The sequence below is a fragment of the Desulfamplus magnetovallimortis genome (assembly GCF_900170035.1).
Classification (GTDB): domain Bacteria; phylum Desulfobacterota; class Desulfobacteria; order Desulfobacterales; family Desulfobacteraceae; genus Desulfamplus; species Desulfamplus magnetovallimortis.
This window is the reverse complement of sequence record NZ_LT828563.1, coordinates 6,016-56,322: the sequence shown is the minus strand read 5'-3', so window position 1 is coordinate 56,322 and position 50,307 is coordinate 6,016. Positions and strand designations below refer to the sequence as shown.

The following is a 50,307-nucleotide window of genomic DNA, read 5'->3' as shown; positions in this document are numbered from 1 at the left end:
TTTACTCCAACTTACAAAATCCGAAAGTGTTTCAGGTGCTCCCATATTGAGATCCCCCATATCTGCCATTGCATGAAGGGTTCCATTATGTATGAATGATCTTTTTACTGTCTGCCATCCATTTCTTTTTGAACCACCGGTGGTAATGACAATGTTAACAGTATTACTATTCAGGCCGGCAGAACCCGCTATCATCTGCATAATATCATTGCTGGCATTTCTTGTCTTTGTTCCTGAGTCTCCCTCCAGATCAGAGCCGACCATATATACCATGATTGTCCATTGGCGTTCCGGCTGGGGAATGGCCGGGATGTAACCGGCATAGAGCTGAACAAAGCTTCCGGTTGTAAGAAGATCAAGAAGAGATGAACCGGAACCTGCAAAAAAATATGTGTTATTGAGTTCTGCAACATTAAAGCTGCCCATTACTGTTTCCAAGCCATGTGAAGAACGGGTGATCAAGGGTGAAGGTTCGACAGCAGGATCAAATTTTTCCTTTTCAAGTATGCCCTGATTGTTGTTAATAAAATAGAAGCCATCTGTATTTAGAGCAACAACATAAAGGTTGTAGAAAGGTTTGATATCCGGAGCCACTCTTTGAACAAGATTACCGTCCCTGTCCAAATCCTGTTTATAATCTGGTGTAAAAGCGAAGGTTACTGTATTGTCCTTTACTGCAACATCAAATGCGATCTGGTCATATATTGCAAATACCTGTATGGGAATGAACAATATTGCCATTATGATCAATGCAGTTTTCCTGTAAAACCGGAAATTATTCAAAAAGGATGTTGCATATTTAGATAATGGTAATGTAATCATGAATTCTCCTTGAAAAATTTAAATTCCTTAAAGATCAAATAGACAAGGCCAATGACAACCCCGCACAAAAAACCAAAAACATGGGCAGAGATATCTGTATTTTCACCGCCGCTCAGCATGCCTGCCACAGCGGCACCGGCAGCTAAAGGAAAAAGAGCAGAGGGTTTTATATCAATTTTTAATTGATGATTATCATTCCTGTTTTTTACCGTGGAAATAGATACAATATCTCCATACTCAGGGGTGGCAGAACTCCGGCCATGAGTTTTTACCGGTAATTCATCCTTGTATGTTATGATGATTTTACCTGCCACCTGCCATGCAGTCAAAATCCCGATGGCACCCATGACAGCAGTTGAGGCACCTATGGATAGATGAGCCTGACGATGCATCCAGGCATTAACAAGATTACCTGTTGCGCCGGACAGTATAATCAAAAGCATCCCCCGAAATGCACCTGCTATGCTGCAAAGAGGAGTTCCAAAAACAAGCAAACCCACAACATTGCCGGCAAGATGCCCTAAATTTGAGTGGAGCATCATTGCCGTAAATATGCGATAATATTGCCCCTGCAAAATATAAAGGGCAGATGCCCCGTAATTCATAACCACATTATTATGGTTGCCATGATAAATCAGAGAGAAATGAACAACAGAAAGAGCAAGGGCGACAAACAATACAACAATCTTTGCCTGCCCTGTAATAACAGGAAGGGAGGTTTCCGGCGGGAGTTGATTTTTTTCACCTGTCAGATCAACAAAAGGGTTCTCCAGATAAAACTTTTGCAGTGCCTTTTCAGCCTGGGGATATTGTGCACAATCAATTATCAGATCATACAGCCCCTCTGACTGCTTTTCCCAGAAGACCTCAATACCCTGTGAACTCAACACAAGAGCAATCAAGTCAGCTTTTTCCCTCTCCAGGCCGGAGAGGGAAATATTCAACTCCGGAAGAGGCACAATTTCAGTTTTTTCCAGATTTTTCATCCATCAATCAGGTCTCAAAACTTCAGCTTTTGATGCTTCTTCATACATCAATTAGGTCTTAAGAATTCAGCTTTTGCTGCTTCTTCATACATCAATCAGGTCTTAAAAATTCAGCTTTTGCTGCTTCTTCATACATCAATCAGGTCTTAAAAATTCAGCTTTTGCTGCTTCTTCATACATCAATTAGATCTTAAAACTTCAGCTTTTGGCTGCTTCTTCATCTCGCAATGCACGTCTTAAAACCTTACCAACATTGGAGACAGGAATCTCATCCCTTATCTCAATCTCCCTTGGACGTTTATATCCGGCCATGTTCTCCTTGCAGAACTGCATAAGCTCCTCAATGGTTACAGAAGCTCCATCCTTTAACTTGACATATGCCTTAACCATCTCTCCGCTTCTCTTGTCAGGAAGTCCGACAACAGCGGTAAGCTCAACCGCAGGATGGGTATAAAGGATATCCTCAACATCCCTTGGATATACATTAAAACCACTTACAATAATCATATCTTTTTTACGATCTGTTATGGTGATATAGCCATCTGCGTCAATATTTCCTATATCTCCTGTGAGAAAATAACGGCTTCCCTCAAATTCACGGAAAACCTCCTCATTGGCATCAGGACGCTTCCAGTAACCTTTCATAACCTGGGGGCCACAAACGGCGATCTCTCCATCCTCTCCCCTTGGCATCTCCTTTGTTCCTGTCTCTGTATCCAGAATCTTGACATCTGTGCCGGGAATGGGAAAACCTATGGAACCGATCTTTCGGGTCTCCTTAAAAGGAGGATTGCAGCAGACCGCAGGTGCTGTCTCTGTCAGGCCATAGGCTTCAAAAATTATGGCACCTGTCTTATCCTCAAACTGCCTGCACACCTCTGGCGGAAGAGGTGCTCCTCCTGAAAGGCATCCCATAAGTGAAGATATATCAAATTTATCAATCAGCGGATGGTTGGTAAAAGCAACAAAAATGGTGGGAACTGCTGTCATGAAGGTTGGTTTATGTTTCTGAACAATTGTAAGAACCTCGGTAAATGGTGGATTTCCAGCCCTTGGATCAGGCACACATATCAAACGGCTTCCGGTTTTTGCAGCAAGCAGCAATGTACTGTTTATTCCAAATACGTGATACCAGGGCAACACCCCAAGAAAGGTATGAAAACCTCCATAACGCAACTTTTCAGCTTTTCCGTTTTTATCATGAACAAGCCTGAAATATTCAACTGCTGCTTCCAGATCATATGTAAAATTGACGTGGGTGAGTTCAGCACCCTTTGGAACACCGGTTGTGCCGCCCGTATAAAGCATTAAAGCGGTATCCTCATGGGGATTTATGGTTATTGCAGGCGGAGTTGGGGCAGAAGTTGCAACAATCTCATCAAACATAAAGTGATTTGGTTCATGGTGATCTGCCTTGGGAATTTTTCCAAGAAGGCTTCCCAGAATAGCCTTAAGCTTTGGAAGGTATGATTTAATATTACAAATAATAACAGTTTCAACATCAGTATCTTCAATGGCCTTTACTGCGCTTTTGTAAAAGACCGGGTGATCCATGCAGAAAACTATCTTTGCTCCAGAGTCTGACAACTGGTGGTTCAGCTCTGCCGGAGTATAGACCGGATTACAGTTTACGCACACTGCACCTGCTTTGAGAATACCAAAAAAAATCTCCGGAAACTGTGGAATATTGGGAAGAAAAATTGCAACCCTGTCCCCTTTTTTAATTCCATGCCCTGCAAGAAAATTTGCAATCCTGTCGGAAGTATCCTTAACCTGGGCAAATGTCCGGGTGGCATCATTAAAAATGGTATATACTTTTTCAGGATATTTGCGGGCAGCATTATCCAGAAGCTCTGTCAAAGGATAGTTGTAATCGGTTACATCATGTGCCACACCTTCAGGCCAGAAGGGTGTTTCCCACTTTATTAAAGTCATCTATGTTATCTCCTTTATAAAAACGTTCTAAACAGTTAGAGGCTCCGGATTTCATCAAACTCCCTAATTTCCGGCTCCCTAATTTGTTAACTTACACTTCACAGTTGATGGATTTCATTGTCGGAATAACTGCTAAATCCATACCGTAAGTGCCATAAAACATTATTTCCATAAAGCACACTTTCAAAAACTATTTCCATAAAGCACATTTTCAAATACTATTTCCATAAAGCACACTTTCAAATACTATTTCCATAAAGCACACTTTCAAAAAGTTCAGAGATTTTCTTTCCTGTCTCCCCAAAAAACTCAACGGAAATTTTCTTCTCTTTTTCCTGCAGATTCAGATGATGAATCTTCTGTCTCAGCTTCAGATAGCCTTCTGTTAAAAGCCTGGCATCATCTTCTGTCAATATATTTTCTCTGGCAAGGGTTTCAATTAACCTTACATTGTCTGTCCAACGGGTAAGGGGTGGATGATCAAAGGCGTGTCTCAGCACAAGATACTGCACCAGAAACTCAATATCTATAATACCTCCCCTGCCCTGCTTCAGATCAAAAAGCTCTGTATCGTCATCAATCTTTAATGGTTCGTTTTTCTCATGCTCCGCTCTCATCTTCTCCCGCATGGTGCGAACTTCGTTTTTCAGAAATTCAGGCTCTCGTCTGATAATGAGAATTCCATTGCGGATTTGGTTAAACCGCTTCTGAAGAATAGGATCTCCTGCAATGGGACGTGCCCGAATAATTGCCTGGTGCTCCCATGTCCATGCCTCATTTTGTATATATTCGCTGAATGCATCAATATGACTTACAATCATGCCGGATTGACCACTTGGCCGAAGGCGCATATCTGCCTCGTATAGGGTTCCGGCCTGTGTATGAAGAGTTAAGGCATTTATGATTCTCTGCCCAAGGAATGTATAGAATCTTATATTTTCAATGCTGCGTCTCGCACCTTTTGTAAAACCTTCCGATGCAGAGTGGATAAAGACCATGTCAAGATCAGACTTGTAGCCAAGCTCAATGCCTCCGAGCTTTCCATATGCTATTGCCGCAAATCCAGGTGAAGTAAAAGCGCTTAGAGCCTGGTAACCGTTCCCCGGTGCTTCAGACCATGTAACGACACTATTTCCATGATCATTGTCAACATCACTATTTCCATGATCATTGTCAACATCACTATTTCCATGATCATTGTCAACATCACTATTTCCATGATCGTTGTCAACATCACTATTTCCATGATCGTTGTCAACATCACTATTTCCATGATCATTGTCAAATGTTGGAAGGCCATATTTTGCAACAGTGTGGTGCCATGCAATCTCAATAACCCTTGCCATGACAACCTCTGCTATATCAGTCAATCTGTCACTTACCTTCATTAAGGGGTAATTACCGCTTATATCGGCAGCCGCAACCCTAAGGGTCATGACCTGTTTGAATATACATAGCTCTTCAAGCTGAAACTCAAAGTCATCAATGGGAATATGTGCCATACGACGGGCAAGGGAAGCTTCTATCTGTACTCTGTCCGGTGGTTTATAGAGAGCAACAGGATCCATAAGTTCATCAAGAAGAGCCGGATGTCTTGAAAGAAAGGATATGATCCATGGGCTTTTTGATGCCAAAGTCACAAGATTATCAAGGGCTAAGGGTTTTTCATTCAAAAGTGATAGATAACAGGTGCGCCTCTCAATGGTAATGATAAGGTCAACAAGCCTCTGAAGAACGATCTCAGGGTTTTCGCCCTCTCCTGCCTTTTGTACAAGTACAGGGATGAGACGATCCAGACGTTTACGGCCATTGCTGGTAAGTTTTTTTGTATTGGGGTGCTCTGCAAGATTTTTAAGAAGTCCGCATACAGCATTTGCATCAGCAAATCCGGAAATACGGCTACCTGTAAAACCGTGCTGGGGATCATTGATGTTCTGCCAGAGATACTTAAGTTCATCTCTGCTGCACACGGAGTTATCATTGGCAAAATCATTGCTGGAGTTCCTGTTGCTATCAACTCCATTTATCTCTTCATCTTCTTCTGAAACAAACAGATGTCTGAAATGCTCATGAACCGCTGCCATGTGAGCTGTAAGTTCAGAAAAAAACAGCTCTTTGTCATCAAAGCCCATTGAACGTGCAAGCAGCAACTTCTCTTCTTCTTTTACCGGAAGGTCATGGGTCTGCTGATCCCTTTGCTCCTGAAGCCTGTGCTCCACATTTCTGAGAAAAACATATGCAGATGTAAGCTCATCTCCTGTTTTACGGTCAATACAATCCCTCTCCACCAGAAGATTTAAAATTTTAAGGATTTTGCGCTCCTGGAATTCAGGTTCAACCCCTCCCCTGATCATCTGAAACACCTGGCCGAAAAACTCAATCTCACGAATACCGCCAGCACCAAGTTTTATATTGTGACGATACCGCTTATCCTTGACCTGAAGAGAAATTCTCCGTTTCATATCCCTAAGGGAATCAAAGGAGCCATAGTCAAAATATCGTCTGTAAACAAATGGGTTTAGCCGCTTTAAAAGCTGATCTCCTGCAACAAGATCTCCGGCAACAGGGCGTGCCTTTATCAGGGCATATCGCTCCCACTCACGACCCTGGGTCTGATAATACTCCTCCATTGAATCAAAGCTCATGGCAAGGGGGCCATTGGCACCAAAGGGGCGAAGACGTGTATCAACACGAAACAGGAGTTCCCTGCCTGCAGAAGAGTCAAACAGTTTTAAAAAATCCCTGCACATTTTTGTGAAAAACTCTCCAGTAGTATGAAACTGGCATTTTCCCTGAAAAGCAGCATCTTCGGGATAGGCAAAGATGAGATCAATATCTGATGAGAAGTTCAATTCTCCGGCACCAAGTTTTCCCATGCCCAGCACAGCCAGAGCCTGTGGACTGCCCTGGCTGTCAACGGGCGTTCCACAAGTAGAACAAAGTTTATCATAAAGAAAGGAAATCCCTTTGTCAACACATGCTTCAGCCAACTCAGACAAATCCCTGAGTGTCTCCTGAAGCTCTGCCTTTCCTGTGAGATCACGCCATGCAATTCTAAGCATCTCCCTCATACGGGTCATGACAAGCAGTTTTTGAAGATCATCTTCATTATCAATTAAGATTTCCTCTGCTTCGGGTAGATCAACAGATACTTTGGAAAGATCAACAGAATCAGATTTTTTCAATACTGCAAAGGCTCTTTTTAGCAGGGATGCGTCATTCAAAAGCGAGGTAAAATGTCCCATGCCATAGGAACGGTCAAGGTCGCCTGAAACAGCAAGATCAACAAGAATCCACGGATGACGGGAAAAGGTTGAGGCTGCAAATTCACTATATGTCAAAACCGTTTCAAGTTCCGTTACAGATAGGTACTCTTCCGGAAAGACAAGTTTATCGCCTTTCTCTTCAAAGGCTTTTAATAAATCAGAATATCTCTGATTAAATTTTTCTTTTGCAATATCTAAATTATTCACAACTTATCATTACTTTCATTTTTCATAAAATTTTCAGGAGTTATTACCTTCAGAGAAGAAATAAAATCCCATACAAAACAAGATGCATCCTGAAAAGGTTCTCTATCAAGTAGAATATCCATAATCACATTAGTATCAACAAATACCTTCATAGATATTTATTCTCCAGATGGGAATAGTATTCAGATTCATTGATATCAATACCTTTTAGCAATCCTTTTATTTTGGATAATGAATCTTTTTCTTTCCTGTTCACAGGGTTAAGTTCAAATATAACTTTAATCGTCTTTACTTCATAATCTTCAAAATATATTTTTTCGGATAAAAAAATCTGGTTATTCTCCATCCGAGCATCAACCATTTTTAACATAAATCCTCCATTCAAATTTTTTCAGGACGGGGAAGTCATCATTATCAGTTGTGAAACAGTGGTGATGGTTTTTCTGGATAATAAAAAGATATTGAAAAAATATCAATTTCTGCTTATATTAACTGGCTTTATATATTGCTCAAACGATAAAAAATAACAAGGAGAAAAGAGAATGTGCCGTCTGTTTGCACTTACAAGCAAAGATCCAGTCTCTCCCATGGAAGCCATAAAAGCCCTTGATGTCATGAAAGAGGGTCATGACGGATCCGGCGTGGGACTTCTGCTTCGTGATCTGGGGGGGCCCTTTGAGGAGATGAAGGACGCGCCCATCCTTTCCGGTATTTTCAGCGAAGAGGGAATCCGCAAGCTTGACCTGTTCATGATGGATCAAGGCTTTATGACAAAATACAAAATGAGCATCAAGGTTCCCAAACAAACCCTTGAGGGTACACCTAAAAGAGGTCTTTATCTGCTCAGGGCTTATGAGTATCCAGATTCATGGAATGTTGATACTCTTGATGAAAAGGAGCTTGCCACCCGCCTTATGATGACCCGCCTGAAAATCAGGGAAATGGGAGAAGAGAAAAAAGATATGATAGTCTTTTCCTTCTGGCCGGATACCATCATGTTAAAGGAGCTTGGGGATCCAATGCAGATCGCAAGACACCTCGGACTTGACAGAAAGGATCTCAAGGCACGTACAATCATGGCCCAGGGACGTCAGAACACCAACTATGCCATTAACCTCTATGCGTGCCATCCCTTCTTTATAAAGGGATACTCAACCATGACCAATGGCGAAAATACGGCATTTATACCAATCAGGGACTTTCTATCATCCAGGGATTTTCCTGGATACATGGGATACCAGTCAGATTCCGAGGTATTTGCCCATATACTGCACTACACAATGTCAGGGCTTGACCTGGGGCTTGATGCATACAAACACGTCATAACTCCACTTCAGGACAGAGACATTGAAAACCATCCGGATGCCACATTTTTAAAGCACCTTAAAAAATCGTGCCGTCAACTGATAATTGACGGTCCCAACTGTGTGATAGGAACCTTGCCGGACAACACCCTTTTCATGGCACAGGACAGAAAAAAACTAAGACCCGGCGTGGTGGGCGGTCGCCCCGGCATGTTTGCCTTCTCTTCAGAGGTCTGCGGCCTTGATGCTGTGATACCGGATCGGGATAAAAGTAAAGATATTCAACCCATGCACCTTGATACAGCCATTGTAGGCCCGGACAGACAGGAGGTAAAAATATGTCGTCAAACAGAACCATTAACCCTTCCTCTTTAAGTCTGAGTGATCTGCCATGGCAGATTAACTGGGACAAAGATCGATGCACCCTGTGCGGACAGTGTACTGCTGTATGCCCCATGCAGGCCATTGAGCTTGCTGTCTTCAGAAAGAGAAACATTGCAACATCCATGGATCTTAAACCGGTTGGCAATATAAATCCTTCGGAAAGACCACTTTCTGCATTTGAAACATGGTATGGCATCCGCCAGAAAAAAACTGTTGAAGAGAAATGCATAGGCTGTGCAATGTGCTCCATGGTCTGCCCCAATGATGCCATCAAACCTGTGCCAAACCAGGGAATTGACAGATACAGGTTCCACGTCAACCAGCATGGAGAACCCAGAACAAGGGGAGGCAGAAGGAACACAACAGATTCACTTCTGGACAGAATCAAATTTATCAGGATATCCATGCTCACAGACCCTGCCTTAGATGCCGGACGCCACGAGTTTGAACTTCGTACCCTTCTTGGCAGAATCCTTCCTCCAAAGGAGAACATGCTCCGCTTAAGAAACAACGGCTGGATACCACCTGTGCGGGAAATATACCCACTTATAATAGGTGGCATGTCATTTGGTGCACTTTCACCCACAATGTGGGAAGGTCTTCAGATGGGAGTGGCATATCTAAATGAAGAGCTTAACATGCCTGTCAGAATCTCCACAGGAGAAGGAGGATGCCCGCCGCGCCTTTTGAGAAGCAGATTCCTTAAATATGTGATACTTCAGATAGCAAGCGGTTACTTTGGATGGGATGAGATCATCCACGCCATACCCCACATGAAAGAGGACCCATGTGCCATTGAGATCAAGTATGGTCAGGGAGCAAAACCCGGGGATGGCGGTCTTCTTATGTGGCACAAGGTCAACAAGCTAATTGCAGCCATCAGGGGCGTTCCCCAGGGCGTAAGCCTTCCAAGCCCCCCAACCCACCAGACCCAGTACTCCATTGAGGAGTCAGTTGCCAAGATGATAATGTCAATGTCAATGGCATGGGGATTCAGGGTACCTGTATATCCAAAGATATCAGCATCATCTACATCCCTTGCAGTTCTTAACAACCTCACAAGAAACGACTATGCATCAGCCATTGCCATAGATGGTGAGGATGGCGGAACAGGAGCTGCCTATACAGTCTCCATGGATCACATGGGACACCCCATTGCATCATGTATCCGTGATAACTACCTTAACCTTGTGGCCATAGGTAAGCAGAACGAAATTCCAATATTTGCAGGTGGTGGTATTGGCAAAAACGGCAATATTGCTGCCAATGCCGCAGCTCTTATCATGCTTGGAGCAAGTGGAGTACAGATTGGAAAATATGTAATGCAGGCAGCAGCCGGCTGCATTGGAACCGAAAAAGACCGCTGCAATGTATGCAACCTTGGTATCTGTCCCAAGGGAATCACCTCACAGGATCCAAGGCTCTACCGCCGCCTTGACACTGAAGATGTGGCACAGCGTATTGTTGATCTCTTTGTTTCATTTGATATTGAACTTAAAAAGATAATTGCACCGCTTGGAAGATCAACATCCCTGCCCATAGGCATGTCAGATGCCCTTGGCATTGATGATTACCAGGTCGCCCAGCGTCTCAATATCAAATATGTGGTTTAGGAGGAGCGTTTCATGAACGACAACACATTTTACACAAATATTCCCGGCAAAAAGGGAGAGAAACGCATTCCATCCCGTGTGCTTGAAGAGATGATACAGAATGCCGTACAACAGGGCCACAGGGCCATAGAGGTGGCAGCCTACGGGCAGCACGGAATTGGAGGCCGTCTGTGCCTTTCCGGAGATGAAAAGATAAAAATCAGGATTCAGGGCCACTCGGGTCAGCGTACAGGCTCCCTTGGCTATCCTGGTACAGAAATAGAGGTTATGGGACCTGCTTCCGATGATATTGGCTGGCTAAATGCAGGTGCCGAGATAACTGTCCATGGCAATGCATCCAATGGAGCCATGAACGGAGGAGCCCAGGGTAAAGTCTATATTGGAGGCAACATCGGCGCCAGGGGCATGACAATGACCAAGCACAACCCGAGGTTTGCCCCTCCAGAACTCTGGGTACTTGGATCAGCCGGTGACTATTTTGGAGAGTTCATGGCCGGTGGAATTGCAGTTATATGTGGATTTAACGGCGCCACCCCGCATATCTCTCCAAATCACAGTGTACTTGGATATCGCCCCATGGTTGGAATGGTTGGCGGCAAAGTCTTTTTCAGGGGAGAGGCTACAGGTTTCAGTGAAAAGGATGCAAGGCTTATCCCCATCACAGATAATGACTGGGACTGGCTCTGCATAAATCTTGAAATTTTTCTTGGCAAGATCAACAAAAAGGAGCTTTTTGGCACCCTTTCCAAACGATCTGAATGGCAGATCCTGCGTGCCAGGACCCCACAGGAGAAGATGGTTACCCCAGGTTCTCTTTCCATATCAGCATTCCGACAGGATGTGTGGGACAGAGAACTTGGCCGTGGTGGTCTTATAGGTGATCTCCAGGAGATGGAAAGGGGAACCATCCCCCTTATTACAAAGGGAGATTTCCGGCGTATGGTTCCTGTGTGGGAACATGCTGTTTACAAGGCTCCTTGCCAGGCAAACTGCCCCACTGGTATTCCTGTCCAGGAGCGGTGGCATCTTATCAGGAACGGCCTTGCAGATGAAGCACTTACAATGGGTTTGAAATATACTCCGTTTCCGGCAACAGTTTGCGGCCATCTCTGCCCAAGCCCCTGCATGGCATCATGCACAAAAAATCTTCAATACATGACTCCTGTAAATGTAAGACTTTTGGGACGTGCAGGTGAAAAGACAAATCTTCCCGAGATTCCGGAAATTACGGAAAAAAGCGGCAGAAAGATAGCAGTGATAGGAGCAGGGCCTGGTGGTATCTCGGCAGCATGGCATTTAACGCTCAAAGGTCATGATGTTGCTCTTTTTGATGAGTCAAACCAGATCGGAGGCAAAATTTCCTCTGTCATTCCCGATTCAAGAATACCCAAACAGATCCTTGATCAGGAACTTGAAAGGGTAAAACAACTTATTCCGGATATCCGGCTGGATCAGAAAATAACCCCTAAAAACTTTAAGAAAATAAAAAAAGATTTTGAATATGTGGTTGTTGCAGCAGGCTCCAGAAAACCGAGAATGCTGCCGGTTCCAGGAATCGAGTTCGCAGTTCCGGCAAATGACTTTCTGGCACAGGCAAAAGCTGACAAGGCTTCTCCGGGGAAAAAGATTGTAATTATCGGTGCCGGAAATGTGGGGTGTGATGTTGCAACTGAAGCCCACAGAAGCGGAGCTGAAAGTATTTTACTTATAGATGTCCAGAAGCCTGCTGCATTTGGCAAGGAAAAAGAGGATGCAGAAGCTGTGGGTGCAACCTTTCAGTGGCCATGCTTTACAAGGGAGATAACCCCCAAAGGAGTCGTACTTGATGATGGAGAGCTTCTTGAGGCTGACACTGTTATCATTTCCATAGGAGATGCCCCTGACACAGAATTTCTGGGGCCTGACATTGCCACAAGAAACGGTTTTGTCTCGGTAACAGAGTTTAACCAGACCTCTGATCCAGGAATTTTTGCCATTGGAGATATCGTTGGCCCGGGACTTATAACCGATGCCATTGGAGCCGGAAAAAGAACGGCAGAGGCAATTGACAGTATTATTGCCGGCAAAGAGCCTGAGCTTGCTGATACAAGGCCTGAGATCAAAAAATCCAGGGTAAGCCTTGAGTATTTCAATCCCATTATCAAGGAGTTTGACTCTCTTAATCAGTGTGGTGCGGAGTGCGCCTCCTGCGGCCGATGCCGTGATTGCAGTATCTGCGTTCATGTCTGTCCCGAAGGAGCCATCTCCAGAATCGAAAAAGAGGATGGAGGTTTTGAGTACAGAGCAGATCCAGATCTTTGCATCGGATGCGGTTTCTGTAAAGGTGCATGTCCCTGCGGAATATGGGATCTTGTGCCCAACAAGCCGATGTAATAGCCAATGAACAAAAGGGGTGGATGAGTTCATCTACCAATTGCATTTCTGGGTGGCATCCCAAATCCGTTGATCTGATAAGGAAACGACTCTCTTGATAAATATTTCCAGAGAGTCATCCACAGGTTTGGGACACTACCCATTTCTGCACTCACTTCCTTGAACAACAATTACTCAAAATCGACATCTTACTGCTTTATCAGTAGTTATTGCATTTGTCTGAATCAGGATAACCAGGATGGATAGGATGTTCAGGATAGATAATCCTGCCTTATCCTGTTAATCTTGGGAATCCTGATTCAGACAGTATTGACAAGGTTCAAGATGTTATAGGTGTCGATTTTGAGAAATTAAACATAACACCAGATTCTTACAAACATATATCATCAGGAAAAAACATCATGAAAGCCCTACTGGCACTTGAAGACGGCAGAACCTTTCCATGCCGAAGTTTCACAGGATCCGGCGAAGCCTCGGGAGAGGTGGTATTCAACACAAGCATGACAGGCTATCAGGAGATCTTGACCGACCCCTCATACCACGGTCAGATGGTCACCATGACCTGCCCCATGATGGGCAACTATGGCGTATGCCCCGAAGACATGGAGTCTGGCCGCATCCAGGCTGCGGCACTTATAGTGCGTGAATATGTGGATTACCCCAGCAACTGGCGCTCCACAGGAACCCTTGCCGCGTTCCTCAAAAAAGAGGGCATTCTTGGAGTTGAGGATATTGACACCCGTGCTCTGACAAGGCACATCAGAAATGCCGGAGCCATGAGGGCAATAATTTCAACAACAGACCTCGATCCCTCCTCCCTTGTGGAAAAAGCAAAAAAACTTCCTTCAATGGAGGGAAGCAACCTTGCAGAAAAGGTCTCAACAGATACACCCTACCTGTGGCGGAACAATCAACCAGACTATCTCAACAACTGCACACTGCTTGATGACACCATATGGCGCCAAAGAGGAACAAAGCACTCCGTGGCTGCCCTGGATTTTGGTATTAAATACAATATTATCCGTTGCCTTGAAGATGCAGGCTGTGAAGTTCTCGTACTTCCTGCCGCAACCTCTGCCGATGTCATAAAAAGCCTCAACCCGGACGGCATATTTTTATCAAATGGCCCCGGAGATCCAGAACCTTTGCATGGTCCAATTGAGACCATAAAAGAGCTTCTGGGACACCGCCCAATGTTCGGTATATGTCTTGGAATGCAGTTGATGGGCCTTGCCATGGGAGCCAAAACCCACAAGATCAAGTTTGGCCACAGAGGCGGTAACCAGCCTGTAAAAAACTTTGCCACATGCAAGGTGGAGATAACATCCCAGAATCATGGATTTGCAGTGGATCTTGCAACCCTTCCCAAATCTTTAAATGAACAGGGCGCAGTTATGACCCACATAAACCTTAATGAAGAGTCCCTTGAAGGTATCCGGAACGATGCCCTTAAGGCATTTGCCGTGCAGTATCATCCGGAAGCGTCTCCGGGCCCCCACGATGCAGCCTATCTGTTTACACAATTTGCTAAAATGATGGAAAAGTAAAAAGAGACCACCATGCCAAAACGGACAGACATCAAAAAAATTCTGATTATCGGTGCAGGCCCAATTATCATCAGCCAGGCCTGTGAGTTTGACTATTCCGGCACCCAGGCGTGCAAGGCCCTCAAGGAAGAAGGGTATGAAGTTATTCTGATCAACTCCAACCCTGCCACTATCATGACGGATCCTGACACTGCTGACAGGGTTTATATCGAACCTGTGACACCTGAAACTGTGGCCAAAGTGATTGCCAAGGAGCGACCTGACGCCCTTCTTCCCACCCTTGGCGGCCAGACAGGGCTTAATACTGCAATTGAAGTTGCCAGAATGGGTATTCTTGATCAATACAATGTGGAGATGATCGGAGCATCTGTTGAGGCAATCAAAAAAGCCGAGGACAGGGAGCTTTTCAGGGATGCCATGAACCGTATCAACCTTAAAATCCCTGAAAGCGGATTTGCAACAAACATGCATGAAGTTGAAAAAGTTGCAGAAGAGATTGGTTTTCCCATAATTGTACGCCCAAGCTTTACACTTGGCGGCACTGGCGGAGGCGTTGCATACAATCCGGAAGAGCTTGCCATAATGGCAAAAAATGGGCTTGATGCAAGCCTTATCACACAGGTTATGCTGGAACAATCGGTGCTTGGCTGGAAAGAGTATGAGCTTGAGGTGATGAGAGATCACGCAGGCAACGTTGTTATTATCTGCTCCATAGAAAACATTGACCCCATGGGAGTTCACACAGGAGACAGCATAACAGTTGCCCCTGCCCAGACCCTTTCGGACAAGGAGTACCAAAAACTTCGGGATGCATCCATTGCCATAATGCAGGAGATCGGTGTGGATACAGGTGGCTCCAATGTCCAGTTTGCCATCAATCCGGAAGATGGTGACATGATAATTGTGGAGATGAACCCAAGGGTCTCAAGAAGCTCTGCTCTTGCATCAAAAGCCACAGGTTTTCCCATTGCCAAAATTGCTGCAAAGCTTGCGGTTGGCTTTACACTTGATGAGATACCAAACGACATTACAGGTAAAACCCTTGCCTGTTTTGAGCCATCCATTGACTACTGTGTTGTAAAAATACCCAGATGGACATTTGAAAAATTTCCGGAAACAGACGATATTCTTACCACTGCAATGAAGTCTGTGGGAGAGACCATGTCCATAGGAAGAACATTCAAGGAAGCCCTTCAAAAGGGCCTTCGCTCCCTTGAGATCAGCCGTTTCGGATTTGGAGGAGACGGCAAAGATCCCCTTCCTGGAACTGTCTCAAAAACCGAGCTTGAATATCGCCTTGCTACACCCAATTCCCAAAGGATTTTTTACCTGAAACATGCCATGGAAAATGGAATGGATATTGAGACCATCAACAGCCTCACCGGCATTGACCCCTGGTTTCTTTATCAGATGAAACAGCTTGTGGAGTTTGAAAAAAGAATTGTGCTTGCAGGTGCAGATCTTCCCCACGAGATGCTGGAGCAGGCAAAAAGATGGGGATTTTCTGACAGACAGCTTGCCCATCTTACAGGACTTTCTGAGGATAAAATTGAAACCCGCAGAAAGAAACTTGGAATTGTTCCTGCCTACAAACTTGTTGATACATGTGCAGCAGAGTTCAGGGCAGCTACACCTTATTACTACTCCACATATGAGAAAGAGTGCGAAGCAAGGGTAAGCTCGGACAAGAAAAAGGTGATGATTCTTGGGGGAGGCCCAAACCGTATCGGCCAGGGTATAGAGTTTGACTACTGCTGTGTACACGCATCCTTTGCCCTGCGGGAAGAGGGTGTTGAAAGCATCATGGTGAACAGTAACCCGGAAACCGTGAGTACAGACTACGACACCTCTGACAAACTATATTTTGAGCCACTTACACGTGAAGATGTACTTCATATTGTTGAAAAAGAGAGACCCAACGGAGTCATTGTGCAGTTTGGCGGCCAGACACCCTTAAATCTTGCCACAGCACTTAAAAAAGCAGGTGTTCCCATAATCGGCACAAGCCCTGAAAGCATTGATCGCGCTGAGAACCGTGATCTTTTCCAGGAGATGCTCAACAAACTTGGGATTGCACAACCTGCCAACGGCATTGCTGTGAACTTTGAAGATGCAAAAAAAGTTGCTGAAAATATTGGCTACCCTGTAATGGTGCGACCATCTTTTGTTCTTGGCGGAAGGGCCATGAAAATAGTATATGACCCGTCAGAACTTGAAGCCTACTTCAACCTTGCAATATCAGCTTCTCCGGATCATCCTGTTCTGATTGACCAGTTCCTGGAAGATGCATTTGAGCTTGATGTTGATGCAATCTCCGACGGCACAACAACAATAATTGGCGGAATGATGGAGCACATTGAAGAGGCAGGCATACACTCCGGAGATTCTGCATGCGTGCTTCCTCCATACTCCATATCCCAGGAACACATTGAAGAGATGGCAGATGCAACAAGGGCACTTGCAAGGGAGCTTAATGTCATTGGCCTTATGAATATCCAGTTTGCCATAATGGATGACAAGGTATATGTAATTGAGGTGAACCCAAGGGCATCAAGGACTATTCCCTTTGTCAGTAAAGCCACAGGGGTACCACTTGCAAAACTTGCCACAAAAGTGATGCTTGGCAGAACATTGGCAGAACTTGGTCTGACACAGGAGGTAATACCTGCCCACTATTCAGTAAAAGAAGCTGTCATGCCATTTGACAGATTCGCAAAGGTTGACCCTGTTCTTGGCCCTGAGATGAAATCCACAGGCGAAGTCATGGGTATTGACATGGATCTTGGAGCTGCTGTTGCAAAGGCTCAGCTTGGTGCAGGACAGAACCTTCCCACTGAAGGAACTGTATTTATAAGCGTCCAGGACAGTGACAAAATGGCAGCTCTTACTGTGGCAAAGGATTTTTATGATATGGGCTTCAAGATAATGGCCACAAGAGGAACTGCCATGTTTCTTGAAGACAACGCAATACCGGCTAAGGTCGTTGAAAAAGTTTCAACTGGCCGCCCCCATGTTGTGGATGCCGTAAAAAACAATGAGATCCAGTTCATCCTCAACACTGGCTTAAGCAGTCAGACCAAAAGAGATGGATATGAAATAAGACGATCAGCCATCAGGTTCAAAATACCATATGCCACCACAACAGATGGAGCAAAAGCAATTTGCCTTGCTATAAAAGCATTGAAAAAAGAGTGTTTAACCGTCAAATCAATACAAGAGTACCACATATAATAAACTCACAATCGACACTTTGATGGCTTTTTCGGTAGTTACTGAATTTGTCTGAATCAGGATAACCAGGATGAAAAAGATGTTCATGATAGATAATCCTGCCTTATCCTGTTAATCTTGGGAATCCTGATTCAGACAGTGTTGACAAGGCTTACAAGATCATAGGTGTCGACTTTGAGTACATTAATAAGTCCTCATGATTGTGATGAATCACAACTATGTATTAAAATCTTTACATATCAGAGTGTTTATATGAAAGTCTCTGTAACAGGCTGTTTGAAAACGATTTTCATCTCTTCGATTGTGGCGGTGATCAGCCATGTACGTTATAGAAAATTTCTAATAAAATTTCCGGATAAACAATAAACAGGAAAGTACAATGACAGAAAATGAGAGACCCAGGGATGAGTGTGGAGTGTTTGGTTTATACAGGCATCCGGAGGCTGCCCAGTTGACCTACTTTGGGCTTTACGCCTTACAGCATCGTGGACAGGAGAGTGCAGGGATATCTGTTGCGAGGGAGAAGGATAAAATCTTCTCCCACAAAGGAATGGGACTTGTACACGATATCTTTACCATGGATGATCTCAAAAAAATTGAAGGCGGCGGCGGCAGTGCCATCGGCCATGTGCGATACTCAACAACAGGTGACTCAACCCTTACAAATGCCCAGCCCTTTGTGGTGCAGCACAGGGGAAGAGCTTATGCTGTGGCCCATAACGGCAACCTTGTAAATGCCCATATCCTGAAAAGCGAGCTTGAAGAGAATGGCTCCATTTTCCAGACAACAATGGACAGTGAGGTTTTCCTGCATCTTTTTGTAAAAAACCTGAAACAGGGCAATGTCCTCAACGCCATCCAGAAGGTTGTTGCAAAACTTGAAGGAGCATACTCGTTTATTTTGCTCACCTGCAAAGGAGAGGTTATAGGAGTAAAGGATCCTCATGGTTTCCGCCCCCTAGCCCTTGGCAAGCTCAATGGCCATTATGTTCTGGCATCTGAGACATGCGCCTTTGACCTTGTGCAGGCAGACTTTGTAAGGGAGCTTGAACCAGGGGAGATCGTCATTATAAATGAAGATGGCGTAACAAGCATAATGCCGGATAATCCTCCCCAAAAAAAATCCCTCTGTATTTTTGAATATATCTACTTTGCAAGACCAGACAGCACCATATTTGGCAGAAATGTATATGAGATGAGAAAAGCCCACGGACGACAGCTTGCAAGGGAGGCCCATGTGGATGCTGATTTTGTAATGCCATTTCCTGATTCCGGAAACTACTCTGCCATAGGATATGCCGAAGAGTCAGGCATACCCTTTGAGATGGCCATGATCAGAAATCACTATGTGGGCAGAAGCTTTATCCAGCCAACCCAAAGCATGAGGGATTTTGCAGTAAGAGTGAAACTCAATCCGGTAAGGGAACTTATCCGCAACAAAGAGATCATCATCATTGAGGACTCCATCATCAGGGGCACAACTGCAAAAACAAGGGTACAGGCACTGAGAAATCTTGGGGCAAAAAAGGTACACATGCGGATAAGCTGCCCACCACACAGATTTCCATGCTATTATGGAATTGACTTTTCCACCAAAGGCGAGCTTGTGGCAGCAGTAAAGACAGAAGAAGAACTTACACGCTTTCTTGGTCTTGATTCCCTTCATTACCTCACAATTGAGGGAATGCTTGAGGCAAGTGGTGTTGAAAATCCGGAAAATAATTTCTGCAAAGCATGCTTTGACGGCTCCTATCCTGTTGACTTTGATCCAAATTTATCTAAACAGTGTATGGGGTAGTATGAACTTCAGGAATGAAGTCTTAACTAACTTATTGTAGATAATTCCTTATCTTTGTGCCCTTAGCTCGGCAAATGAAAGAATATTATGAAAAAAAAACCGTTGCATTTTCAAAGGACTCATCCAATCTTTTTTTTCATATCCTGACAAAATGCAATCTATCCTGCAAACACTGTTATATAAATCCTGGCCAGCATGGAGAAAATACCCTCTCAATAGAGACCATCCGGCAATGGCTCAATCTCTTTGCTGAAAAATGCAGTCAGATCAATGTAATTTTTCTTGGAGGAGAGCCAACGCTGCATCCAGACCTATTGCTGGCAATAAAAGAGGCAAGATCACTTGGATTCAAATCCATAACCATAGACACAAATGGCTATCTGTTCCACGATATACTGAACAAAATTTCCCCTGATGAAGTTGATTTCATAAGTTTCTCACTTGATGGAGCCACAGAAAAAACCAACGACTCCATAAGGGGCAAATGGTGCTACCAAACCGTTATTGCCGGAGTCAAAAAAGCTGTTGCAGCCGGTTTTTCAACCTCCATGATATACACTGTAAGCAGTGAAAACCTGCATGAACTTTCAATGATGCCTGACCTTGTAAAAGAACTTGGTATTCAGCGCTTTTTCATACAGGTAATAGGCATCAGAGGCAATTCTGCTGAAACACTTTCCAATTTCTATCCCCCCTCTTCAGAATCATCCTACTCAGAAAAAAAGAATAACTTAGAGCTTCCTGATAACTTAAATCTTCCTGATAACTTAGATCTTCCTGATAACTTAGATCTTCCTGATAACTTAGATCTTCCTGATAACTTAGATCTTCCTGATAACCAACCATCTGACAAACATTTTCTGCAGCTCTCAATGGAGCAATGGTTGGAGATTGTGCCAAAAGTGGCAGCACGGGTTGCAAAGCTTGGGATTACTGTCACCTACCCCAAAGTGTTTCTGGAACACGGTGAACCATTCCAGTGTGCAGGGGTTGTTGCTGACAACTATTTTATTTTTCCCAATGGCCGTGTCTATCGCTGTCCCATCTGCGAAGACTACCCTGTTCACAGTCTGGAAATCCAAAACAATACCCTTGTACAAACTGATAAAATAAATGAAGCTGATCTCTTTGGACTTGAAATCCCAGAAGGGTGTGTCATGAACAAGCTGATACAGCCTGGTAATATTAGTTATCACGGAGATGGTACACCATGCCACAGAATTGCCTGCTGTATGCTTAAAGAGGAGATATCGTGAAAACCAGAAACCTCTGCCGGAACTGCATATGTAAAAATCACTTTACGTGATAATGGGTCCATTGTCATACAGTTCAAGGAGAAATGAAATGAAACGGGAATGCTTGAATTGCGGCAAATTCATTGTGCCCGTCAAGGCATTGCCTCTATATACACCTTTACATATTTAGGGCCCAAAAATGACCACAAGAACTGATAAAGTAGCTGAAACTGCTACATTCATAAAGACACATTTTTTCCATACTAACAAAATCCAAATGCCTCAAACAGCTTTTATGACAGGCACAGGTCTTGGAGATAGCACTTCTTCAATGGATATAGAAACATCAATTCCTTACGGAGATATCCCCAATTTTCCTCTTTCCACGGTTGAAAGCCATAAAGGAGAGCTTGTATTTGGATTACTTGGGGCCAAGCCCCTCATGGTGATGCAGGGGCGATTTCATCTATATGAAGGATACTCGCCTCGGGAAGTGACATTTCCCATAAGGGTAATGCAGCATCTCGGGATTAAAAACCTTATCATCAGCAATGCATCGGGGGGACTTAACCTCAATTTCAGGGCAGGTGATATAATGCTAATCACCGACCATATAAACCTTACAGGCTGCAACCCCTTAACAGGCCCCAATGAAGATACATGGGGTATCCGTTTTCCTGATATGACAGAGGTGTATGACAAAGAGCTGAGGACACTGGCTCTCAAGGCAGCACAACAGGTACGGGATTCATCAGGAAATCCCCTCTTCCTCAGACACGGTGTATATGCCGGACTTCAGGGGCCATCACTTGAAACACCTGCCGAAACAAGATATCTTAAAACCATAGGTGCAGATGCTGTTGGTTTCTCTACAATAATGGAGGCAATTGCAGGCGTTCATGCAAACATGAAAATTCTGGGCCTTGCTACAATCACAAATATCAATAATCCAGATGCACCGGAAAAGGCAACTGTTGAGGAGATCATCAATAAAGCCAAATGTACGGCAGGAAAAATTAATCAACTGCTGGTCAACCTGATGACCTTACTATAGATCTGCAAAAAAACAGGAAGCGTTCATGAGTGAAATTGTTCTCATTACCATCAGTGGAAAAGACCGAAAAGGTATAAACAGCCACTTTACCTATATTCTTGCACAATATAACGTCAATATCCTTGATATCGGCCAGTCAGTTATACACGAGCATATTTTGCTTGGCATTCTCATTGAGATACCGGATGAGAAGGATTTTTCCTCAATCTTCAAGGATATGCTATACGAAGGGCACAAGATGTCACTGCAGGTTGACCTCAAGCCTGTGGAGCCAGATCATTATGATAAATGGGTCAAGGCACAGGGCAAAGAGAGAAGAATTATTACTCTGCTTGGAAAGAGGGTAACTGCAAAACAGATATCAAAAGTGACATCCATAATTGCAGAGAACAATCTCAATATTGATATTATCTCCCGACTCACCGGACGAATCTCTTTAAACAATAGCAATGGTAATGCCAATGGTATTATTGCCAACAATGGTATTCTTGACAAAAATACTGCTAACAACATTGACAAAAATATAACCAATACTACCCCTTATAAAAACCAAAGATCCAGGGCATGTATCCAGCTTTCGGTCAGTGGTACCCCTGCAAACCTTCAATCCATGAGAGCGAACTTCATGGAGATATCACGCACAACAGGCATTGATATCTCATTTCATATGGAGAGTGTTTACAGCAAAAACAGAAAACTTGTGGTCTTTGACATGGACTCCACCCTGATACAGGCGGAAGTAATTGATGAACTTGCAAAAATTGCAGGCGTCGGGGATAAAGTGGCTGCCATTACAGAATCGGCAATGCAGGGAAATATGGATTTCAGAGAGAGTTTCCGTCAGCGTGTGGCACTTCTAAAAGGGCTTCCGGAAGAGAAGCTTTACACACTTGCTCCTAAACTTCCGCTTTCGGAAGGTGTGGAGCTTGTCAGCAAAACCCTTAAAGATCTTGGATATAAACTTGGCATTCTCTCAGGTGGATTTACCTTTATGGGAGACTATCTTAAAAAGAAACTCAACTTTGACTATATGTATGCCAACGAACTTGATACTGAAAATGGAGTTGTAACCGGAAAAGTCAGAGGAGAGATCATTGACGGCAGCAAAAAAGCAAGCCTTTTACGTGAAATAGCCCAGCGGGAAAATCTATCTCTTGAACAGACCATTGCTGTCGGAGATGGTGCAAATGATCTTCCCATGCTCACCATTGCAGGACTTGGAGTTGCCTACAATGCAAAGCCTGTAGTAAGGGAGCGGGCAGCAGGAGCTATTTCCAATGTGGGACTTGATGGCCTTTTATATCTCATCGGACTCCATGACAGGGAGATCAAGAGCTGAGATTCCATCAAAAACAGATATGACTCCTCAATAAAGAACAGGATATTTTGCCACGTCAACCAAAAGTAAGTTTGCACTTTTCTGAAAATCATGCTTCAGACAATGTGTAAACTGATCAATAAAGGGCATGCTTCATTTTCCGTTTTACACTTTCCGGAGAAAAAAGCCTGAATGGCGGGAATATCTCACAAAAAAGTGTAAAGTACTTTGGCGACTCTATGAAATATGCCCAATAAAGATAGCAAAAAACAATTGAATTTCAATGACAAATATGTCAATCTATCCATATCAAAATCTGATCATTTTATCCGGACCACTATCTTCTCAAAGACGACACCTATGATTTTTTGAGCTTTGTTAATACTGTCTGAATCAGGATACCCAAGATTAACAAAGATAAGGCAGGATTCTATATCCTGAACATCCTATCCATCCTGGTTATCCTGATTCAGACAAATGGAATAACTATAAAAAAGCAATAAGATGTCGATCTTGAGTATCTTACTAATTTTGGGAGGCGCAAATCATGGGAGAACCAGCATTAAAAGAACGTGTAAGTGACCTTGAAATGGCCATGATGGAACTGGCATATCAATCCATGAAAACTGATATGGCCATCAAGGATCTTGTGAATCAGAACAAATCATTTCAATGGGAAATGAAGGCTTTCAAGGATGAGATGAAAGACTTCAAGGACGAGATGAAAGAGTTCAAGAACGAGATGAAAGACTTCAAGGACGAGATGAAAGAGTTCAAGGATGAGATGAAAGACTTCAAGGACGAGATGAAAGAGTTCAAGAACGAGATGAAACAGTTTAAAACCGACAGCGAGGCTGACCGCAAGCGCATGAATAAACAGTGGGGAGACCTTGCCAACAAGATGGGAACCATTGTGGAAGATATTGTTGCCCCCGGAATGGGCGGTGTGGCAAGGGAGTACTTTCAGGTGGAGGAGTTCAATTATTTTGCAGTACGGGTAAGAACTGTCAAAACCGACGGTAGCTCCCGAAGGGAGTTTGACGTAGTTGCAGAGACACCAGAATTTATCTTTGTTGTTGAGACAAAAGCAACTGCAAGGACAGAGTATATATCTGATTTTATCAAACTCATTCCTGAACTGCCATCGTGGTTTCCTGTTATTGGCGAAAAAACCCTCATTCCTGTATTTGCATCCCTCCATCTCTCTGACGAAAATATCAGATATCTTACCAGAAACAACATAATGGCAATGGCAATGCGGGATGACGGCATGGATTTCTATAATCCGGAGGTCAGGGAGTATCTCTTAAAACAAAATTCCTGATACAGTGGAGAAGGTATATAAATTGCATAAGATTCTATGAAAATAAAACTATTTCATCCCAATCTGCAAACAATAAATACTATATGCCGGAGGCCTCAACCATGCAGAAAACTGAAAAAAACATGATAAAAGAACGCAGACAACATGAACGATACAGGGCACGCGACGGCGCATTTGCTGCAATAAGCCCCAACTCATTCAAACTCGGACAGATAATCAATATCAGCAGGGGTGGATTGGCTTTTCAGTATATTGAGACACAAATTGAGGATTTTGAAAAAGAGGAGAGCCAAATTTTTCTGAGCAGCAAGGGATTTTATGTCAGAGGTCTTGGGTTTCAACAGGTGTCAGACAGGGTTATACCGAGCGAAAACCCATACAGCACACTGACAATGAGACAATGCGCCATTAAATTTGAAAACCTGACAATGGATCAGATGGTAAACATCGACAACTATATTCTTCATAACACAAATCAGTTCACCAATAACTGAATCTGCAACAACTTTTCAAATATTTATATGAAAGTCTCTGTAACAGCCTGTTTTAAAAACGACTTTCACTCCTTAGATTGTGGCAGGTATCCGCCATGTACGTTTATACGGACATCAAAATTTACATTGCACCTCAATCCGGAGGCTCCAGATTGAGTTCAGTTATCTTGGTAAGCAGGGTCTTGTAACTAACCTTTAATATTTTTGATGCTTTTGAACGATTCCATGCTGTTTTATCAAGCACATACTGAATCACCTCTGACTCGACCCTGCTGATGACCTTTTTTTTGATATTCCCAAGGGAAAACTCACGGTTTAAACTATCAAGGCTATCTCCATCCACAAGAAACTCATTCAGGATTGAATCTCCAGGGATATCTCCTTTTCGCCTTCTTGGTTTAACATCCCCTGCCCGTCTGCCATGATATACTTTTCCCTTAGTAGCTTTTTGTGGCAGGGTGCAGTCAGACAACTCCTCTGCATCCCGCCTCTCCTTCCAATCACGCCTCTCTTCTGCATCGCTTCTTTTACTGCCTTCCCTTGTTTTACGGACAGACTCATCACTTTTCCTCCTCCCCTGCCGCCTCTCCCTGCCGGCCCCTGTTCCGTCACGCTCAGTGGAAGGGGATTTATCGTCAAAAGATGCACCACTGGAGTTCCTGCGATCAGCACCAACAACATTTGTATTATCCTTTGATGCTCCGGAATGCGACTCATGGGAAGCGGCATCATGGGCAAGCTCTTCAATAACAGCATTCCAGTCATTTACAACAAGCTGCTTTTTAATTATATTCTGAAGCTGCCTTATATTTCCGGGCCAGGGGAACTGCATCAGTTTATCCAGAACCTTACTGTCAGGCAGTTCTATCTCCCTTGCAGGATACTGGCTCAGATATTGGGAAATGTAGTGATCAACAAGAAGCGGAATATCGTCCCTGCGCTCCCTTAAGGGAGGAATTTCAATCTTGATAATGTTAAGCCGGTAGAAAAGATCAGCCCTGAACTCCCTTTTTTCTATTTTGGCCTCAAGATCCTGGTTGGTTGCAGCAATGAGCCAAACATCGCTTCTGATCTCCTGATCTGAACCAAGCGGAGAAAAAAGACCTGTCTGAAGTACATGGAGAATTTTTGACTGAAGCGATATTGGCATGTCACCAATCTCGTCAAGGAAAAGAACCCCCTTGTCAGCCATCTGGAACTTTCCGCGCCTTGTTTTCATGGCTCCTGTAAAGGCACCTTTGGAATAGCCGTAAAGCTCGCTCTCCAGAAGTGTTTCCGGAAGCGCTGCACAGTTGACTGTAACAAGTGGCCTGCTCTTTCTGGGAGATGCTTCATGAAGGGAGGATGCAACAACACCTTTTCCAACTCCTGTCTCTCCTGTAATCAAAATATTGAGGCAGGTATCAGCAACATTCTTTATAAGATCCCTTATCTCAACAATCTGTCTGCTTTGGCCAATAATGGGTGAAGTCATGATTCGTCATTTTCCATTACAGTATTTTTGGGATTAATGCATTACATATAAAAACATTTAAAACGATAAGTAACATAATTTCAAGAATATTTATTAGAATGTTTACCTCAGCTCACACGCTTACAAGGGGGAGTTACTAAGGACTTTCATCATTCGTTGTTATGCCCTCTCAATCATGAGGGTTATAAGAAGGAAAAATGTTTTTTTAATAGCTGGGAATATAACTCTGTTAAAAAAGTCGGCAAGATAAAAATAAAATTACTAACCTTTTTTTACCAAAAATGTGAAATGAATTACATACTTTTATCACAAGAACTTCCACATTTAAAGAGAAACAATTCATTATAAAACCGTAACACTGCAATAGAAAAACTCCTCTTTTCAAACAGTACCGGCAAGCTGAAAAACCGGCATATAAAGAGCAAGAACAATAAATCCTATTACAAATCCCATAAGAATCATAAGCATAGGCTCAATTATGGATGTAAGGGATGTAAGACCGTTTTCCACATCATCCTCATAAAGGGAAGAGAGTTCCATAAGAATCTCTTCAAGGCTGCTGCTCTGTTCTCCTGCCACGATCATGCTCACAGCAAGCTCAGGAAACACTCCGATCTTTTTAAGGGATTCGGAAAAGCCCTCTCCTTTTTCAACATCAGCGACCACCCCCCGCAATCCCGAACGGATATATGAATTACTTACAAGACCTGAAGCTGTATCAACAGCACCATTGAGTGTAAAACCACTTGAAAGAAGGGTTGAAAGGGTGGAGGTAAATCTTGAAACAGCATATGCCTTTGTAAGGCTTCCTATGTATGGCAGCTTCAATATCCACTTATGGACAATATTTTTGCCGTAATCGCTGCCAAGGCTTATTTTCAATGCAACCACGAAAACCAGTATGACGGCAATAAACCAGAGATATTGCGACTTGAGAAAATCAGCAACACTCATCAGAAGCTGTGTCATAAAGGGAAGTTCTGCACCGGAATCGGTAAAAGAGGAAGTAATTGCCGGAACCACAAATATCATAAGAAAGATCACCACAAAAAACGAGGCAAAGCTTAAGATAACAGGGTAGATGGATGCAGCCTTTACCTTCTGTTTTATGCGCTCTGCTCTTTTCAGGGAATCCACATATTTTGATATGGCCTGGGAAACAGTGCCGTCGCTCTCACCCGCCTTTAATGCTGCCGAGTAGGTGGGGGAAAAGATGTGTTCATGCTTTGAAAAAGCTGTTGAAAGAGATTCTCCATGGGAAACATCTGCCATAATCTCCTTTAATATTGATTGAAATCGCTTGTTCCCCTCTTTTTTAATAAGCATGTCAAGGGCTGCCATAATGGGCATACCGGAGCGCAGAAGAACGGCAAATTCATGGTTAAAGGATATAAATTCCTTTGGTTTCAGAGGTCTTGAAGGTGCAAAGGAAAAAAAAGAGCTGTCTCCGGCACTTTTCTGAATATCCAGAAGAAAGTGCCCTTCCTGGGCAATCCGCTCCTTTGCTGCGGCAACAGAGTCAGCAACAATGGTTCTGGTTAATGCCCGACCTTCTGTTGTTGTGATTGTGCATTTATAAACAGACATGGGATATCACTTCATTTGTTATGGTTATAATGTTATTCAAAGAACACCATAAACACAAAAAGCAGGGCGAGTCAATCGCCCTGCTTTTATGCAGTAATAATATTATAGGATGAAGAGGGTGTTTCAGTTAGATTATGCGGACTCTTTTCGTTTTTTACCCAAGCCGACAACGCCTATGAGGCCGGAACCCAAAAGTAATACAGAAGCTGGGATGGGTACAGGGTTGGTTGGAGTAGGTATCCCCCAAAAAGTTACATGGGAAACATCTTTCAAGTTGTTGTTTGTGTTGTTTGGGTTTTTTATTGTCTCATTCGCCCAAGAGACATCATATAAACCGCCACTAATTTCGTATAATGCAAAATCATTCCCAGCTTTTACAGTATAATAATACACTAATTGGCTCAATTTCGACTTACCAGATTTTACATCATCATCAAACTCTTCTTTTGCTATAAAAACCAAATCAACACCAGTCAGCATTCCTTCAACAGTTGTTTCCCAGTCGTTAGGAGAGGGATAGTCACTTATATGGACACCAGAATTTAATGTTGCACCTAAAGCCACTCCAGAAAAGCCCAAGACAAAAAGCAAACTTATTACATTAATAATTGTCTTTTTCATGTCGATCCCCCTTTTAGTTCCTATCTCAATAGAAATCAAATGATATTATAAATTGTTGTTCCATTTAAAAAGCTAAAAAACTGCCATATCGAAACCTGTTATCATTTTAGCTTAATTGCAAAAAAAGAGTACAAACCTTGAAAGAATCAATTAAAATCGCAACAGCAATAACATATCAGGCTATTTTTTTAATTTTTTTCTGATACTTACCATTCCAAGCAAACCGGAGCCAAAAAGCCATAAAGCCGCGGGTACCGGCACAGGAGAAGATGTACCCTCAATAGTAAGGGTGATATTGTCAAGTTTCATTATGTCATTGAACCAAGTTGATTCAGAAAAATGAAATCCAATTCCACCCTTTTCTAATATAGTATTAAAATAACTATCATCAACATAAAAATAATCAGTTTGCCAGGAATCTTTACTATTTGAGAGGTCTCCAAATTGTATTGTATGGTTATCCGCTTCCATACTCCACCTTTCTTGATAATATCCTGGTAACAATAAGGTACGGTTATTTTCTATGTGCCTAACAGAAATTAAAACAGAGTCAAGTGATGAAAATTGACTCAAATCAAAAAAATCCGAAAAACGAGTACTATTACTATCATCCAATGTCCAATAATCTGAACCATCTGGGCCATTACCTTGAGTTGGTGTATATCCTGACGTCCCATAATCATGAGTTATTGTGGTGGCGGCTGATGCTTGAACTGCCGCAATTAACAATATAAACGAAGCAAGGCAAATCATTTTGATTTTCATAAACAATTCCTTTTTCCTTAGTTTTAAAAATAAAAATTACAAACAACCATTTCAACTGTACAACTACTTTCTTTCAAGGTTTGAACCGGGGGCTATCTTTCTTTTAGACAAATTATTTTAAAAGACTATCTTTAGTGTTTTTTCTAACTATAAAAACCCCAACAATACCAGTTCCCATAAAAACCAATGCCCCAGGGAGCGGTGTTGGTGTTGGTGTTTTTCTTGTTGATGTTTGCAGTATTTCTGTTGATGTTTGCAGTATTTCTCCTGTGGAAGATGCATTATATTTATATTCTACACCGTTACCTTCTACACCGTTACCATAAAACGTAAATTCATATGAACCAGTGTCTAAATGCGTACTCCAAGTTGCAGTACCAGGTGACAAATATTCATTATCATTGAAAATCCAAACAATACGATATTGACTAGAATTACCCACCTCTATGCTGAAATCTACACCGTAACTATTATTAACTTCAAACAAAAGTATTGCAGGGTTGTCTTCATAACTAATAAGAGTACCAGTGTACTCAATGTGCTTATCAGTATTAAATACAAGGGATGCATAACAAGCAAGAGTAGTAAAGAACATGATTCCCAAAAATGTGGTGATAAACATTATTTTTTTCATCGTCATTCTCCTTTCATAAGTTCTGCTACTCTTTTAAAGAAGTCAGAACAGGATTGACATATTGCAGTGAAAAAAGCTGTTTATATGTATTTAAAAATCATGTTCTGACATTTCAGGTAAATTCTTGTGAAGGGGTTTTATGAATATTTTTATGCATCATCAGGATATTACAACACTCTTTTTCTGCGTCTCAGTCCAACAAGTCCTGCCAGGCCGGTGCCGAATAGAAAGACTGTGGCTGGGATGGGGACCGCTGTTTTAATATCATCCACAAAAACCAAACTTGAACCTTTCATAAAAGAAAATGAATTTTCTGTGCTATAACTTCCATACTCAGGAGAAGACGGTGTGTTAAAATAAAATGAAAAAGTATCTGTAGCTCCTATTCCAAGGGCACTAAAAACGTCTTCAAAAGCCACCTGTTCCTTTCTATAGGTATAACCATAATTAGCAAGGATAGTGTCCACTTCATTTTTATTCAATAATTCCATCGAAAGATTAGTTACCTGGCTATAAACGCCAAAAGAAGTCACATCATCAGTCCATACTCCAAAACTATACGAAAGCAGGTTCTCTGAATCAGCCTTTTCAAAAAGGGTTCCCCCTGAACCAACAGCATGTGCAGAGCCTACACCTAAAAAACACATCCCCCCAACCAAACAAGCTATTACAATCAGTTTAAACTTTTTCATCTTCAATTCTCCTTATTGTACTACATTATTATTATATAATGACAAATTCACTTTCTGGTAAAAGACTGAATCCATCAAACCGTGTACTACCCTGAAAAAATCAGTTCCAGCGTTCACCTTTTTCTACAAAAGTTTTTAGCTGGGACTTCTGAACATAACTTAAACCGTTAAATTTTACTCCGATTCGCCTGCTTTTTACAGCCATAGTGCTTTCCATCTCTGAATTAGCATCAAGATTGACGATGTAAACTACTGAACAGGGAACCTTTGTCATATAAAGATCGTTATCAAGAGTAAAAAGATCAACCGAATCGTAATCTGTTCCGTTTTCTGTCTGGGTGAAATATCTGCATGAAAGTCCTCCCATGCTGATATCACATAATTTACCGATTACTGACTTATCCATACCCAATACAGCATATACATCTTTTGAAGGGGTCATTCTGGGGTATTTTCTGATCTCGCTGTGTTTTATCTCTGCTCTTTCCATATTGAAGCTCCTGTTAGATGTATTATATCATGCAATTTTTGAACCATATTTTTAACAACTCAAACAAAAAAGCCGGGCTACCTTATTCAAGGCAACCCGGCTATCTTCTGGAGATCCGTGGCTTTCCGTCACTACTTCGCAGCAGTTTTGGCGCTTTTCTTGTTTTGTTAACTTGGTTATAATTTGTTAACTGGCTCTAAATAGTATTACATAGTAAAATTGTCAACTATTTTCTAAAGTCTTTGAAATGACTTATCCTCTTTTATTGTTTGATTACACAGTAAACGGTCATGGCTGCCATCCAAGCCACCCCCGAATATAGAAAATTGTATCCATTTCCACGGTAAAACATTTATATGAAAAAGAAAAGGGGGATATTTTCCAGTTTTTAGTGGGTATTTTATATACCCATTGTTATCATATCTATCTGATTTAAAAACGAATATTTAAGCCAATACTCTGGCACCTGCAAATATTTTTTTTAAAAAAATATTTGGCATCCTCCATTTATCAGTGTTTTCAACTTCACTCCAGCATATTCTGTCAAAGCCCAGTGCTGTAGCCACAAAACTTTTAAGTCTAAAATCAGGATATCTTGCCATGAGTGTTTTGCTGCAAGCCCTGACCTGCTCCCTTTGCTGTGGATATGGAAACTTCATATTTAACCCCTGTATTTCCTGCTTTGGCAATAGCAATATTTAAAGCCCACATGCATTGTGCCTATTGTAATGTATTTTACACAGCATCTTTCATTTATCAGTTACACATTTTTTAAACCATGATTTTCATGATTAAAGGATTTAGCTTGATTTTTTAATCAAGTTCATACTAAATCCTTTAATCATGGTTCAAAATCTTGAGAAAAGTGTTAACTCGGCAATGAAATATGCCTGATATTTTAGTAATCTAAACATCTTGCTTATGGAGAAATCCCCAACAATGCCTGAATCTCAGCCCGACTTTGACCAAGTGCTGCCACCCGAGCAAATAAAAACAGCGGATTTTTTGAAAACCGAGATTTTTCCCAAACTCCCTGAAGAACATTTTTTCCTGGTAGGCGGAACCGCCATCGCTTTGCATTATGGACACCGCCAAAGCATTGACTTCGATTTTTTTTCCTTCCCCAAAGAGAACAAACCGGATTCTCAAGTCGAAGCGGTTGATCGTTTGTTCAGAAATTACAATTTGTATCATCGAGAAAATATTCCCATTCAATACGGACAACAGCATTACCTTATCAAAGGTGTTGGGATAACTTTTATGGGATTTCAGAACTCACAGGCGGAAAGCGAACTTGAACTTTACAAACTGCCAGTCTTTCCCACGGAAAAAATCTTTGGATTCGACACTTTGAGTATTCGGGATTTAGGGGCTTTGAAAGCCTTTGCCCGCTGCCAGCGTTCCAAAATGAAAGATGTGGTCGATTTGGCAGAAATGCTACGTCATGGAGTCTCTCTGCAAGATATAATCACCACCGCTGAAAAAATTTTCAAGTATGATTTTCATCCGAAAGAATTTTTGACTGCCTGCATGGATTTAGAGGATATATTTGACAACAACGCCATTGATGAACCAATTATGTTTCTGAATGGCAAAGAGACTGACTTCTATATTGATTACCTTAAATCCGCAATCAGGAAATATTATGACAGAACTTCTTAAAAAATCAAAATTGTTACAGACGGATCAAGATACATTGCGCAAAAATTTCAAGCGAATGTTCTGGGATGTTGATACTACCAGACTTGACTTTGAAAAACACCACAAAACCATTATCACTCAGGTTTTTAATTATGGTTCCCCTGAAGAGATACAGGCGTTGTTTGGAATTTACCAGAAAGAGGCGATTAGGGAGGTGCTGAAAAACCCCATCAAAGGCATGTGGTTTCCCACCACCTACAAGGCTTTCTGTAATATGCTGGATGTTGAACCGCAGGAAAAAGCTATTAACCGGATTTTTACTGGGCAGAAACGTAAAAATCCCAACAAACTTTTTGCTGCATTACTGTGGCCCCAGATATAAATTCATACATCTTTTAACAATATTACCAAGACTTCATATGATATCCCCAAGATGCTCTGAAAGATTCATCTTTTTCTGCCTGATATTGAGTTTGTTCCTGATGTTTTTCCTGTGCGTTTTTACAGTACTTTCGGAAATATAAAGGCGCTCTGCAATCTGCTGGGAAGTTTCCCCGTCTCTTATAAGAACGGCAACTTTCATCTCTGTTGGAGTAAGCTCATTAAGGCCATCAGGGCCGTGATTCAGCTCCCTAACAAGGGATTTCACCTGTGCTATAACCATATCTAACTCCAGAGCAAGGGTGTCATTAGGTTTTGCTTCACCTCTTAGAGATACAAGCATTGGAAGTATTCCCTGTTCAATCCGAATGGCAATATCGTGCTCTTTCTGGTGGCTTATCTTCTCATACTTTCTGATGAGAGTGGCAATTGCCTTGTTGGTCTCGAGAAGCTCAACACTTACGCTGTTGTGAATCCTCTGTAGATTTTCAAGCTCACTGTTTTTTCTGGCAAGTTCATTTGCAAGTAAGGCTTCACGTTCACTCAATGAAGACCTTTTGACACTATCGGAGAGAAACGGGATGTTTTTTTGACTGCCGTGTAAATTTTGGTTCACCTTTTCCATCTCCTTTTGTGTTAAAGTGGCAACCTGAAAAACAGGGCATCCTTCATTTGACCCCAAAATTACTTTACACTTTTTGTGAGAGATTCCCGCAACTCAGAGTTTTCTATCTGGAAAGTGTAAACTGGGAAATGAAGCTTGCCAAAAATAGATAGAAAAAACATTGAGCAAGCCAAAGTTTTCATTTCTTTTTGTCACTTATCTTTTTTTCTGCTGATATAGTCAAATGCAATTTTCAGGTTTTGTTGCTTTTCAATGATAACCATACGCTTAAGAGTATTTATTAATTGATCGCGGCTGAAATCTGCCCTTGATTCAAGCTCTAATATGTGCTTTTCCATGGTTGTCTGAAGTTGTTCAACATGTTTCTCAAGAAGTGCAACCCTGCTGTAAAGTTCACTGTATTCCCTTACCGAAACTCCGGAGCATTTAACATTATCTTTTTTTGTTGCAGCAGAATTATCTGCAAACTCTGCACCATTATCACCATCATTTACTCCAGGCAAAAAAATCCCGATCCCACCCTTGTCTGAAATTACCTGTTCAATAACATTAGCAGATATATGTTCAAGGGAATCGGCAAAACCATATACCAGGCATGCATCACAGAGAAGATTGACAACCCTGGGGATACCGCCGGAAGCATTTATAATCATTGTAAGGGCATCTTTTTCAAAAAGATCAGGATCTCCTCCGGCCACCTTAATCCTGTGTGCAATATAATTGAGTGTCTCATCCTCCTCCATGGGGGAGAGGTGATAACTTACTGCAATTCTCTGTGCAAATTGACGAAGTGCAGGAGAGGCTATCTTCTCCTTGAGTTCAGGCTGCCCCACAAGCATAATCTGGATAAGCATCTCATCATCTGTCTGAAGATTGGATATCATGCGGATCTCTTCAAGAACTTCATGTGAAAGATTCTGGGCCTCATCAATTATTAAAAGCACTTTTTTACCTGAGCTATAGCAATCAATAAGGTACTTATAAAGAAGCTCAAGGGCAGCGCCTTTTGTCAATCCTGAATCAAAAGGTATTTCAAATTCAGATAGAATAAGATGAAGGAGGTCATTGGAAAGAACCATTGTATTAAAAATAACAGCCACTTCCATTTCTGACTCAACTTTATTCAGAATATGGCGTACAAGGGTAGTCTTGCCCATTCCAATATCACCTGTGAGCATTATAAAGCCCACTTTTTCAGCCAGGCCATACTCAAGGTATGTGAGGGCATTCTGATGACGGGAACTCAAGTAGAGATATGCAGGGTTGGGCACAAGGCCAAATGGTTTTTCAGTAAGACCGTAAAATTGAGTGTACATATTACATTTACCTTTTGCAGAACACTTCCTCACTCATGCTTTTAAATCAAAGCACAAAACAAAGCAGCTTTTACCGTGGAAATAGATACATTATTTTCATGGTCGGGGGTGGCGAAAGGTCCGCAATGTCCGTTTACTTTGGCAACATTGTATTTACCTTTTGGAGATATTTTCGTCACTCCTGCTTGTTAAGCACAAAACCAAGAAATTTTTCCTTTGGCAACATGGAAACCGCCTTTTTAACATCCTGCTCCGGGGTGACACCTGCTTCCACCACCATGATAATGCCATCCATCATGGGAGCCATTGATATAGCCTCGGCATGATCCAGAACCGGAGGAGCATCAAAGAGCACATAACGGTCATCGTAACGGGTTTTCATCTCCCTCACAAGCTCTGCCATTGCATGGGATGAGAGAATCTCCGAACCATCCAGTACAGTGCGGTTACCGGAGATTATGGTAAGTTTGTCAATACCTGGCCAGATGATCAGTTCATTTAGAGGCACCTCTTCCATGAAGTAATCAATCAGGCTGAATTGACTGTCAATACCAAGATACTTGTGAACATCCTGGCCTGTAAAGTCACAATCAACAAGAAGAACTGTCTGGTTCATGGCCCGTGCAAAGGTAAAGGCCATATTTATTGCATTTACTGTCTTGCCCTCTTTCTTTCTGGCACTTGTAATCATTATAGTATTGAGGGTACTGCCTTCACTGCGCTGCTGGATGCGGGTTCTTAATATCTTGTAGCGCTGGATCTCGTCAGCAGCCGGACTTATACATACTCCTCTGTTTGCAGCCACAACAGAAGGATTTATCCTGAAGGTCTGGGAACTTGAATAAACAGGTTTTTTCCATGTTTCATGTTTTTGCCCCCCTGGTTGTGGGTTGTTTTGTTGAATTGGTTGCGTCTTGTTTTGAGTTTTTTGCTGAATTAGTTGCGTCTTGTTTTCAGTTTTTTGCTGAATTGGTTGCGTCTTGTTTTCAGTTTTTTGCTGAATTAGTTGCGTCTTGTTTTCAGTTTTTTGCTGGGTTGATTGGGAGTTATTCCCAGCTCTTCCCACTTCATCCTGGGCATCATGTTTTATAGCAAAATCAATATTTTCAGGCTGTGAATTATTCACAGCACCCCCACCTTCATCAGCATGTTCCATGACTTCCACAACATCTATTCTCTCTTCAGGTGACATGGCGGGTTCAACATCCAGTTTCTCCCTTGCATCCCTTGCTTTATCCAATGCTTTTCTGAGCTTCATCTTAGAAATCCCTTATCATGAGAAACGATTCATTATTTTAACATAAAGAACATTGAGATCCATCACATAAATGTGAAATGCAGCAAGTCCACCTGCCACAAACAGTATAACCGTTACAACCGCCACGCTAAGTTTGAAGCTTCTTCTTACTTTATCCTGAAATGTGACAATCCTGGGAATTTCCACAAGCACGGGAAATCCAGTTACCCGTTCCAGAGTCATGGCGCTTCTGAATGAACTGTCGGAAAATTCAACAAGAGCTGCAAGACCAACACCGGAACCTATGCCGAGAACCACACCTATAAGAACAATGGCAAGCCGATTGGGCTTAAATGGCTTTTCAGGCAGACGGGCAGGCTCTATAAGGGTAAAGCGCTCCCCTTTTTGTTCAGTCTGAAGGGACAAAGATAGGCTTGCCTCCATTGATTTCTGCTGAAGCTCGTTGTATTTAAACTTGAGGTTGTTTATATCTGCAAGAAGGCTGTTGTAGGTCTCCTCAACCTTTGGGGTTGCAGATACCTTTGCCCTGTACTCCTGGGCCTGCTTTTTCAAAAGTGCAATCTGCTCCCTTACAGATGCCATATCAGAAAGAGTTCCGGCAAGCTGGGAAGAGATATTTATATAGACAGGATTATCAGGTTTACCCTTATTCTCGGCCCTCTTTGCATCCACCACCTTCTGTATCTTCTCGATCTCGCTTTTAAGCTTGACCACATCCGGATATTGATCCGTAAACTTGCTTTTCAGGTTGGCAAGCTGCATCTCCAGCTCCTTGAGGCGCACCTCTTCTCCCATGTCCAGATTGGGCGAAACGCTCACAAGTTGTGTCTCAAGGGACTCCTTTCTCTCCTTCAGGCTGTTGAGACGCTCCTGCTGACGTTCAATATCATTTTCAGTACGGCTTAAAAACTGCATGCTCAACTGAAAAAACTCGGGCAGGGAATCTATGTTCTCTTCCTTAAATTTTGACAGCATGGCCTCGTGTTCTGCCATGGATTTTTTCACCCGCTCAAGTTCCCCATTCAAAAAACTTACGGTCTCCTCGGCCTGCTGCTCCCGCACCTGAATATCTTCACTGAGGTAATATGAGGTTATAGTATTGACCACCTGCTGGGTCTTGGCTGGATTTTTACCCTCATATGAGATGGTAAAGGCAATGGTTGCAACCTTTTCCCGTCCTGTTCTGGGATCTGCCATCTCCACATTGACCGGTGTAAGCTTTATATCGCTGGTCATGATGGCAATGATCTCGTCTGCTGTCTTTTTCTCCTTAAGCTCTGGATAGAGGTTAAAGCGATCAATCAACTCCTGCAACCTTGCAGATGTCATAACCCTTTGATTGATGCTCTGGATTCTCTGCTCTGCAAAGGATGTCATACTCGCTTTTACATACTCCCCGGGAATTTCCTGCTCCTTTATTAATATGGTGGATTCGGACTTGTAAACCGGCGGCAACACAATGGCAATACAGACCGAAAGGGTAATCGTTAACAGGGCAGGAAGTATCATAAACCACTTCCTGCGGTTGATCATTGCAATGATATCCTGGGGCCCCAATACATTTTCTTCCATTCAATTTCTCCGATACGTACTGCAGTTGTTCATTAATTACTCCTAATCCTTGATTAAATTTTCCAACTTGCTGTGGTAAATGCTGTTAACTTGAGGATTACAATTCAAAGGTCTTAACAACCCTTGCCCAGATAACATTCCTCTCCCTGCTTAGATCAGTTTCCCTGTCTTCAAGACGTGTATATTTCCAGTTCAGCGATGCCCTCCAGGTGGGCAAAAAAAGCCAGGTTGCACCGGCAGCAGCATTATATGTCAGCTCATCTATATCGGAAGTGGTCTCCCTCTCTCTCTGGTTGAGATAGGTGCTTCCTGAAAAGTCTGTGCTCAATTTGTCCGTTATCCTCCTGGTGTATCCCACAGAAATGGCACTTCGTTCAGTTGTGCCGTTCATGCCGCTTGCAGCCCTTACATCCCGGGAGATATCAAGTGAGATCCTGTCGTACTCCCCCAAATAACTCATACCGGAAAAAAGCAGCCATCCCCATGTGGTTCCTGCATCATAATCATTTTGGGCATCATAAATCACGGTATCCTGATCCGCTGTGACAGAAAAACGGGATGACTCGTCAGAAAGTATGCAGCTTGTACCAGCTTTCATGAAAAAAGAGAAGCGCTCAGTGAGATCCCTTGAAAAACCGGCAGTAAGGCTCCAGACATCAGAGGTTGAATCAGCATAATAGGACTGAAGAAGAGAGGCCTGGGGATCGCCTTCCTGCTCATCAATGACAATTATAAGCACATCATCTGGAAGTTCGTCATAACCCACCTGGCGCACATCTTCATAATCCGATGTATAAGTTGTGTATCCGATATTAAAAATAGCTGTGGTATTTGCAAACCACTTTGAGATATTGCGGGAAAGGGTCAACTGGGCAGATATGCTGTCATTACCTTCGTTATCCGGAGCCTCAATATCTTCGGTGGTATATCCTGCGGAAAAGGAAAGTGCTGTTATTTCCGTAATGTGATATTGCCCGGAAAGGCCTCCTCTTATCTGCTTCCTATCTCCGGTGAGAATCAATCCTGTCTCTCCGACCTCCCTGTCTGTACGGGAATCCTCAAGATAACCTGCCGATGCTCCAAGGGTAAATCTCTCGGAAAAACGATAGTTCAGGTCTCCTGATCCTCTTTTATCAACAGAGTCAAGCTCATCAAAGTCCTGATAAAATATGGAATTAATCTCAGCCATTAGGTTACCATTCAATCTGGGACTTTTCTGTTTGATTAAAAAAGCTGGAGAGATGGTTGTGATAAAATCCTTTTCCTCTGAATTTCTGGTAAAAAGAATGTTGTCTGTATATTCCTGCTCCAGAGTAATGCGAGGCTCAAGAAAAAGGGTTTCAGCCTGGGCATAATGATAACCTCCGGTCATTACAAGCAGAGGCAGCAATATAACCAGATATTTCAAAACCATGCAAAAAATAAAAAACTTATCTTTTAAAGCATTTGCTTTCATAAACGGGCATGATTGTGTATCAATCACCCCCAACTATAAAAATGATAATCATTTTCACGGTAAAATAGTCCTCTTACGGGCATATTAGCCATTCACTGGAAATCACAACCCTTAAGGTAACAATGGCTTGTTCAATTGATATTACTGTACTTTATCGGCATCTATTGCATTTGTCTGAATCAGGATAACCAGGATTTGCAGGATGCTCAGGATTTTTATCCTGTAAATCATTATCATCCTGGGCATCCTGATTCTGACAGTAGTGAGAAGGCTCAAAAGAGCATTGGTGTCGGATTTGAATAAGTAAAAGTTCCCTGCACTAAAAAATGAGGCTGAAAAGGTTATTTCACCTGGTTTAACGGAATCCCCAATATCTCGGAAATCTGTTCTGGTGTACAACCTTTTTGCAGCATGAAATCAATTGATTTTTGCTTCATAAGTTCTTTTTCTTTGCGCTCTTTTTCCTTTTCTATTAAAGCAGCCTCTTTTTCTTTGCGCTCTTTTTCCTTTTCTATTAAAGCAGCCTCTTTTTCCTCTCTGGCTTTTCTAAGCAATGACCGTTCGGTACGCTGAACACGTATAAACTCTTCCTGAACGCGATACTGCTCCCGTAGATGCTCATCTTTTGTGAATGTCTGAAGCATTTCGTGTACCTCCCTGATGGCATGGTTATGGCTGACTCTGCTATCCAGAGGTGCTCTATTATCCTGGTCGTTGGCGAGGTAATAGCTCCACTCTTCAAGTTCATTGGCTGGTTTATCAGATGCTCGATTCTGAAGCAGGTCATAAATTTCTTAAGCTCAATATAATACAGATGCCAGTGATCTGCCAGAGGCTTATATGAGCGGGTGTTGAGCATTGAAAAGTGATTATACCAGAACGGCGCGTCCTCTTTTGAGTCAAACAGCGTTTCAACAAGAAAATGAATGCCGTAGCAGGGCTTCAGTTGATCATAATTGGCATCAGAACTCTTTTCCAGTTGATCACGGTACATACCGGCAAGATAGTATTTGGAGCGCTGGGGGAATATGTCACTTACTATCACTTGAACTTCAAGATCAAACCACTCCTTGGTGTTGCTCTCCCTGCCACGAATATCAAGGATGCCCTGTTTTTCATTTTTATACGGTCTGGTTGCATCAAATGGGTTCAAAATCTGGACATCTGAAAAACGCTTGGGGGAGTTTGTTGCTGCATTCAGAAGCGACAACAGAGGGCCGGTCTCTTTCTCCCTGCCAAATACCCATTTGAAGACTATGTCGTTATAGAGTTTTATTTTCATCTAATCATTCCAGAAAAACAAAAAATTCTACTTTGCATAATTACTCAAAATCCACATCTTGTTTGCTTTATCTGCATTTATTGCATTTGTCTGAATCAGGATAACCAGGATTTGCAGGATGCTCAGGATTTTTATCCTGTAAATCATTATCATCCTGGGCATCCTGATTCTGACAGTAGTGACAAGACTCAAAAGAGCATTGGTGTCGGATTTGAATAAGTAAAAGTTCCCTGCACTAAAAAATGAGGCTGAAAAGGTTATTGCACCTGGTTTAACGGAATCCCCAATATCTCGGAAATCTGTTCTGGTGTACAACCTTTTTGCAGCATGAAATCAATTGATTTTTGCTTCATAAGTTCTTTTTCCTTGCGCTCTTTTTCCTTTTCTATTAAAGCAGCCTCTTTTTCCTCTCTGGCTTTTCTAAGCAATGACCGTTCGGTACGCTGAACACGTATAAACTCTTCCTGAACGCGATACTGCTCCCGGAGATGCTCATCTTTTGTGAATGTCTGAAGCATTTCGTGTACCTCCCTGATGGCATGGTTATGGCTGACTCTGCTATCCAGAGGTGCTCTATTATCCTGGTCGTTGGCGAGGTAATAGCTCTACTCTTCAAGTTCATTGGCTGGTTTATCAGATGATCGATACCCATTTGAAGACTATGTCGTTATAGAGTTTTATTTTCATCTAATCGTTCCGGTTATTATGGCACCACAATCACATCCCCGCGATGCAGGAGTATATTTTGATCAAGGTTTTCACCTTCTGAAACATCCCTGTAGTTAAACATAAACTGAAGGGTCTTGTCGCCATCCTTTCTATATATGCGAATCTCTTTCTCTTTTGCAAAGGGGTTAAGCCCACCTGCCATGGAGAGAGCTTGAAGCACATTTATTCTGCTGTTTAGCAGAAAATGGCCAGGCTTGTTGACCTTACCTATGACATATAAAATCATGCTGCCAATCTGGGTAACACTTACCGACAATACTGGATCAGGAACATACTGCACAATCTTTTTTTCAAGCTCTGATGTCAATTCAGCAACAGAGCGACCTTCAGCCACCATCTCACCAACCAGGGGAAAATGAATCTTCCCGTCCGGCAGCACAATAACCTGCTTTGTCAATGCAGGATCCTTCCAGACAGAAATATCAAGAATATCACCAGTGCCAATACGATAATCCTCCAAAGCAGGAAGAGTATCAGCTAAAACAGGGGAAAAAATAGCAAAAATCGTGTAACAAAAACTGATTAAAAATGTTTTTCTGATCATGATATGTTCCTTTTAAAAATTTTTGCAGGATTTGATTGACTTTATGGTATCACATTGATACTAAAATTATCATGCCTAAAAAAATAAGACAACTACTAAAAGAGCTTGAGAATGCAGGATTTATCAACCGAGGAGGAAAAGGCAGTCATCGAAACTTCATACACCCCAAGGGGATTGTCATAACCATCTCGAGAAACCCTGGCAGTGATGCAAAACCGTATCAAGAAAAAGAAGTTCAACTAAAAATTAAAAAGGCCAAACAATGAAAAAACAAGATCATTTCCTTAAAATTGTTGAGTGGTCGGAAGAAGATCAATGTTATGTTGGTTCAATACCAGGATGGATCGGGAAGTGCTGCCACGGTGATGATGAAACAGAAGTCTATAGCCAGCTTTGCAAAATCCTTGATGAATGGATTGAACTTTATGAAGAGGATAATATTCCGCTACCTCCAACCATTGCAAACAAAAAATTTTCTGGTAAATTTCAGTTAAGAGTTGACCAAGAGCTGCATAAAGCACTTGCCATAAAAGCCCTGCAAGCCAATGAGAGTTTAAACAGTTTCTGTGCAAACATATTAAGAAAAACGGTTTTGCCTTCAATATCCCGTTTTTAATCAGCACAAAAGTCACATAACCATCCAGTTCCATCTGATGGGCAATCGCTTTGAGTTGCTCCAGTTCCGTCCCGCCCCCCACAAGGGTCAAGTGAATGTCCTGTCGATTCATGACATGGACCAGCCATGAGATGCCGGTCAAAATGCACCCTTCATTTTTTTGATGATGGATTTTGCCAAGTTGTCATTCACTTCCCTGTGACGCGGTACCGGTTGAGACTGCTTTGTCGCAGAATTGGTGTACCAGTCGTGGGAAGCGCCATGCCTGACAAGCACACACCCCATGCTTTCAAGTGTTTTTAGCAACTCCCGTCTTTTCATCACGCAACTTCCAGCACTTCCACCTTTCGGATAAAAGGAATCTCATCGGATTCAATGTCTGTCAGCAGCTCTTTCAAATTTTCAATCAGCTCCTCTTTTGAAAAACCCTGGGTCTGATAGTCGGGGTAATCATTGATATATCCAAGAAAATAGTTGCCATCCTTCCAACATGTATATTTTATACGTCTCATTATGCTTCCTCCGTATGCCATAACAAAATACAAATCTTTCGAATACACGCATTACCAACAAATACCATCATACCCCTCACCGCTTTTCATGCCATTGACCCCGCGTACCAGATCCACCACCACCTGCCCATCTCCAACCTGAGAAACAATATCCTTGAATTCAGACGAGTTATTACCAATGACAACGGTCTCGGCATGATCCAGCACGCCAGCCATGGTGGATACCATCAATTTGGAGATGTGGGGAATTCGATTCAGGATTTATCCCGAAATCGGAGGGAGGCTGAACGTCCGCCATGCCCGTTTAGTCAGCACAAAAGAGTCTCCATCCTCTCATTACTTGCTTTCCATGACCATATTAAAAAGCACCTGTGCCGCACTCTTTTCCGGAAAGTCCGCCTCGTTTTCCACAACCTTCCGAAGCACTTTTGCCGCCTCAGCATTACGCCCCATCTCATGATAGAGAACCCCAAGATGATATGCAATCACAGGATGCTCCGGCACCTGTTGCAATGCATCTTCAATATATTGTGCAGCCCTTTCGATATTACCTCTTTTAAATTCGATCCAGCCAAGGGTATCTTTTATATATGGGGAGTCAGGCTTAAGGCTTAAGGCTTTTTCAGCAAGATCAAAGGCTCGCTGTATGGCCTCGGGAGAAGGGGTCTTCTCCACCAGCAGAAATGCCAGGTTGTTGGCAGCATCAGGAGAGTCAGGCACCTTGTTTAAAATCCCCTCATAGACAGCCATGGCTTTATCATACTGCTTCTGCTGTTCGTACATGTTGCCAAGGGTGTTTGCCGCTGCAATGTTATCCGGTATATCCCTGCACAGAGCTTCTGCCTTTTCTCCCATACCTTTTGCAGCATAGTAGCGCACTAAAAGCACAATAAAGTTATCAAAATCAGCCTTTACAGCCTTGTTGTCGGGATTTTTTTCCACACGCTGCTCCATGATGGAACGGGCAGCCTCAATATCCTCCTGAAGCAGATGAATTTCCGCCATTGCCTTTAGAAGATCATCTGAACCAGGCTCTTTTTTCAATGCGGTTTTAAGGCCGTCAAGGGCAAGGGCATAATCTTTGTTAAGGGCATGGGCACGGGCAAGACCAACATGGGCTGCCATAATATCAGGATGATCATTTACCACCACCCGAAATGCTGCCACTGCCCCCTCACCATTTTTTTCCGAAAGTAGAATATTGCCCTGTATCAGATGGGCATCCACGTTTTTAGGGTCATTTTTGAGCACATCCTCCACAATGGGCTTGGCAGCGGCTGGATCTCCCTGCTGAAAAGACAATTCAGCAAGGGCTATCTGAAATTTTACCCTATCAGGATCATCAGGCTCACCATGGAGGGCAAGCCCTTCCCTGAGAACCTTCCCTGCCTTTTCATAGCTTTTTTCAGCAGCATAAATCTGACCGAGCTGGCGCCTGAGCATAACAGATGCAGGATCTCTTTCAATGCCCTGCTCCAGCACCAGGATGGCCTGCTCCTTTTTCTGGTTCTTGAGCCAGAACGCTGCTGCAATTCCACGCTTCTCTTCACTTTCCGGTGCAGATGCAACAAGACTCTCCATAACTTCCACAGCCCTGTCATCCTGCCCCCTTGTGAGAAAAAAACCGGCAAGATTCATCTTGAATCCGTCGTTTTCCGGTTCAAGGGATATGGTTCGCTCCAGAAGCTTTTCCACTTCACTGTCATTTTTTTTCCCTGCCTCCATCTGGGCCATGGTAAGCAGCAGGGGAACAGAAACAGGATTTTTTTCAATGCCCTCCCTGATCAATGCCTCGGCTCCGGTGATGTCACCACCTTCACGGGCAATGGCCGAAAGCATCAAAAAGATATCAGGCATGGTTTGGCCATCTCCCCTGAGAGCCAGCAGGATCTTTTTGGCATCATCAAAGTTTTTTCCAGACATCAATACAGATGCTTTCATCATGAGACCATCCACATTGCCGGGTTCCCTTTTTAAAATCTCCTCTGCCTGCTCCATGGCCTGATCAAATCCCCTGCCACCTATGAGCAGGCGGCCAAGATTTACACGGGCATCCACATTTTCAGGATCAAGCTTCACAGCTTTCATAAAAAAACCATAGGCTTTTTCAAAATTTCGCTCCTGCTGCTCCACCTTCCCCAGCAAAAGATATGGTTCTGCAAATTCAGGGTCGATCTGGATGGCGTTTTTAAATTCCAGCCTTGCACGAATCATGTCTCCTTCTTCCATAAGGCTTTTTCCCTTTTGAAGGAATGCCTGTTTTTTCTCATCAGGAGAGCCGCAGCCGGCACACAATATCAGGCACAACAATAAAATTATTGAATTTCTATTAATCATAAAAGTTTTCCTTTAATACGGACTTAAAGTCGAAGTTGGGGTTGGTTCTAATTTCGGCCATTTGTCTGAATCAAGATAACCAGGATAAAAAAGATGTTCAGGATACTTACTTAATCCTGCCTTATCCTGTTAATCCTGGGTATCCTGATTCAGACAGCCTCACAAAGTTTAACATTGGCCGAAATTAGAACCAAACCCTCGAAGTCATATGCATGACTCTATATTAAGATTTCTGGCGTATGCAATGGTTGAATCAATTCCTTCAAGAAGTGTCGGTGTCATACAAAGAACCTTTTCAAAAATCACATACACTGTTTCCGATTTATATTCATGGGCAATTTCATTTCTCAACATACGGATACCAATAAAGGCATCAGCATCCGAAATAAGTTCTTTTTTGGCAGCCCTATTTATTCGGTCTCTTACCGTTCCTGCATCCTCAAGCTCAACCACGTCTATGGTTCTGAAAACTTTCTGTATCAGAAGATCGCTGACTCTTGCAAAACGGCTTGTCAATGCCTCAAAGCTTTCAAGCTCTTCATTGTCAAGCCCTTCCATCATATCAATTCTGGAACACTTATCAAAGGAATATCTCAACACATCCGCAGCTTTTGCAAGCTCCAAAAGGTCGTTTTCAAGAATACCGATCCAGCGGTTCATATCAGTTGCACCCCATCCTCAAGGATCATTTTTACAAAAGGATCTTCATGATCATCGCTGACAATAATATCCACTTTCTGCTCTTCAATGCGCTTAAAAAGCTCGGTCTTTATTAAAAGCTTTGCCTCCAGAGCGTTAAGGGATGAAAAAACCAGAAGATCAATATCTCCACCCTTTTTATTATCATCTACACGGGAACCGAACAGGTAAATCTTTGCACAAGGATCTACCTTGAGGATACTGTCTTTAATGGCTTTTTTTTCTGTGGAGTTTAATCTCATGTAATTCCAGAGTCTTCTTGTTTAAAGAAATATTTTATACTCAACTTCAAAACCTGATAACCTCTCTTAAATCAACCCCAAAGCCCCTTTACTGCAAGCACCCCAAAGGCACCAAGCAGGGAAAGATCAAGGAAAGGATCTTCCTTTCTAAGCTCTCCAAGAAGCACCTCATAGCTGAAAAACAGAATGAGTACCCTGGCCATCACAAGCTTGAACCTTGGATCCTGCAAATTGACGCCCGGCAGATTGGGCAACAGAATCATCACGATAAAAATAAGTAAATCCAGAGTATTAACCTTAAAACCCTTTTGCCGGTTTGTCAAATTGAGCGTAGCAATTCCTGACATAACCACCAGCACAAAAAAAGATTGTTAAGATTTTCCAGCTCCGGAGCCATCCATGATACCGGCGTAAACGTGGAAAGATAGCAGATCAGAGGAATACTTCCGTAAATTGTGATGCGTGTCATCTCCTTTGCTGACACAAACTTTAACCGCTTTACCAAAAAAGCAACCACAATTAATATAAAGGCTACAGTTCCAACAGCACCCGAAACCTCCTGGCTGATAAAAGACTGAAAGATAACAACAAGATACAAACCCCACCTGAAAATAGCAAAAACAAGCCTGATGGCATAACCCCGTGCCTTGATTCTGGCAAGGATACTTTCGGAACGGGGTTCTCCTTTCCGGGAAGTACGAAAATGAACATCCTTTCGACGAAGAACCTCAAAACTCAGTACAATAATACCTGATAAAAAGGAAAAAATAACCAGGTTGACCCCGTTTGAGTAATACCTGAAGACAAAGGCACAGCCAATGAACATGGCCTGTAGCAGATATATGGTCATAACAGATTCTGAGTGATAAAGCCCAAGCTTCATGAGCTTGTGATGAAAATGATTCTTGTCCGGCTTGAAAGGCGATCCCCCCTTTGCCATCCTCTCAACCATCACAGTCAAGGTGTCAAGAATTGGAAATCCAATGAGAAAAAGCGGCATAATCTGATTATACGGAGTGCTGCACTGGGTGAGCATCAATGTAAAGACAGCACCGAGAAAACCAAGCATCTGGCTGCCGGCATCACCCATGAAAATAATGGCAGGATGGGTATTGTAGCGCAAAAAACCCAATATGGCTCCTATAACAGCCGCACACATCATGGTCAAAGCCATATTACCGCAACGATATGCCAAAATTGCAATACCTATGAAGCTTAACATGGATATTCCGCCGGCAAGACCGTCAAGCCCATCCGATAGATTAATGGCATTTGTCACGCCAACTATAAAAAGCATGGTCAAGCCGACTGAAAAAAAATAAGGTATCTCAAAGTCAGTGGAGACAATATTACCCAAATAGTGAATCCGAACCCCCCCCCATAGAATAACAACAAGTGCACCCGCAATCTGAGCCATAAGTTTTTGGGTATATTTAAGATTCCTGATATCATCCACAAGGCCAAAAAGCACTATAATACCGCACCCCACAAGAATGGGCTGTATGTTATAATCCACGTTAACCCAGAGCAGAACCGGAACAAGAGTACCAAGTGCCATGGATATACCGCCGCTTCTCGGCATGGGCAGAACATGAACTTTTCTGGGATCAGGCTCATCCAGCAGGTTGACCCGAAAGGCCATACGTTTAAAAACAGGGATGAGGGCGATTGTTAAAAAAAGAGATAGGATAAAGAGGATGAATAGATACATGGGATAGGGGCTGTAATATTAAGAGTTAATAAAATCGAGGAAGGAATTTTGACGAGAATCATATTCCTTCTCTACATTTTTTGTAAGCCAAATTATACAAGGATTTTTAAAGAATGATATCCAGAAAGTGTCCCACTTTATGGCTGTAGCCGAAATAATCACTCAAAATCGACATCTTGCTGGCTTTTTTGGCATTTATTGTATTTGTCTGAATCAGGATAACCAGGATTTACAGGATGCTCAAGATTTTTATCCTGTAAATCCTGGTTATCCTGGGCATCCTGATTCAGACAGTATTAAGAAAGGATCAGGGTGAGGTTTCAGCATTTCAAGCAGATCACCACGCCTGAAAGTAGCGGATAGTTGTTGCAATGAAATCACGCGATCTCCATAGCACTTTTTCAGTGCCTGGGAGATGCTTTCACAAGCTTGCCCATGGTATGTGGCAAAGCGCTCATCCAGAAGCGTATTCATCTCTGCAAAATTACGATGGGATAACTCCATGATAGCGATACCATGCGCTTGTAATAAGAAACGCCCAATCATCATGGCAATATAATGTGACCCATAGGGCAAAAATTGAGGTGGGTTATCACTGGAAGGACGCTTTCGTTCATTTTCAACTTTTCTGAAAATTCGTGTGGCAATGATCGCCTGTGCAGCGCTTAACGTATTGAAGATCTCTTCATAGAGCTTTCCAAAGTGTTCCTTCCGCCGAAACTTTGCATGGTGAGGCTTCTCCCGCCAAACGGCCAGCACAGCCTCTGCCACGGTTAAACTTGATATAACATTGGCTCCGGCACTACTCTCATCTTTTTGACGCTTATATGTAAACCCTAAGCCGGAAAAATCAATCTCTAACTTTTTCTGCACTTCATCGTTTGAATGAAGATCCCTTAAATCCACCGGATTCTGACTGTTTGTGGCGTAAGTAATATCATTTACAAAATCCTTATTCTCATCTGCCATTTGATAGATACGAATCATGACATAAGCAGATTCACCGACTATATCAGGGCCGTGTGATTTAAGGGTCTGATGGATGGTTTTGCAGGTTTGTCCCCCATTGATCACCTGCATATTGACCGTCTTTACGTGATAGTCAGCTTTCTGAAAAGCATTGTAATCAAACTTGTCACAGACAACAGTAATACCATTGTTGTAAAAATAAAATTTATCTGATTTATCCGAACAAAGGGTGTCATGGATGGCCATATTAACCCGATTACTGTGCAAGCCAAGGTATCGCCTGATGTTTCTCTGCAACAAACGATCCCCATGTTCTTCAAACAACCGAGATATGGCGTGAACGGAAATCCGACCCACCAGGACACGCATGTAATTCATATCTTCCACAATAATTGGGCCGTTTAAATGCAACGTCGCGTCAACTTTTTTGGGCTTTTGCAGTATATTTACAATGGAGTCATGATTAAAATGGAAAAAATGGACCTTCTCCGGAAAATCCTTTTTAATTTCATCAATCCATTGCCGAGCTGTATCATTCCACGCGGCACCGTTATTACAGAGGATAACCCGAACCTTTGGAATAAATGCGTCACGAATCAATGAGCGTATCTCTTCAATCTTTGGCGCAATGCGTTCATTCAATGTAACTTTTCGAAACGGATCAAACAGTACCTGAACTGTATTGACCGCTTTTTGCACGCCATTTTCAGGAAAATTCGCGACTCCGCTTAAATCTTTAATTTTATACTTTCCTTGAAAAATGGTTACAAGAAACTCTCCATCTTCCACTTCCCCAATGTGCAGCCCATCAACACCGGCATCATTCCCCCCTTCGGTCAGAAGCTCAACGCTCTCTTCCAATGAAATATCCAGGCTTTTTGCCATGCATAGCAAAATAAAGGCAGCAGAGCGCTTTCTATTTTCATCTTTTCCAAAATGATCGACCCATTCCGGATTCTTCTCAAGAATACCCGTCAATTGCTGATCAATGATACTTGCATTGATGTTCATGTTGAACGTCTCCAACTCAACCGTCAAAGTTCCCCCTCTCCATTTATGGAGAGGGGCCACGGGGTGCGGTTCTATTCACCCTACCCAATTTTCCAGATTCAATCCACTCACTCTTTGGAACTCTTTATCGTTGTTTGTAACAAGAATCATATTTGAGGAATAGATGCATAGGCGGGAAGGGTTCACACATTACAAAAGAGAAAAGCTTCGCAACACATGGGCAAGCCTTTCATCTGTTTGAGAAAGTTTTTT

At 42.5% G+C, this 50,307-nt stretch carries 47 protein-coding genes and 1 riboswitch; of the genes, 15 read left to right on the top strand and 32 right to left on the bottom strand.

Features of this window, described 5'->3' with window-relative positions:
• The 6 genes from MTBBW1_RS24925 to MTBBW1_RS24905 all read right to left on the bottom strand — a co-directional run.
• On the bottom strand, positions 1 to 822 hold an 822-nt coding region (locus tag MTBBW1_RS24925), incomplete at its 3' end, for a hypothetical protein (protein ID WP_222424162.1).
• Entirely contained in the window at positions 819 to 1,808 is a 990-nt protein-coding gene (locus tag MTBBW1_RS24920) for a rhomboid family intramembrane serine protease (RefSeq protein ID WP_080809011.1), read from the bottom strand. The genes MTBBW1_RS24925 and MTBBW1_RS24920, both read right to left, overlap by 4 nt.
• A gap of 198 nt (positions 1,809 to 2,006) precedes the next feature.
• On the bottom strand, positions 2,007 to 3,743 hold the full coding sequence (locus tag MTBBW1_RS24915) for a long-chain-fatty-acid--CoA ligase (protein WP_080809009.1): 1,737 nt from the start codon (positions 3,741 to 3,743) through the stop codon (positions 2,007 to 2,009).
• A 239-nt stretch (positions 3,744 to 3,982) separates the two neighbouring features.
• The gene (gene glnE, locus MTBBW1_RS29845) at positions 3,983 to 7,216 is read right to left on the bottom strand and encodes a bifunctional [glutamate--ammonia ligase]-adenylyl-L-tyrosine phosphorylase/[glutamate--ammonia-ligase] adenylyltransferase (RefSeq protein ID WP_080809007.1); all 3,234 of its coding nucleotides are present in this window, start codon (positions 7,214 to 7,216) and stop codon (positions 3,983 to 3,985) included.
• Positions 7,213 to 7,368: a hypothetical protein gene (locus MTBBW1_RS28740; RefSeq protein ID WP_186441697.1), complete on the bottom strand. Its 156-nt coding sequence runs from the start codon at positions 7,366 to 7,368 to the stop codon at positions 7,213 to 7,215. The genes glnE and MTBBW1_RS28740 overlap by 4 nt, the downstream gene beginning before the upstream one ends.
• Positions 7,365 to 7,586, bottom strand: a complete 222-nt coding sequence (locus tag MTBBW1_RS24905) for a hypothetical protein (protein ID WP_080809005.1) — start codon at positions 7,584 to 7,586, stop codon at positions 7,365 to 7,367. The genes MTBBW1_RS28740 and MTBBW1_RS24905 overlap by 4 nt, the downstream gene beginning before the upstream one ends.
• 172 nt (positions 7,587 to 7,758) lie before the next feature.
• On the opposite strand from MTBBW1_RS24905, the gene MTBBW1_RS24900 reads away from it, so the two are divergent.
• From MTBBW1_RS24900 to MTBBW1_RS24850, 11 genes are all read left to right on the top strand, one after another.
• On the top strand, positions 7,759 to 8,895 hold the full coding sequence (locus MTBBW1_RS24900; protein ID WP_080809002.1) for a class II glutamine amidotransferase domain-containing protein: 1,137 nt from the start codon (positions 7,759 to 7,761) through the stop codon (positions 8,893 to 8,895).
• Entirely contained in the window at positions 8,859 to 10,517 is a 1,659-nt protein-coding gene (locus MTBBW1_RS24895; protein WP_080809000.1) for a glutamate synthase-related protein, read from the top strand. Before MTBBW1_RS24900 ends, MTBBW1_RS24895 begins: the two co-directional genes overlap by 37 nt.
• Positions 10,518 to 10,529: 12 nt before the next feature.
• On the top strand, positions 10,530 to 12,890 hold the full coding sequence (locus MTBBW1_RS24890) for an FAD-dependent oxidoreductase (RefSeq protein ID WP_080808997.1): 2,361 nt from the start codon (positions 10,530 to 10,532) through the stop codon (positions 12,888 to 12,890).
• 401 nt (positions 12,891 to 13,291) lie between these two features.
• Entirely contained in the window at positions 13,292 to 14,437 is a 1,146-nt protein-coding gene (gene carA / locus MTBBW1_RS24885) for a glutamine-hydrolyzing carbamoyl-phosphate synthase small subunit (protein ID WP_080808993.1), read from the top strand.
• Positions 14,438 to 14,449: 12 nt separating this feature from the next.
• The gene (gene carB / locus MTBBW1_RS24880) at positions 14,450 to 17,668 is read left to right on the top strand and encodes a carbamoyl-phosphate synthase large subunit (protein ID WP_080808990.1); all 3,219 of its coding nucleotides are present in this window, start codon (positions 14,450 to 14,452) and stop codon (positions 17,666 to 17,668) included.
• Positions 17,669 to 18,047: 379 nt separating this feature from the next.
• Positions 18,048 to 19,466, top strand: coding sequence for an amidophosphoribosyltransferase (gene purF, locus MTBBW1_RS24875; RefSeq protein WP_080808987.1), 1,419 nt, complete (start codon positions 18,048 to 18,050; stop codon positions 19,464 to 19,466).
• Between the two features lie 74 nt (positions 19,467 to 19,540).
• Entirely contained in the window at positions 19,541 to 20,722 is a 1,182-nt protein-coding gene (locus tag MTBBW1_RS29840; RefSeq protein WP_245809554.1) for a radical SAM protein, read from the top strand.
• Between the two features lie 178 nt (positions 20,723 to 20,900).
• Complete coding sequence (locus MTBBW1_RS24865) at positions 20,901 to 21,755, top strand: purine-nucleoside phosphorylase (RefSeq protein ID WP_080808985.1); 855 nt, start codon at positions 20,901 to 20,903, stop codon at positions 21,753 to 21,755.
• Positions 21,756 to 21,780: 25 nt separating this feature from the next.
• A complete protein-coding gene (gene serB, locus MTBBW1_RS30115) occupies positions 21,781 to 23,094 on the top strand; it encodes a phosphoserine phosphatase SerB (protein WP_080808982.1) in 1,314 nt (437 codons plus the stop codon).
• Positions 23,095 to 23,620: 526 nt separating this feature from the next.
• Positions 23,621 to 24,397 (top strand): hypothetical protein, encoded by a 777-nt coding sequence (locus MTBBW1_RS24855; RefSeq protein WP_080808979.1) that lies wholly within the window; start codon positions 23,621 to 23,623, stop codon positions 24,395 to 24,397.
• Between the two features lie 101 nt (positions 24,398 to 24,498).
• A complete protein-coding gene (locus MTBBW1_RS24850; protein ID WP_080808975.1) occupies positions 24,499 to 24,891 on the top strand; it encodes a PilZ domain-containing protein in 393 nt (130 codons plus the stop codon).
• A gap of 133 nt (positions 24,892 to 25,024) precedes the next feature.
• Here MTBBW1_RS24850 and MTBBW1_RS29825 read toward each other — a convergent pair whose 3' ends face one another.
• The 8 genes from MTBBW1_RS29825 to MTBBW1_RS24810 all read right to left on the bottom strand — a co-directional run bounded on the left by MTBBW1_RS29825 (position 25,025) and on the right by MTBBW1_RS24810 (position 31,813).
• Positions 25,025 to 26,365 (bottom strand): sigma 54-interacting transcriptional regulator, encoded by a 1,341-nt coding sequence (locus MTBBW1_RS29825; protein ID WP_245809553.1) that lies wholly within the window; start codon positions 26,363 to 26,365, stop codon positions 25,025 to 25,027.
• A 381-nt stretch (positions 26,366 to 26,746) separates the two neighbouring features.
• Positions 26,747 to 27,952 carry a type II secretion system F family protein gene (locus MTBBW1_RS24840; protein ID WP_080808972.1) on the bottom strand — a complete coding sequence of 402 codons (1,206 nt, stop codon included), beginning with the start codon at positions 27,950 to 27,952 and terminating at the stop codon, positions 26,747 to 26,749.
• Between the two features lie 132 nt (positions 27,953 to 28,084).
• Positions 28,085 to 28,573: a VPLPA-CTERM sorting domain-containing protein gene (locus tag MTBBW1_RS24835; RefSeq protein WP_080808969.1), complete on the bottom strand. Its 489-nt coding sequence runs from the start codon at positions 28,571 to 28,573 to the stop codon at positions 28,085 to 28,087.
• Positions 28,574 to 28,753: 180 nt separating this feature from the next.
• On the bottom strand, positions 28,754 to 29,338 hold the full coding sequence (locus tag MTBBW1_RS24830) for a PEP-CTERM sorting domain-containing protein (RefSeq protein ID WP_080808966.1): 585 nt from the start codon (positions 29,336 to 29,338) through the stop codon (positions 28,754 to 28,756).
• Between the two features lie 112 nt (positions 29,339 to 29,450).
• Positions 29,451 to 29,972 carry a hypothetical protein gene (locus tag MTBBW1_RS24825; RefSeq protein WP_080808964.1) on the bottom strand — a complete coding sequence of 174 codons (522 nt, stop codon included), beginning with the start codon at positions 29,970 to 29,972 and terminating at the stop codon, positions 29,451 to 29,453.
• Positions 29,973 to 30,139: 167 nt separating this feature from the next.
• Positions 30,140 to 30,664, bottom strand: coding sequence for a VPLPA-CTERM sorting domain-containing protein (locus tag MTBBW1_RS24820; protein WP_080808961.1), 525 nt, complete (start codon positions 30,662 to 30,664; stop codon positions 30,140 to 30,142).
• 100 nt (positions 30,665 to 30,764) lie between these two features.
• The gene (locus MTBBW1_RS24815) at positions 30,765 to 31,154 is read right to left on the bottom strand and encodes a PilZ domain-containing protein (protein WP_080808957.1); all 390 of its coding nucleotides are present in this window, start codon (positions 31,152 to 31,154) and stop codon (positions 30,765 to 30,767) included.
• Positions 31,155 to 31,241: 87 nt separating this feature from the next.
• Positions 31,242 to 31,316, bottom strand: a riboswitch (cyclic di-GMP riboswitch).
• Between the two features lie 284 nt (positions 31,317 to 31,600).
• Positions 31,601 to 31,813 (bottom strand): hypothetical protein, encoded by a 213-nt coding sequence (locus tag MTBBW1_RS24810; RefSeq protein ID WP_080808954.1) that lies wholly within the window; start codon positions 31,811 to 31,813, stop codon positions 31,601 to 31,603.
• A 280-nt stretch (positions 31,814 to 32,093) separates the two neighbouring features.
• Between MTBBW1_RS24810 and MTBBW1_RS24805 the strand changes: the two genes are divergently transcribed.
• Both MTBBW1_RS24805 and MTBBW1_RS24800 read left to right on the top strand, forming a co-directional pair.
• Complete coding sequence (locus MTBBW1_RS24805; RefSeq protein WP_080808951.1) at positions 32,094 to 32,816, top strand: nucleotidyl transferase AbiEii/AbiGii toxin family protein; 723 nt, start codon at positions 32,094 to 32,096, stop codon at positions 32,814 to 32,816.
• Positions 32,800 to 33,177 (top strand): DUF6922 domain-containing protein, encoded by a 378-nt coding sequence (locus MTBBW1_RS24800; RefSeq protein ID WP_080808948.1) that lies wholly within the window; start codon positions 32,800 to 32,802, stop codon positions 33,175 to 33,177. Before MTBBW1_RS24805 ends, MTBBW1_RS24800 begins: the two co-directional genes overlap by 17 nt.
• A gap of 33 nt (positions 33,178 to 33,210) precedes the next feature.
• On the opposite strand, the gene MTBBW1_RS24795 is transcribed toward MTBBW1_RS24800, so the two are convergent.
• From MTBBW1_RS24795 to MTBBW1_RS24755, 9 genes are all read right to left on the bottom strand, one after another.
• On the bottom strand, positions 33,211 to 33,792 hold the full coding sequence (locus MTBBW1_RS24795; protein WP_186441696.1) for a helix-turn-helix transcriptional regulator: 582 nt from the start codon (positions 33,790 to 33,792) through the stop codon (positions 33,211 to 33,213).
• Positions 33,793 to 33,992: 200 nt separating this feature from the next.
• A complete protein-coding gene (locus MTBBW1_RS24790; RefSeq protein WP_080808942.1) occupies positions 33,993 to 35,117 on the bottom strand; it encodes an ExeA family protein in 1,125 nt (374 codons plus the stop codon).
• A 175-nt stretch (positions 35,118 to 35,292) separates the two neighbouring features.
• Positions 35,293 to 36,375 carry an AAA family ATPase gene (locus MTBBW1_RS24785; protein WP_080808939.1) on the bottom strand — a complete coding sequence of 361 codons (1,083 nt, stop codon included), beginning with the start codon at positions 36,373 to 36,375 and terminating at the stop codon, positions 35,293 to 35,295.
• Positions 36,376 to 36,390: 15 nt separating this feature from the next.
• On the bottom strand, positions 36,391 to 37,947 hold the full coding sequence (locus MTBBW1_RS24780) for a GumC family protein (protein ID WP_080808935.1): 1,557 nt from the start codon (positions 37,945 to 37,947) through the stop codon (positions 36,391 to 36,393).
• A 97-nt stretch (positions 37,948 to 38,044) separates the two neighbouring features.
• A complete protein-coding gene (locus MTBBW1_RS24775) occupies positions 38,045 to 39,355 on the bottom strand; it encodes a porin family protein (RefSeq protein ID WP_139786891.1) in 1,311 nt (436 codons plus the stop codon).
• 389 nt (positions 39,356 to 39,744) lie between these two features.
• Entirely contained in the window at positions 39,745 to 39,957 is a 213-nt protein-coding gene (locus MTBBW1_RS28735) for a hypothetical protein (RefSeq protein WP_080808926.1), read from the bottom strand.
• Complete coding sequence (locus tag MTBBW1_RS24765; RefSeq protein ID WP_080808920.1) at positions 39,918 to 40,685, bottom strand: Rpn family recombination-promoting nuclease/putative transposase; 768 nt, start codon at positions 40,683 to 40,685, stop codon at positions 39,918 to 39,920. Before MTBBW1_RS24765 ends, MTBBW1_RS28735 begins: the two co-directional genes overlap by 40 nt.
• A gap of 257 nt (positions 40,686 to 40,942) precedes the next feature.
• Positions 40,943 to 41,203, bottom strand: coding sequence for a hypothetical protein (locus tag MTBBW1_RS24760; RefSeq protein ID WP_080808915.1), 261 nt, complete (start codon positions 41,201 to 41,203; stop codon positions 40,943 to 40,945).
• A 185-nt stretch (positions 41,204 to 41,388) separates the two neighbouring features.
• Entirely contained in the window at positions 41,389 to 41,958 is a 570-nt protein-coding gene (locus MTBBW1_RS24755) for a polysaccharide biosynthesis/export family protein (protein WP_080808912.1), read from the bottom strand.
• A gap of 71 nt (positions 41,959 to 42,029) precedes the next feature.
• Between MTBBW1_RS24755 and MTBBW1_RS24750 the strand changes: the two genes are divergently transcribed.
• Together MTBBW1_RS24750 and MTBBW1_RS24745 are read left to right on the top strand one after the other, a co-directional pair.
• Positions 42,030 to 42,224: a type II toxin-antitoxin system HicA family toxin gene (locus MTBBW1_RS24750; protein WP_080809042.1), complete on the top strand. Its 195-nt coding sequence runs from the start codon at positions 42,030 to 42,032 to the stop codon at positions 42,222 to 42,224.
• Positions 42,221 to 42,574, top strand: coding sequence for a type II toxin-antitoxin system HicB family antitoxin (locus MTBBW1_RS24745; RefSeq protein ID WP_080808909.1), 354 nt, complete (start codon positions 42,221 to 42,223; stop codon positions 42,572 to 42,574). The genes MTBBW1_RS24750 and MTBBW1_RS24745 overlap by 4 nt, the downstream gene beginning before the upstream one ends.
• 138 nt (positions 42,575 to 42,712) lie before the next feature.
• Here MTBBW1_RS24745 and MTBBW1_RS24740 read toward each other — a convergent pair whose 3' ends face one another.
• The 9 genes from MTBBW1_RS24740 to MTBBW1_RS24705 form a co-directional block, all read right to left on the bottom strand.
• Positions 42,713 to 42,895, bottom strand: coding sequence for a type II toxin-antitoxin system HicA family toxin (locus MTBBW1_RS24740; protein WP_080808905.1), 183 nt, complete (start codon positions 42,893 to 42,895; stop codon positions 42,713 to 42,715).
• Complete coding sequence (locus tag MTBBW1_RS24735; RefSeq protein ID WP_080808901.1) at positions 42,895 to 43,086, bottom strand: hypothetical protein; 192 nt, start codon at positions 43,084 to 43,086, stop codon at positions 42,895 to 42,897. Before MTBBW1_RS24735 ends, MTBBW1_RS24740 begins: the two co-directional genes overlap by 1 nt.
• Positions 43,087 to 43,137: 51 nt before the next feature.
• Entirely contained in the window at positions 43,138 to 43,302 is a 165-nt protein-coding gene (locus MTBBW1_RS27555; protein WP_186441695.1) for a hypothetical protein, read from the bottom strand.
• A gap of 120 nt (positions 43,303 to 43,422) precedes the next feature.
• Positions 43,423 to 45,423 (bottom strand): tetratricopeptide repeat protein, encoded by a 2,001-nt coding sequence (locus MTBBW1_RS24730; protein ID WP_080808898.1) that lies wholly within the window; start codon positions 45,421 to 45,423, stop codon positions 43,423 to 43,425.
• Between the two features lie 204 nt (positions 45,424 to 45,627).
• Positions 45,628 to 46,083 carry a hypothetical protein gene (locus MTBBW1_RS24725; protein ID WP_080808893.1) on the bottom strand — a complete coding sequence of 152 codons (456 nt, stop codon included), beginning with the start codon at positions 46,081 to 46,083 and terminating at the stop codon, positions 45,628 to 45,630.
• Positions 46,080 to 46,364, bottom strand: coding sequence for a nucleotidyltransferase domain-containing protein (locus MTBBW1_RS24720; RefSeq protein WP_080808890.1), 285 nt, complete (start codon positions 46,362 to 46,364; stop codon positions 46,080 to 46,082). Before MTBBW1_RS24720 ends, MTBBW1_RS24725 begins: the two co-directional genes overlap by 4 nt.
• Positions 46,365 to 46,435: 71 nt before the next feature.
• Positions 46,436 to 46,687 (bottom strand): hypothetical protein, encoded by a 252-nt coding sequence (locus MTBBW1_RS24715; protein ID WP_080808886.1) that lies wholly within the window; start codon positions 46,685 to 46,687, stop codon positions 46,436 to 46,438.
• Positions 46,684 to 48,075 (bottom strand): glycosyltransferase family 4 protein, encoded by a 1,392-nt coding sequence (locus tag MTBBW1_RS24710; RefSeq protein WP_080808883.1) that lies wholly within the window; start codon positions 48,073 to 48,075, stop codon positions 46,684 to 46,686. Before MTBBW1_RS24710 ends, MTBBW1_RS24715 begins: the two co-directional genes overlap by 4 nt.
• 267 nt (positions 48,076 to 48,342) lie before the next feature.
• On the bottom strand, positions 48,343 to 50,055 hold the full coding sequence (locus MTBBW1_RS24705; RefSeq protein WP_080808880.1) for an AIPR family protein: 1,713 nt from the start codon (positions 50,053 to 50,055) through the stop codon (positions 48,343 to 48,345).
• Positions 50,056 to 50,307: the final 252 nt, after the last annotated feature.

Coding starts and splice junctions, on each gene's coding strand:
- MTBBW1_RS24920 (WP_080809011.1), bottom strand. CDS start 1,808: ATGAAAAATCTGGAAAAAACTGAAATTGTGCCTCTTCCGGAGTTGAAT.
- MTBBW1_RS24915 (WP_080809009.1), bottom strand. CDS start 3,743: ATGACTTTAATAAAGTGGGAAACACCCTTCTGGCCTGAAGGTGTGGCA.
- MTBBW1_RS28740 (WP_186441697.1), bottom strand. CDS start 7,368: ATGAAGGTATTTGTTGATACTAATGTGATTATGGATATTCTACTTGAT.
- MTBBW1_RS24905 (WP_080809005.1), bottom strand. CDS start 7,586: ATGTTAAAAATGGTTGATGCTCGGATGGAGAATAACCAGATTTTTTTA.
- MTBBW1_RS24900 (WP_080809002.1), top strand. CDS start 7,759: ATGTGCCGTCTGTTTGCACTTACAAGCAAAGATCCAGTCTCTCCCATG.
- MTBBW1_RS24895 (WP_080809000.1), top strand. CDS start 8,859: ATGTCGTCAAACAGAACCATTAACCCTTCCTCTTTAAGTCTGAGTGAT.
- MTBBW1_RS24890 (WP_080808997.1), top strand. CDS start 10,530: ATGAACGACAACACATTTTACACAAATATTCCCGGCAAAAAGGGAGAG.
- carA (WP_080808993.1), top strand. CDS start 13,292: ATGAAAGCCCTACTGGCACTTGAAGACGGCAGAACCTTTCCATGCCGA.
- carB (WP_080808990.1), top strand. CDS start 14,450: ATGCCAAAACGGACAGACATCAAAAAAATTCTGATTATCGGTGCAGGC.
- purF (WP_080808987.1), top strand. CDS start 18,048: ATGACAGAAAATGAGAGACCCAGGGATGAGTGTGGAGTGTTTGGTTTA.
- MTBBW1_RS29840 (WP_245809554.1), top strand. CDS start 19,541: ATGAAAGAATATTATGAAAAAAAAACCGTTGCATTTTCAAAGGACTCA.
- MTBBW1_RS24865 (WP_080808985.1), top strand. CDS start 20,901: ATGACCACAAGAACTGATAAAGTAGCTGAAACTGCTACATTCATAAAG.
- serB (WP_080808982.1), top strand. CDS start 21,781: ATGAGTGAAATTGTTCTCATTACCATCAGTGGAAAAGACCGAAAAGGT.
- MTBBW1_RS24855 (WP_080808979.1), top strand. CDS start 23,621: ATGGGAGAACCAGCATTAAAAGAACGTGTAAGTGACCTTGAAATGGCC.
- MTBBW1_RS24850 (WP_080808975.1), top strand. CDS start 24,499: ATGCAGAAAACTGAAAAAAACATGATAAAAGAACGCAGACAACATGAA.
- MTBBW1_RS29825 (WP_245809553.1), bottom strand. CDS start 26,365: ATGACTTCACCCATTATTGGCCAAAGCAGACAGATTGTTGAGATAAGG.
- MTBBW1_RS24840 (WP_080808972.1), bottom strand. CDS start 27,952: ATGTCTGTTTATAAATGCACAATCACAACAACAGAAGGTCGGGCATTA.
- MTBBW1_RS24835 (WP_080808969.1), bottom strand. CDS start 28,573: ATGAAAAAGACAATTATTAATGTAATAAGTTTGCTTTTTGTCTTGGGC.
- MTBBW1_RS24830 (WP_080808966.1), bottom strand. CDS start 29,338: ATGAAAATCAAAATGATTTGCCTTGCTTCGTTTATATTGTTAATTGCG.
- MTBBW1_RS24825 (WP_080808964.1), bottom strand. CDS start 29,972: ATGAAAAAAATAATGTTTATCACCACATTTTTGGGAATCATGTTCTTT.
- MTBBW1_RS24820 (WP_080808961.1), bottom strand. CDS start 30,664: ATGAAAAAGTTTAAACTGATTGTAATAGCTTGTTTGGTTGGGGGGATG.
- MTBBW1_RS24815 (WP_080808957.1), bottom strand. CDS start 31,154: ATGGAAAGAGCAGAGATAAAACACAGCGAGATCAGAAAATACCCCAGA.
- MTBBW1_RS24810 (WP_080808954.1), bottom strand. CDS start 31,813: ATGAAGTTTCCATATCCACAGCAAAGGGAGCAGGTCAGGGCTTGCAGC.
- MTBBW1_RS24805 (WP_080808951.1), top strand. CDS start 32,094: ATGCCTGAATCTCAGCCCGACTTTGACCAAGTGCTGCCACCCGAGCAA.
- MTBBW1_RS24800 (WP_080808948.1), top strand. CDS start 32,800: ATGACAGAACTTCTTAAAAAATCAAAATTGTTACAGACGGATCAAGAT.
- MTBBW1_RS24790 (WP_080808942.1), bottom strand. CDS start 35,117: ATGTACACTCAATTTTACGGTCTTACTGAAAAACCATTTGGCCTTGTG.
- MTBBW1_RS24785 (WP_080808939.1), bottom strand. CDS start 36,375: ATGAAGCTCAGAAAAGCATTGGATAAAGCAAGGGATGCAAGGGAGAAA.
- MTBBW1_RS24780 (WP_080808935.1), bottom strand. CDS start 37,947: ATGGAAGAAAATGTATTGGGGCCCCAGGATATCATTGCAATGATCAAC.
- MTBBW1_RS24765 (WP_080808920.1), bottom strand. CDS start 40,685: ATGAAAATAAAACTCTATAACGACATAGTCTTCAAATGGGTATTTGGC.
- MTBBW1_RS24760 (WP_080808915.1), bottom strand. CDS start 41,203: ATGCTTCAGACATTCACAAAAGATGAGCATCTCCGGGAGCAGTATCGC.
- MTBBW1_RS24755 (WP_080808912.1), bottom strand. CDS start 41,958: ATGATCAGAAAAACATTTTTAATCAGTTTTTGTTACACGATTTTTGCT.
- MTBBW1_RS24750 (WP_080809042.1), top strand. CDS start 42,030: ATGCCTAAAAAAATAAGACAACTACTAAAAGAGCTTGAGAATGCAGGA.
- MTBBW1_RS24745 (WP_080808909.1), top strand. CDS start 42,221: ATGAAAAAACAAGATCATTTCCTTAAAATTGTTGAGTGGTCGGAAGAA.
- MTBBW1_RS24740 (WP_080808905.1), bottom strand. CDS start 42,895: ATGAAAAGACGGGAGTTGCTAAAAACACTTGAAAGCATGGGGTGTGTG.
- MTBBW1_RS24735 (WP_080808901.1), bottom strand. CDS start 43,086: ATGAGACGTATAAAATATACATGTTGGAAGGATGGCAACTATTTTCTT.
- MTBBW1_RS27555 (WP_186441695.1), bottom strand. CDS start 43,302: ATGGCTGGCGTGCTGGATCATGCCGAGACCGTTGTCATTGGTAATAAC.
- MTBBW1_RS24730 (WP_080808898.1), bottom strand. CDS start 45,423: ATGATTAATAGAAATTCAATAATTTTATTGTTGTGCCTGATATTGTGT.
- MTBBW1_RS24725 (WP_080808893.1), bottom strand. CDS start 46,083: ATGAACCGCTGGATCGGTATTCTTGAAAACGACCTTTTGGAGCTTGCA.
- MTBBW1_RS24720 (WP_080808890.1), bottom strand. CDS start 46,364: ATGAGATTAAACTCCACAGAAAAAAAAGCCATTAAAGACAGTATCCTC.
- MTBBW1_RS24710 (WP_080808883.1), bottom strand. CDS start 48,075: ATGTATCTATTCATCCTCTTTATCCTATCTCTTTTTTTAACAATCGCC.
- MTBBW1_RS24705 (WP_080808880.1), bottom strand. CDS start 50,055: ATGAACATCAATGCAAGTATCATTGATCAGCAATTGACGGGTATTCTT.